Here is a 57,065-nt window from a genome sequence, read left to right as displayed (position 1 = left end):
CATCTGCGCATCCACTACCCCAGCGACACCAAGGGGCAGCTCTATATTCCGCTCGTCAACAACATCATGTGGGTCGGCTGCATCTTCATCGTGCTGCTGTTCCAAAACTCCGAGCGCATGGAGAGCGCCTACGGCCTCGCCATTACCGTGACCATGCTCATGACCACGACGCTTTTGACGAGCTACATCGCTGGCATCCTCAAGCACAAGCTGGGTGCCTGCGTCTTCGCCCTGCTCTTTGGTGCCATTGAGCTGTGCTTCTTCGCCTCGTGCCTCACCATGTTCTTTGACGGCGGCTACGTCATGATCTTCCTGGCCGCACTGCTGTTTGGCCTTATGTACGTGTGGCGCCGCGGCACCGCCATCGAGCGCACACAGACGATTCTGCTGCCCGTCTCCAAGTACATCGATCAGCTCAACCGCCTGCGCAACGACGAGACCTATCCCGTGCTCGCTGACAATCTGGTATTTCTCACCAACAGCCCCGACCCGCTCACGCTCGACCGCGACGTGCTTTATTCCATCCTGGACAAGCACCCCAAGCGCGCCAAGGCATATTGGTTCATCAACGTGCACGTTACCGACGAGCCCTATACGCACGAATATTCCGTTGAGACCTTTGGCACGGACTTCCTGTTCCGGGTGCGCTTGGACCTGGGCTTTAAGGTCAATCAGCGCATCAACGCCTACCTGCGCCAGATCGTTGGCGACCTGATGGCATCGGGTGAGTTGCCGCCGCAGCATCACACCTACTCTATCTACGAGACCCGCGGCAACGTGGGCGACTTCCGTTTTTGCATGCTGCGCAAGATGCTTGCCCCCGAAACGGACATCAACCGCAACGACCACCGTGTGATGGCCATCAAGTACGCCGTCCGCCGCGCCTGCGGAAGCCCGGCACGTTGGTATGGTCTCGAGAACTCGGCCATCATCATTGAGTACGTACCGCTCTTTGCCCGCATGCGTCCGGCAGTCAAACTCATTCGCACCCAGGTGCCGCTCGAGATCCTGATCGAAGAGGCCGAGGAAATGGAAGTCGACATCTTCTCGGACGACCTGGTCAACGGCAACGAAGCCGGTAAGGACATGAACGTCGATCCCACCGAGCTGCTCGAGAGCGTCGCCGATACGCCCGAGCAACAGCAACTCGACGGACTCGAAAGCACCCAGCTCAACGACGCCAACTTCTAACACGCCACCAGCCATTGACGACAACGGTCCCGCATCTCATGGGAGATGCGGGACCGCTTTGCATTGCAGTAAAGCTAACGGCTACGAACGACGCGGCTCGGGAACCACGAGCCTATCGGGGCTCGCGCCCTCGGCATCCATCAGGCTCACGTAGCGAATCGACGGATCCCCATACATCGCGTAGTAATAATTGCCCGTGCGCGCGCTAAAGCATCCGGTATAGATAGTCTTCTCGAATTTGCCATCGCCCATCCTGGACGCCCCCTCAATCATCACCACGCCCTCGAGTGAACGGAACATGCGGACGACGTTTTCGGTCTCGCTCTCCTTTTGCGGGTAATTGGCATTGAGGTACGCCGCCTTTACAAAACGGCTCGGCGAATAGCAGTCACCCGGAATACCGCGCATGCCGGCACCCGCGCCATAGGGCTTGAGCTCGGCGCCACGCCATGTCGCCGTCTGCGGAAAATCGCTTGTGGCGGTGATATAGGTGCGCAGGTTTTCCATGTGCCACGGGAAGGTCGGCTGGTTGGCAAGGGTGTCGACCGGATCGTCGTATACATGCAGGCCGTCAGCCATCATCTCGACCACGATGCTGCGCTGGCTGTCGCCGATAATCCAATGGAGCAGCGACACGCCCAGCCCCTCTCCGGCAGATTTGGCGACAATCACCGTGTCGCGCAGCGCGGCCTCGACCTCATCGACCGTCGAGAACGTCGCTGCCACCCACAGGGGAAACTCATAGGCCGCGATATTGGTCTTGCCGTCGACAGGGCCCTCGGCATACTCGGCATAACCCGGGAAATTGAGACCCGCCACGGCGAGGCCCGCATCGTTGCCGCAATCGAAGAACATAGGGTAGTTCCTGTAATCGATGCACATACCGATCACCGCGTGCGCCGCTGTCGCGTCGTCGATAAACGAATACGGAATGTGAAACCCGCGCGGCATCACGCGAACCTGTTGGCCGTAGTCAAAGCTCCAGTCGAGATTGCGGCCCAGATACATGTGGCCAGAATTATCGGTAAATCGAATACTCGTACACATAGCGCCTCCTAGCTTTACGTTCTTGCTAATTTCATTGTCTCCAAACAAAAAGGCGCTAAACACAAAAGCCCGGACATGACAACAATGTCACGCCCGGACTATTCAAACAGGATAAACTCAACCAAGTTAACCCCGCAGGTCGTCTAAGGGGTCAAAGTGCCGCAGATTGCCACGAAAGAGGAGCGAAGCGTACTTAAGGTACGCGAGCGACGATTGAGCGGCAAGGTGCGGTGCTTTGGTCCCCTTAGACCAACTTTCCAAGACAGTGATCGATCATATGCTGGATCATCTGTGCCTCAAAGCCCGCGTAGTCGCGGCGGCACTCCTTCATCTTGCCGTCGACGATCTGGTCAAAGGCAACCTTGCACTTGATATAGCGCGTGGACTTGGTGACCTCCTCGTGCGTCAGGCAGCTCTCCTCCATCTTGCTGGCACCCAGGCCAAACACCAGACGGGGGTTGTAGAGCACATGGGGCTCGCCGGCGTCGTCCAGATAGACGCAGACCTTCTTGGTGACGCCGATCTGGTTGGCGGCAAGGCAGCCGGCATCATCGAGCGACTTGATGGTATCAATCAGATCCTGAGCGACCGACTCGTCCTCGACAGTCGCAACCTCGCAACGCTGAGACAGGATAGCCTCGTCGCGGCAGAGCTCTTTAATCATACGTTCCTCCATAGGGGTCGTTGTAACCGCTTAAGTATACGGTACCTACACAATTTCATGCGAAAGATACCGCCCGTCCGTTACAAACCGCCGAACATCAACATGTGAGGAACACCAACTTCACAAAGGCGATATAGTGGGTGAGTTCGTGTCAATCGGCCTAAACTCGGGGCCGAACAAGGAAAGGGTATGCATGGACGAACTTTTTCACGTCAGTGAGCGCAAGTCCACAATCGGGACCGAACTTCGCGCTGGACTGACAACATTCCTGGCGATGGCCTACATCATCGCCGTCAACCCTGCGGTGCTCTCGGGCGCCGGCATCGATGCGGGAGCGCTCGCCTGCGCCACCTGCCTGGGCGCCGGCATCATGACCATCTGCATGGGCATCTTCGCCAACCGCCCGCTCGCCTGCGCGTCGGGCTTAGGCGTCAACGCGATGATCGCTGGAATCACCACCACCGTCTGCGGCGGTGACTGGCACGTGGCCATGAGCGTCATCTTCCTTGAGGGCGTCGTCATCTTGCTGCTCGTGCTTTGTGGCCTGCGCGAGGCCATCATGGACGCCATCCCGGTTGTCCTGCGTCACGCCATCTCGGTGGGTCTGGGCCTGTTCATCGCCATGATTGGCCTGTGCGATGCCGGCATTATCACCGCTGGCGCCGGTACACTCGTCGGTCTGGGCGACATCACCTCCCCCACCTTCATCGTCGGCATCATCTCCATCCTGGTGACAGTCGCCCTCGCCTGCCGCAACGTCCCCGGCTCGCTGCTCATCGGCATCGTCGTCGCCGTCATCGCCGGTATCCCCCTAGGTGTGACCCAGGCTCCGACCGGTATCATCGCCCCGCTCGATTTCTCGAGCATCGGTGGCCCCATCGCCGACGCCGGCGGCGTGCCTGCCATCGTCAAGGTCCTTACCGACCCCGCGCTCCTCGTCATCTCGTTCTCGCTGCTCATGAGTGACTTCTTCGACACCATGGGCACCGCGATGGCCGTGGCCAAGCAGGGCGAGTTCCTCACCGACGACGGCAACGTCGAGAATATCAAGGAGATCCTGATCGTCGACTCCGCCGCCGCCGCTGTGGGCGGTTTCATGGGCGTCTCCTCCATCACCACCTTCGTCGAGTCCACCTCTGGCGCTGCCGACGGTGGCCGCACGGGTCTCACCTCCGTCACCACCGGCATGCTGTTCATTCTCGCCGCGTTCTTCTCCCCCATCGTCACCATCGTTTCCAGCGCCGCCACCTGCGGTGCTCTGGTCTACGTCGGCTACCTCATGATGAGCGAGGCCTCCGAGATCGACTGGTCCGACGTGTCGCAGGGTTTCCCGGCGTTCATGATTGTCGCCGGCGTGCCCTTCACCTACTCCATCTCTGCCGGCATTGGCCTGGGCTTTATCGCCTACGTGATCGTCGCACTCTTTAAGGGCGAGGCCTCCAAGATCAAGCCGCTCATGTGGATCGCAGCCCTTGCCTTCCTCGTCTACTTCTTTGTAGCATAGCGGCAAAGCTGCCAAAGCAGAACACCAAAGCGCGGAGTCGCATCGAGCGGCTCCGCGCTTTTCTTTTCGGTAGCGCGTATGCGTCGGCGTGCGACAATTGGGGCTGTCGATATCACAACGCCGAGAGAAGCCCGTCATGGAAGCGTGCCAAAAGCAGATAACCGTTCATTCAATGCATGCCGAAAGCGCACCGATCATCTACCTTCCCGTGGTCATGGGCGACGGCATCGAGGTATATAAGTGCTGCCGAGAGCTCGACTGCCCACCGTTTACCCTTGTCGCCATTGGCGGCCTCAACTGGAATCGCGAGCTGAGCCCTTGGGAATGCGACGGAACTGTACGCGATGCCGAACCCTTTGGCGGTCAGGCGTCCGGATTTCTCGATGAACTGCTGAACCGGATAATCCCAAAGGTCGAATTATCACTCCCACAGCCACCTGCCTGGCGTGGCATTGCCGGCTATTCGCTGGCGGGTCTCTTTTCGCTTTGGGCCCTCTGGCAAACCGATGCCTTTGACCGCGCCGCAAGCGCATCGGGGTCCCTTTGGTTTCCTGGCTTTATCGACTATGCGCACGAGCACAGGATGCCGAACGCGCCCGGCGCCGTCTACCTGTCACTCGGCAAAAAAGAAACCAAGACGCCCAACCGCATGATGCGACACGTCCTCGAAGGCACACGCGCCATGGAAGCGTTGCTTGTCGATCGCGGCATTCCAACAACGCTGGAGCTCAACCCCGGCAACCACTTTGCCCAAACCGATCTACGAATGGCGCGTGGCATCCACTGGATACTGACGCATTAAAAATGGTGCCCACGCGCATATGTAGGCCGAGCAAAAACATGCGCGGGCGGCCGAGCGATGACGCATCGTAGATGGCATCGGTGACGGCGGGCGTCAAAGACTGGGACACGGATGCCCTTTCAGAATGGAAGGGCGCTCGAGCATAGCGGATTACCTGCCCGAACGATACGATCCGAACCATTGTACGCGATATGTAATTTCTCGCACGCGCCGTCACCTGCGAACGGTAGTGTTACTTCCAAACGCGCTCGGCAACGCGCCTGACCAGCGCAATCTTTGCCCACTGCTCGTCCTCGGTCAGCTTGTTGCCAATCTCGCAGCTGGCAAAGCCACACTGCGGAGACAGATACAGGTTCTCGAGCGGCACGTACTTTGCCGCCTCGCGGATGCGCTCGACAATAACATCCTCGTTCTCGAGCTCTGCCGCCTTGGTGGTCACCAGGCCCAACACGACCTTCTTGCCGGGGGCAACGTACTTGAGCGGCTCAAAGCCACCGGCGCGCGGCGTATCGAACTCCAGATAGAACGCATCGACGTCCTCATGCGCAAACAGGTACGGCGCGATGGGGTCGTAGCCGCCCTCAAAAGCGTAGGTGGAGTGGTAGTTGCCGCGGCATACATGCGTGTTGATGACCAGATCGTCGGGCTTGCCCGCGATGGCGGCATTGTTGAGCGCCACACCCAGCTCGCTCACCTTTTGCAGATCAACCGGGCTCATGCCGGTCTTTGCCACAAAATCGGTATCGCAATAGATTCCCCAGGTACAGTCATCAAACTGGATATTGCGGCAGCCTGCGGCATACAGGTCGGCAATCACGGTGCGGTATGCTGCGGCGATGGCATCGGCGAGATCTTCGTCGGTCTTATAGACAGCACGCAAGCTCTCCTGCTGGCCATCGCAGCGGTCGAGCGTGACTTCGGAGAACGTCTGAATCGGCGCCGGGATGGTCTGGCGTGCAACGTGGCCCTCGCCCTCAAGCGCCTTGACAAACTTAAAGTGCTCGACGAAGGGGTGGTTCTCGCCGCTGATGGGGCCGGTCACCACGGCGGTATCGGCCGTGGTCTCCTCGTCGTGGAACATATAGCCCGTACGCGAGGTGCGACGCTCGACGCCGTTCAGCCCCCACATAAAGTCGAGGTGCCAGTAGCTGCGGCGAAACTCGCCATCGGTGATGACCTGCAGGCCGGCCGCCTTCTGCTTTGCCACCAAATCGCGAATGGCCTCATCCTCGACGGCCTTAAGGCCGTCGTCATCGAGCGTACCCGCGGCGTAGGCGGCACGGGCGTCCTTCACGGCCTGCGGACGAAGAAAACTGCCGACGATATCGGCGCGAAACGGCGCGTTCGGTTGAATCGAAGTGCTCATGGATATCTCCCTTTGCATTGGTTGCTTTACTGGGACAGAGTATGAGCGCTCATATGGTCATCGTAAAATATATGTTTATAACAGTTTGATATAGATGCTTCCTATATCAGTCTGGACTGCCATAAAGAGACTTGAACCGTGCGGAGTACAGCGGCCTAGATATGCTGACGAATCGCGTCGATATAGGCCCGACCGTAGCGCGTGAGCGTCGTGTTCTTGCGCGTGATGATGCCAATCTCCATATACTCGTCCACGTCGAGCGGAATCGAGATAATGCCGGGACCGTTGAGCTCGTGGCTGATCACGCCCGAGCATACCGTGTAGCCGTTGAGGCCCATGGCCAAATTGAACAACGTCGCACGGTCGCGCACGCGGATATTTTTGCGACGCTCGAACGTCGAGGTCAGCTCCTCGGAATAGTAAAACGAGTTGTAGCTGCCCTGCTCGTAGGACAGGAACGGGTAGTCTTCCAGATCCTCGAGCGTCACGCTGGAGCGGTCCGCCAGCGGATGGTCGGCGCAGACGAAGACATGCGGCGTGGCGCAGAAGAGTCCTTCGAACACGAGCTCGTTGGCCACCAGCATGCGCTCGATGACCTCGCGGTTATGCTCGGATAAGTACAGGATGCCCAGTTCGCTTTTCATATGCGCGACATCCTCGATAATCTCGTGAGTCTGCTCCTCGCGCAGGGTGAAGTCGTAACGCGCGGCATCGAACTCGCGAATCACGTCGACAAACGCGTTGACGGCAAAGGAATAATGCTGGCAGCTCACACTAAAGTGCGGCACCTGCTCGGATGCGCCCTTGTACTTACCCTCGAGCAGGTCGGCCTGGTCGAGTACCTGGCGCGCATAGCCCAAGAAGGTCTCGCCTTCCTCGGACACAATGACGCCCTTGTTGGTGCGCTCAAAGATGTGCACACCCATCTCGTTTTCAAGATCGCGAATCGACGCGGTAATCGAAGGCTGCGACACAAAGAGACGGCGCGAGGCCTCGGTAATGCTGCCGCATTCGGCAACTTTGACGACATATCTGAGCTGCTGGAGCTTCATGGCTGTCTCCTTAGCTGTTCGCGAGATTCGCGTCGGCTGCACCCTCCTGACGCATAAACGGCGGCATCTCCCCCGTCGCGGCGCAGGCGGCAATCTGATGCAGAGCCCCGGCGACCGCATCATCTGCCGCGGCGCCGATATGCCAGCGCGCGGCAGCCGTGACGGCCTCGTTGGCATTGGCGACTGCAACGGAGTTGGGAACGGCATCGATCATGGGCAGATCGTTATCGGAATCGCCAAATACGGCCACCTCGTCGGGCGTCAGGCCCAAGGCGCGCGCCAGCTCCAGCGCAGCGCAGCCCTTGTCCCAACCATCCGGAAGGATGTCGAACAGGCGCACTCGGTTGTTGGGAAACACAAGCGAGAGTTCCGGCATCTCAACGGCAACGCGCTCGCGTAGCTCCGCGAGCTCCTCACGCGAACGGGCACTCCAGATATTCGCCTTAAACACCGGCGCGTCATCGACGACGGGACGGCACGGGGCCTCTTCGCCTTTGAGCCACGCATTGCCGCCCGACTCCATAGCGCGACGTACACGCTCGGGATTGCTCGTCACGCAATAGGCATCGTTACCCCAAAAGTCATCGCCCAGGCTGTAGACTTTTAGAAATGTATCGTCGGTTTCTTGCTCCAGATAGTCAGCCAAACGTATCAGAGCATCGTTGTCGATTGCGCGCGAAGCGACTACTTCGCCGTCGACAAACATCACCTGGCCGTTACAGAACGCACCGGTCGAAAAACACTCGGAACGGTTTTTGAACATCCAGCCCATCGCGGACGGCTGACGACCCGAAACCGGCCCAAAGTGCAGACCCGCCGCCTGCATGGCATGAATACCCTCAATGGCGTAGTCGCTGGCGCCGTCATGCCCGGCTGGAATCAGCGTATCGTCCATATCGGTCAGCACAAGTTTAATCATAAGGCCCCCATTCGTATCGGTCCTACCTATTGTAACGACCTGCCAAAATAAACCTGTCCCTTTTTGGCAGGTGCGCTAGTATAGGGAACAACAGATTCGATGCGGGAGTGCCGGCGGTGCAAACCACAAGGCTGAGAGGGCATGGGGCCCAATCCTTTGAACCTGTCAGTTAATGCTGGCGTAGGGAGCATGCCGCCTTTACAGGGGCGCTGTCTATGCACAGCGCCCCTTTTCTATGCCAAGGAGGCATGTGCAGTGATTGATTCGGAACAGCTTAAGCAACATATGGTCAAGGCCGTAGAGGAAATTCGCGCCACCAATCCGATGGCCGGCTCCATCACCAACACGGTGACGATCGACTTTGTCGCCAACGCGCAGCTCGCCGTGGGCGGATCGGCCGCCATGGTCTATCTGCCCGACGAGGGCGAAGCGCTCGTTGCCGGCGGCGGCGCCATCTATCTCAACATGGGCACGCTCTTCCCTATCTACGAGCAGACGATTCCCCGCGCGGCGAAGGCGGCACACGACGCCGGCAAGCCCTGGGTGCTCGATCCGGTGGGCCTGGGTATCGGCAGCCTGCGCACCCAGCTGGTAAACGAGCTCAAGCAGTACAAGCCCGCCATCGTGCGCGGCAACGCCTCCGAGATTATCGCGCTCGCCGGCCTGTGGGGTCTTGAGGGCGAGGCGGCCGATCTGAGCCGCGTGCGCGGTGTCGATACCACCGACACAGTAGACGCCGCCCGCGATGCCGCCGTGGCGCTCGCCCGCTACACCGGCGGCGCCGTTGTGGTCTCGGGCGAAGTCGACCTGATCACCGACGGCACGACCGTGGCCAAGTCCCACGGCGGCAGCCCGCTCATGTCCAAGATCACCGGTTGCGGCTGCTCGCAAGGCGGCGTGCTGGCTGTGTACGCCTGCGCTGCCGACCCGTTTACGGCCGCCGTCTGCGGCACCGCCGTCTACAACGTTGCCGGCTCGCGTGCCGCTGCTGTCGCCGACGCCCCGGCAAGCTTTAAGGTCGCCTTTATCGACGAGCTCTACCGCGCAACCGCCCAGGACATCGCCAACAACCAGCTCGACCTCGAGGAGGCATAGGCCATGTCCGAGCCCGCAACCAATGCCGGCATGAACACGCTCATCGCTGTGGCCATCGCCCCGTGCGGCACCGGCGATGAGCTGTCCGCCGAGGTCGCCGAGGTCGTGCGCGTCATTCGCGAGAGCGGCCTTCCCAACCGCACCACCTCGATGTTCACCGAGATCGAGGGCGACTGGGACGAGGTCATGCAGGTCGTGCGCGACGCAACCTTTGTGTTGGCGAGCAAGGGCATCCGCACCGAAGTCGTGCTCAAAGCCGATATTCGGCCCGGATTTACCGACACCATGACCGGCAAGCTCGAGCGCATGGAAGCGCAGATCAAAAAGCAGGAGGAAGCACGATGAGCATCCGCGACAACCTTGATATCTCGGCCTATCTGGTACTCGGCCCCGAAAACACGCTCGGGCGTCCCGTGGGCGATGTGGTGGCCCAGGCGCTCGACGCCGGCTTTACCTGCATCCAGGTGCGCTCCAAGGTGGCAAGCGCCCGCGAGATCATTGCACTGACCGGCGACGCCGCGCAGGCAATCGCACAGGCTGGCAAGACCGGTCAGGTCGCCCTGTTAATCGACGACCGTCTGGATTGTGTACTCGCCGCGCGCGAGCAGGGCATTGCCGTCGACGGCGTGCACGTAGGCCAGAGCGACATTCCCGTCGAGGTCTGCCGCAAGCTGCTGGGCCCCGATGCCATTGTGGGCCTTTCGGCCCGTTGCGAGGAGATGCTCGAGTACGTCAAGACCGCCGACATGAGCCTGGTCGACTACCTGGGCATCGGCCCGCTCCACGAGACCGAGACCAAGCGCGACTGCGGACGCGCGGCCGACGGCTCTATCATCACCAAGAGCTTTGAGGACCTGGCCGCACTCCACGCAGCAAGCCCCGTGCCCATCGTGGTGGGCGGCGGCGTCAAGACGGCCGACCTGCCGCAGCTTAAGGCCACCGGCGTCGACGGCTTCTTTGTGGTGAGTGCCGTCTGCAGCGCCGATGACCCCTACGCCGCGGCCAAGGAGCTCGTCGACACTTGGCAGCAGGCATAGGCATAAGCCGAGCAGCTGATCCGCAGCCTCACATCTTCAGCAATGGAAAGCGCATCCCAGTTTGGACCTCCATTCCGGGATGCGCTTTCCGCCGAGATGGCGGCAGCGGCCTCTACCCTGCCAGATATGTCTCCAGTGCCGGCAAGGTCGCCTCAGCATCGCGACGACCAATCTGATAGATGCGCTCGAGCTCATCGGGCTCGCGGCACAGCGACGGCACTTTCACCGATTCGCTCGGACGCACCACAAAGATATCGCCGGCGGCCTCACGACGTGCCAAATCATCGAGCGTGGCATTGTAGACCTCATGCCGATGCTCAAGCGCTGCGACAAACTCCGGATAGTGACGGAACACGCGACTCAGCATAGGCATCACGCTGTTGGGCTGCTTCACAAAGCCCGCCGGCTGCGTGAGCACCACGATATTGCGGTCATACCCCTGCGCAAACAGCCATGCACTGGGAATAGAATCAGCCACGCCGCCATCCAGGTACTTGCGGCCCTCAATGGCGACAGGACGCGTCGCCACGGGAATTGCCGACGACGCCCGGATCCACTCGATATCGCGCTCGTCGCCATACGGCAGATCGTGATAGACGGCCTTGCCCGTCTCGATATCGGTACACACGCACGTAAACCGCATGGGGCAGGCGCGATATGTCTCCAAATCGATGGGATCGCGCTCGATGGGCACCTCGTGATAGGCAAAATCGGCATTGAACATATCGCCGGTCCGCAGCCAGCTGGTCACGCTTGCGTAGCGCTTGTCGGCACAATAGGCCTTGTTATAGCGAATGGCGCGGCCGATCTGGCGCGATTTAAAGTTGTAGCCAAACGCCGCGCCCGCCGAGACACCCACCATATGGTCGCAAGTTAAGCCGTGCTCCATCCAAACGTCGAGCACGCCCGCCGTATACATACCGCGGTAGCCGCCTCCCTCGAGTGCCAGCCCCACCGTGCGCGTCGTATTTGACTGTGCCATGCGACCATCTCCGTCCCCACAAATTCAAACGGGACAAGTATACCCGTCAACATATATCGTCCCAGTCGCATTTTTATCGAACATCGCATCGTCGCGCTACCGCTTGTCGAACAATAGCCGCCCACAGCATGTGCACCCATATATAATTGTGCACTATTGTTTACACTACTCAGCTGTTATCAACAGCGAACATTAGCCGGCAAATTAACTCAACAACGCGGCAAGGCGGGGGCCTGGATACATGCAAAGCGCTGAGCAACGACGCGTGTACACAACGAGCTCGCCCGACGCAATCCGCCCCGACCTCAGAAAGCCACTTAGAACATGGAAACTGTCAGCAATTACACCGAAACGCTCGAAAAGACCGTCCGCGACCTTCTCGAGCGGCAGGAGGATCTGATCAGGACCGCCTTTACCGACCAGCTTACCGGACTTGGCAACCGTGGCGGCTTTGCCCGTTCCCTCGAGGAGCTCTGGGAGCAGGACGCCCCCGTTACCATGGCGTTCATCGATATCGACAATCTCAAGCACTGCAACGACGTCTTTGGACATGACGAGGGCAACCGCTATATCTTGCAGGTAAGTCTCTATCTTAATCTGTATATGAAGGTGGGCGAAGCGGCGTTTCGCATAGGCGGCGACGAGTTTGCCATCCTATCTACGATTGCAACCGAGGACGACCTCGCCGAACGTCTGAAACACTGCCGAACGGTTCTGCTCAAAAACAACGATTCCGAGATGCCCCACTCGTTTAGCTACGGAGTGTCACATGCCGACCCCGCCCTGGGCGAAGCTTCCAATCGCATGACGCTCGATGCCGACCATCGCATGTACGACTACAAGCTACGTCATGCCATGCACCTCGATCGACGCAATATCACGCAAGTTCACGCCGACGACTTCGAAATAAGCGATCGAATTTTTGACGCCTTTTCGATGCTCAATGAGGGCCGATATTTCTTTATCGAGAACTTGGACAAACATCGCACCCTTTGGTCACAAGGTGCCTTGCGCGATCTTGGCCTTCCCTCGGAGCACATAGACAACTGTCGCGATTACTGGAAAACGCGCGTCCATCCCGACGACCTTGAGGCCTGCATCAACGACATCGACCAAGTCTACAACGGCACCAAGCACCGTCGCGTCATGCAGTATCGTGTGCGCAACGCCGTCGGCGACTACGTCCTTTGCCGTGCTCGCGGGTTTCGTATCGACGGCGACGGAAATGTCCCCTCGCTCTATGTCGGCGAGCTCGTCAACCACTCACTTGCCGAAACCGTCGACGCCGCCACAGGCCTCGGAACGCAGCGCATGCTGGCCAACGCCATCGACGCCTGCCGCCGCGATCGTTGCGAGACAGGGCTTATAGCGGTGCGCGTTCGTGGCACGACAAAGCTCAACGAGCTCTACGGGGCCGAGGCCGTCGACAACATGCTTGCCGAATACGCAGGCCGTATGCTGTCGATCACTCGCGGCAGGAGCCGGGTCTACCGTTCACGAAGCGTTCAGTTCGTCGTGCTCAGCAACGACCTAGACCACGAGGCATTCGAGCAACTGACCCGCCACCTTAAAGAGGCCGTTTTCGCTCCTGTTCGAATCGCAGGCGACACCATTACTCCCGTCTGCCTTGTCGTCCCGGCCTTTTACGAGCACTTAACCCATCAAGCGACCGCCGTTTTAGGCGAACTCAACCGTCGCCTTCGCACGGCCGGCGGGCTTGTTCCCAACGACAGCCTCCCCATACCCGAGGCTGAGCGCAAAAGCGCCATCGCCGAACGTATCGACTCGCTCACGGGTCTCTATCGACCCAGCGAGTTTATGCGGCGCGCCAACGATTTTCTCGAGGCAAGACGCGACGGCGCCTGGTGCATCGCCACGGTCGACATGGGCCACATGCGCCTGTTTAACGAATGGTATGGACAGGCCGAAGGCGACCGCCTGCTTGCCGATGTGGGCACGGTCCTCAAGGACATCGAGAATGCCGACATGGGCGTCGCAGGGTACTGGGGCCAAGATGACTTTTGCGTACTCATCCCCTTTAAGCACATCACCGTCCATCAAATCTACAACCGCGTTCGCGAGGCAGTAGCCAGGTATGATGGCGGCGTAGGTTTTTGGCCGTCCATGGGCGTTTACCCCATCGATTCCAATGAGGAGATCACCATCGATGCGCAGGCAAAGGCCATGTTTACCAATCGGCGCGCAAAAAACGACTTTAAGGAGCGCATTGCCATTTTTTGCCCCGAGGAGTACAAGCGCGAAATCGTGTTCAACCGCACGCTGACCGAATTCCAGTACGCGCTGTCAAATGGTCGCATCACGTACTATCTTCAGCCCCAGGTCGATATGGAAACCGGCGAGATTATTGGCGCCGAAGCACTCACCCGCTGGATTAACAAGGACGGCTCTCTCATTTCGCCCGCAACGTTTATCCCCGCACTCGAGGAAAGCGGCTTTGTAGTGACGCTCGACAAATATGTTTGGCAGGGCGTCGCCATGTGGCTCCGCGAGCGCCTCAATCGAGGACTTCGCGTGGTTCCGATTTCCCTCAATGTGTCGCGCGTAGACATTCTTGCCTGCGATGTCGCCGAGCATATGGGGTCGCTCGCCGCCCAGTACAACCTGCCGCCCGAACTCATGCACATCGAGATCACCGAGACCGCCTATACCGGAGAGTCCGAGGCCGTGGATAAGCTGACCGCGGATCTGCACACCCGTGGCTTCTCGACCTACATGGACGATTTTGGCACCGGCCAGTCCACGCTCGCGATGCTCAAGAACGTCAACGTCGACGTCATCAAGCTCGACCGCACCTTTGTGCCCACCGACCGCGATCAAGGCCGCAGCACGCAAATCATTTCATCGATGCTCGAAATGGCGCAGTCGCTCCATCTGCCCGTCGTGGTCGAAGGCGTCGAGACAAATGAGCAGGCGAACATGCTACGACAAATGGGCGCCCGCTACGCTCAGGGCTTCCTCTACTACCGCCCCATGCAGGCGAAGGATTTTGAGGCATTGCTCGATGGCGGCAATAACAACTGATACGCTCGCGCGCAAAACGCCACCGTCGAAGGGGATATTTGTCTCCATTAGCTAACTTATATCCCCAATTCAAACCGAATTGGGGATATGATACAAACCGTTGTTCCGCCCAAGGAGGTTATCCATCATGAACGAGTCGTATCGCCTGGGCGAGCAATCGATTATTGCCTATCTTCAGCGACTTGCGAACGGCGTCTCGACCGCCGAACTCGATGTTGCCGCGCTGCCTGCTGGGCTACGCGCCGTTGGCGAGCAACTGCAAAAGACGCATGCCATCCTGCAACAAGAGCGCCAGCTGCTTGAGCGCAACGCCTATATCGATCCGCTCACCAACTTGGGCAACCGCAACGGATTCGACCGTCACGTCGAGCAACTCTGGCGCAAAGGCGAACCCTTTACCTGCGCCTATATTGACATCGACCATCTCAAGCATTGCAATGATAGGTTCGGCCACGCCGAAGGCAACCGCTATATTCTGAGCATCTGCCGCACGCTCTCCGAAACCATGGAGCACGATGAGATGCTGTTCCGTATCGGTGGAGACGAGTTTGTGTTTATCTCGCCCTCCGCAAACGAGACTGAACTCGAGCAGCGCTTGGAGCAGGTACGTACCGGACTAATCGAGGCGAGCTCGGGCGGCAAGGCGCCCATGATCGGTAGCTTTAGCTTTGGCTGCTCGCGCGTCAATCCACTTGCCGGCGACACGCGTCGCCAGATGACGATGGATGCCGATCGCAAGATGTATCGCTATAAGCTTATGCATCGCGTGCAGCAGCCGAAAGACAATGACGCGCCGCAGCACCCAATTGCCGAGCAGCTTCCGTGCAACGACCGCGTATTCCAAGCGATCTCTATGAGCTCCAAGACGTGCTATCCGTTTATCCTCAATCTCGATACGGGCGAATCGCAATGGTCGGTCAACGCCGTACGCGATTTTGACCTGCCCTCCCAGCACCCTTTTAACTCGGTCGATATGTGGCTTGCCCGCGTACACCCCGAGGACCGCGACAACGTACGCGCCGAGCTCGACATGGTGATAAACGGCACGTGGCACTTCCACTACATGCAGTATCGTGTAATGGATGCCACCGGAGCGTACGCGCTTTGCGACTGCACAGGCTACCGCTTGGACGGCACCGATACCGAGCCCAGCATGTATGTGGGCATTATCATCAACCGAAGCTTGGCAGATACGACTGATTCCGTGACCGGCCTGGGCGATATTCACGCCCTGGTCAACGCCATTGGTGAAATGCGTCGCGTGGCGCGCAAGACTGGTTTGATCGCCATCAAAATCGACGATATCGCTCAGGTCAATGCCCGCTTTGGCTTTGATGCGGGCGACCGCGTTTTGGCAGAATGTGCCGCCTGTCTGGTGGAATGCTCGCGCGGTAAGGGTCGTATGTTCCGCTCGACGGGGCCGATGTTCGTGGCTCTTTTCGACGACTTTGATCCCGAAGAAACCGATGCGATTGCAGAGGAAATCGAGCGGTTCCTGGGTTCGCCCGTGCTCTTTGGCCCATTTGAATATCAGCCACCCATTCGCGTGGCCACGCTCCATCTGGACGGCGTCGACCGTCAGCCCGTTTCCATTTTGAACGAGCTCAAAGCGTTGCTCGGAAAAGCCGTGCAGGTGCCAGGCACCAAACTGGATTAGCGCCGCGCCCGCGCCGCCTCCCCCATCGTGCGATAATCCTCTGCAGAAGTCACCAAAAGCAGAGGGAGTTTGTGATGAAGGTTCTTTTGGTCAATGGCAGCCCCAAGGCAAACGGCAACACCGCCCGTGCACTCGCCGAGGTCGCCGAGCAGCTCAATGCAGAAGACATTGATACCGAGGTGTTTCAGCTGGGCACCAAGCCCATTCGCGACTGCATTGGCTGTGGTCAGTGCGGCAAGCTCGATTGCCGCTGCACCTTTAACGATGACGTGGTGAACGAGCTGATCGCTGCCGCCGAGCAGGCAGATGGTTTTGTCTTTGGCTCGCCCGTCTACTATGCGCACCCCAGCGGACGCATCCTTTCGGCCCTCGATCGCGCCTTCTATGCCGGCAGCAAAGCCTTTGCACACAAGCCGGGCGCTGCCGTCGCCGTTGCCCGTCGCGGCGGCACGTCGACCACCTTCGACGTGCTCAATAAGTACTTCACCATCAACCAGATGCCCGTGGTTGCTTCCACGTACTGGAACAACGTGTTTGGCGCCATGCCGGGCGAGGCCGCCCAAGACGCCGAGGGCCTGGCCACCATGCGCAACATCGGCAAGAACATGGCCTGGCTCCTGCATTGTATCGAGGCAGGACAGGCCGCCGGCATCGAAGCCCCCGAAGCCGATCGCGAGCGCACCAACTTCATCAGGTAGAACGGCGGAACAAATACATGAACGTGCAGATTTTTGGCACCAAAAAGTCCTTCGATACCAAGAAGGCCCAGCGCTATTTTAAGGAGCGCCGCATTAAGGTGCAGTTTATTGACCTTAAGGAAAAGGAGATGAGCAAGGGCGAGCTCACGAGCGTGATGCAGGCGGTCGGCGGCATCGACAAGCTGCTCAACCCCAAGGCTAAGGACGAGGAGACGCTCGCGCTCATCCAGCACCTCACCCCTAGCCAGCGCTTCGACAAGCTGCTCGAGAACCAGCAGGTCTTGGCCGAGCCCATCGTGCGCAACGGCAAAAAGGCCACCGTCGGTTATTGCCCCGATGTATGGGGAGCCTGGGAGTAGCCTGTGTTATTTGCCGGCGCGTGGGTATAAGAGCAGGCGTTTGGCATATGATTCAACTGTAAGCCATGTCTAACAAAGGAGGGCACATGCCCAACAAACCCGTGAAAATCATCATGCTTACCGGATACCTCGGTGCCGGCAAGACCACGCTGCTCAACCACATCCTCGCTAACGACGGCGGTATCCGCGCCGCCGTGATCGTCAACGATATTGGCGAGATCAATGTGGACGCCAGCCTCATCGCCGACGGCGGCCTTTCCGAGACCGACGACCTCATCCCGCTCACCAACGGCTGCATTTGCTGCACGCTTTCGGACGACCTTGCTAACCAGCTGCAGGGCATCGCCGATTCGGGCAACTTCGATTACATCATCATCGAGGCCTCGGGCATTTGCGAGCCCATCCCCATCGCCTACACCATCTCGAGCTTCTGCGACGAGGCCAAGGTGGGCGGCGAGCCTAAGCTCGCGCTCGACAACATCGTGGCCGTGGTCGACTGTGCCCGCATGTACGACGAGTTCAACGGCGGTCGCGACCTGCTGGCTGAGGATATCGACGAGGACGACATCGAGAGCCTGCTCATCCAGCAGATCGAGTTCTGCTCCACGCTGATCCTCAACAAGACCGATACCGTGAGCCCTGAGCAGATCGCCGAGCTCAAGGCCATCGTGCGCAGCCTGCAGAAAGACGCCGTGATCGTCGAGGCCCAAAACGGCGAGGTCCCCATGGAGGAGCTGCTCGATACCGACCGCTTCGACTTTATGCGCGCCTACAACTCCGCCGCTTGGATCGAGGCCATGGAGCATCCCGAGGAGCACGACGACCCCGAGGTGCTCGAGTACGACATCGAGACCTTTGTGTACTCGCGCCGTAAGCCGTTTGACCTGCAGAAGTTCACCGATTTTGTTGAGCAGGAGTGGCCCGACGAGGTCATTCGCGTCAAAGGCCCGCTGTGGCAGACCGGCGATCCGGACATGTGCTACATGTTTGAGCAGGCCGGCCACCAGATGCGCCTGATGGAGAACGGCCTGTTTGTCGACTCGGCGCCCGAGGGCGAGAAACAGAAGATCATCGACGAGAACCCCGAGATCATGCAGATTTGGGACGACGAGACGGGCGACCGTATGACGAGCCTGTGCATCATCGGCCGTCACATGGACAAGGATGCGCTCATCGCCTCCCTCGATGCCTGCCTGACCGACTGGCACCGCGCCTAGGTTTATCCAAGCGGGTATTTTTCCGCTTACGTAACCGCCAAACCACCACGAAGGTGCCCTTCGTGGTGGTTTTTCGTTCTGAGCCAAGGAGATTCATGTTCAACATTGTGCTGTATGCGCCCGAGATTCCGGCCAATACGGGCAATATCGGCCGCACCTGCGTGGTTACCGGCGCCCGCCTGCATCTGGTGGAGCCGCTGGGGTTTTCGCTCGACGACAAGACGGTGCGTCGCGCCGGACTGGGCTACTGGCAAAACTTGGACGTGACGACCTATGCCAGCTGGGAGGATTTCCTTGCGCGTAACGGCCTCTCCCCTACCGACGAGCGTCTGCATCTGCTGACCAAAAAGGCGCGCAGGACCTATGCGCAAAGCACCTACCGTGACGGTGACTACTTGGTCTTTGGCAGCGAGAGCTCGGGCATTCCCGAGGAGCTGCTCGCCGCGGCGCCCGAGCGCTGCGAGCGCATCCCCATGCTGCGCGATTGCGACTCACTCGATAACGCCGAGACTTGGGAAGCTCACGAGGAATCGCTCGGGCATACCGAGGACAGCCACGAGGCCATCCTGCAGCAGGATATCTGCGGCAACTTCGTTAACCCCGACGACTACCGCATCAGCGCCCTCAACCTCTCCAACAGCGCCGCCATCGTCCTCTACGAGGCCCTACGCCAGGCAGGCTTTCCGGGAATGTGACAAAGGGACTATCCTTTTGCCACATTCGAGCGCCACGTCGATGGCACACACGCCTAATTGATGCTCTAGATAAAGGCCCTCACTTTTAATCAGAATTAACTAAAGTAAAATGAAGTTAAACGGCGGTGTGAAAGGAGAGTCTTGTGAAATATCTCGAGAACCCGTTTACCCCCAGTTTTGGTGAGGTTCCTGCCCATCTCGCTGGCAGACAACAGATTATTCGGGATTTGGACCGTGCCTTCTTGAGCCAGCGCAGGCGCCCAGAATTGACCTCGATCTTCTCAGGCGCGCGTGGAACCGGTAAAACCGCTCTCATGTCGTCGCTCGCGACAAGGGCGGAATCCCACGGCTGGATTGCCGTAAAGACAACCGCGCTCCCGGGAATGCTTGAGGAAATCGAGTTCGGGGCGAAACGTGCTGCCGGCCATCTTATCGACCCGTCTAAGAACTTCGAAGTCACCGGTCTCGGAATTGCACCGCTCGGCAGTATCGAGGTCAATCGCGTTCACGATGCCTCAACCTGGCGTTATCGCATGAGCGACATCATCGACCAGCTCAACGAGGCGGGCACCGGTCTGCTCGTCACGGTTGACGAGGTAGACCCGACACTCGACGAGATGATTCAGCTCGCAGCGACGTATCAGCACTTTGTGACCGATGGGAAACGCGTCGCGCTGCTCATGGCGGGGCTTCCCAACAACGTCTCGACGTTGCTGAACCACAAGACGGTCTCGTTCCTTCGCCGCGCCCAACAATATCATCTGGGTCGCATTGCCGACTATGACGTACGCGAGGCCTTGATTCGCACAATCCAGGAAAACGATCGCCTGGCAGATGCTGAGGGAATCGATAGAGCCGTTCGCTCGATCTCTGGTTTTCCCTTCCTATTGCAACTCGTAGGCTACCGTGCCTGGGATCTCACAAGCGATTCGAAGGAAATCTCGTCACGCGACTTTGACCTGGGAATCAAAATCGCGCGCGACGAGATGGACGACCGAATCCTCGCGGCAACCTATCGGGAACTCACTGCAGAGGACAAGCGATTCCTCATCGCCATGCTCGATGACGAGGAAGAGTCCACCACCGCTGACCTTGTCGAGCGCCTTAAGCGTTCGCCGCAGCAGGTCTCCCGCTACCGACGCCGCATGATAGATGCCGGCATCATCGGAGAACGAGGACGAGGGCTCGTCGCATTTGAATTGCCATTCTTCCGCGACTATCTCGCGGCTCAATGCGTGAAATAGAAATCAATGTGACAAAGAGGCAGCCCCTTTGTCACATTGCCTATAGGTAGCGACCGGTGATGCTCTTGGAGCAGACTGCGATGTCGCCTGGCGTACCGGCGCAGACGATTTGCCCGCCCGCATCGCCACCGCCCGGGCCCATGTCAATCACGTAATCGGCGTTACGGATAAGGTCGAGGTCATGCTCGATCACGATAACTGTGGCGCCCTTGGCAACGAGGCCGTCAAACACGTTCAACAGCACCTGAACATCGAGCGGATGCAGGCCGATCGTGGGCTCGTCGAACACGAATACGGCATCGTCCTGCACACGGCCCATCTCGCTCGCAAGCTTAAGACGCTGCGCCTCGCCGCCCGAAAGCGCCGGTGTGGGCTCGCCAAGCGTGAGATAACCCAGGCCCAGGTCGTGCAAAGTCTGTAAGCGCGTCTGAACCTTCTTGAGTCCCAGTGTGACGTCGATGGCCTCGTCCACACTCATGTCCATAAGCTGCGGCAGCGTAAGCAGACTCCCGTCCTTGCCCTCGCGATGGATATGCGAGGCGGCCTCGGCGTAGCGCGAACCACGGCATGCCGGGCAGACGATCTCGACGTCGGGCAAAAACTGCACGTCGAGCGAAATCGAGCCCGTTCCATCGCACGTAGGGCAGCGCAAGGCGCCAGTGTTGTAGCTAAAGGCACCCGCCTTGTAGCCGGCTGCCTTGGCCTCGGGCGTACGGGCGAAGGCGCGACGCAGTTCGTCATGGATGTCGGCATAAGTCGCCACCGTCGAGCGCACGTTGGCGCCGATGGGCGTGGCGTCAATCAGGTTGGCACGGGCGATACCCTCGGCGTCGACCCAACGCACATGTTTTGGCAGGCGCCCACTGGCTGCCTGCGCCTTGAGTGCCGGAATGAGCGTCTCGAGCACCAATGTCGTCTTGCCCGAACCCGAAACGCCCGTCACCGCGACAAGGCGACCGCGCGGGATATCGACTTCGAGCGGCTTGACGGTGTGGATGGTATCGGTTGCCATGCGGATATGTCCCCGGTCGAACATGTCGTCGTCAGTCACCTGCGGACGCAAGCGCTTGGGCTCTGCGCGCAAAAACGGAGCGATGCGGCTGCCCCGCAATTGTTCGACCTCGTCCACCGTGCCCGCAGCGATTACACTGCCGCCGCCCGCTCCGGCAACGGGGCCCATCTCGACCAGATAATCAGCCTCCGCCAGCACACGTGTATCGTGGTCGACAACAACCACGGTGTTGCCATCATCCACCAGATCGCGCATTACGCCCACCAAGCCGTCGACATTGGCAGGGTGCAAGCCGATCGAAGGCTCGTCCAGTACATAGAGCACGCCCGTCGATCGGTTGCGCACCACACGGGCGAGCTGGACGCGCTGGCGCTCACCCGTGGAGAGCGTGGCACCGGCGCGGTCGAGTGAAAGGTAATCGAGACCCAGGTCGACCAGGCGACGGGCCGCACTCAAATACGAATCGCAGATATCCGCTGCCATGGGCTGCATCTCAGTCGGCAAGGATGCAGGCACCCCGCGCACCCACTCAATCGCCTCGCCTAGCGTCATGGCCGCGGCCTGCGCCAAATTGATACCGCGCACCTGAGGCAGGCGCGCAGCCTCGGAGAGACGCGTGCCGCCGCAATCGCGGCATGGCCCCTCGCGCAAAAAGCGCGCAACGCGTTTTAAACCCTTATCGTCCTTAACCTTGGCGAGCGCATTCTCGACGGTATAGACGGCGTTGTAATAGGTAAAGTCGAGCGGCGTGGCGCCCTCGCCGTTTTTGGGGACGTAGAGAATGTGCTTCTTAACCGCCGAACCATGAAACACGATGTCGCGCTCTTGAGGCGTGAGCTGGTTAAACGGCACGTCGGTGCGCACGCCCATCTCGCCGGCCACCTGCTTCATCAGATCCCACATGAGCGTGCCCCAAGGAAGCACCGCGCCCTCGTTGATAGTCTTTGACTCGTCGGGTACCAAGCTCGCCTCGTCCACCTCGCGCATGGCACCGGTGCCGCCGCAGGTGGGACACGCACCGCCGCTGTTAAACGCAAGGTCCTCGGCGCTCGGCGCGTAGAACTCACGACCGCATGCAGGGCACGCGAGCGACAGGCCTGCGGCAACGTTAAGGCTCGGCTCCACACGCGCCCCGCAATGCGGGCACACATGATGGGCGCAACGGCTAAAGAGCAGACGCAGGCTATTGTTGAGTTCAGTCATGGTGCCAAAAGTGGACCGCACGCCCGGCACGCTGGGGCGCTGATGCAATGCGAGTGCCGCCGGCACGTGCAGCACCTCATCCACCTGAGCGTGCTCGGCCTGCGTCAGGCGACGGCGGGTATAGGTGCTGAGCGCCTCCAGGTAACGGCGCGAGCCCTCGGCATAAAGAACCCCCAGCGCCAGCGAACTCTTGCCCGAACCCGACACGCCGGCAATGCCCACAAGCTTTCCCAGCGGAATATCGATATCGATGTCTTTAAGGTTATGAACGCGCGCGCCACGCACCTCGATAGCCTGCGGGCTCATCTTCTGTTCCGTCACCTTTATCACCCTACTCATGCCATAAAACTCGATCGCGAATGTACGCGCCCAGCATGGGCACGGTAAATCGGACGAGGCCGTATCCGGCAGCCTCGATGACACGCTCGCGAATCAGGCTTGCGCGATATTTGCTCGCCCAGCTCTGGGTGCGATCGCAGCGCTCAATGATATCCGCCATGCGAGTCGGTTTGCCCTCGTCAACCGCCATGGCCTCGATAAAGAGGCGCTGTGGACTGCGCAGCCCGTAATACAGAGGCGCGTCAACCGCTTCGTAGAACTCGGAGACGGCATCCGCATGGCCATCCTCGACATCGCGCCTTTCGATGACCTGCGAGCTACGCCGGACAGCAGACCGCCACATGTAATATCCCACCAGCTGAACCATATAGGGATGCCCCATGCTCTTGCGCGCCGCAAGGTCCGCCGTCTCCGCGTCAACGTAAAGACCAGCATCTTTGACCGCCTGGATATATGAATCACGCACCTTGGGCAAGGATATCGCCCCCAGCGTACGCTGCTGGGCACGCCGCAAAAACGTCACGCTCGGCTCTTCGAGCAGGTCGTCAACCATACTGGGTAAGCCGGCGAACACCAGCGCAAGACCGCGCTGCTCGCTATCGGGCAAGCCCGTGGCATCCTGGTCTCCGAGCACCTGCTGATAGAGAACGGCAAGGGCCGCCAGCTCCTCGATAGACGCCGATTGCGCCTCGTCAATCGCAAACAGTATGCCTTTGCCTGGACCGAGCTTCTTAAGGCGCTCGTTGACCAGCCCTCGCAACATCTCGCCCTTTGCCCGCGCCGCCTCGACCGACATCCGACCAAACGACGGACCGAACTCCATTGACGTCACAACGGGTTTATTCGAGCGAAGCGCGTCGGCCAATCGGTCGCATAAGCCAAGCGAAGCGGAATCGGAGACAACCGCCCATCCGCGCTCGCTAGCTAAACGCTGCAGCTCCCGCAGGAGAACCGTCTTGCCGCAGCCGCGGTTTCCCGTAATGAGCATGAGCCTACCCGGCGCTCCGGCGCCGTTATCGAGCCCTTCCTCAAAATCTCCGATGACCGACTCGCGACCGATGAGTATCGGAGGCCGCTTGCCAGCCGTGGGCTTAAAGGGATTTGGATTCATGTCGGCCTCCTCGGATTGGCAAACCCTGGTAATAGTTATACCAACTTATACCGAGTTATACCAATAGCATGTGACAAAGGAACTGTCCCTTTGTCACATGTGGCCGAAAAACTCGGCGTCTGCTGCTCGCCAGGGGCGGAAGGTGGCGGGATCGATCTTTACGTGCGCCGCGGCGGGTACGTCGTACCATTTGACCGTGTAACCGGCGCTGTGAGAGCAAAAGACCGAGTCGGGCGTGTTGGGCAGATCGGCTTCTGGCTCATAGGCGGCCGTCTCGATGACGCGCTCGGCATCATGGCAAGCCGCATAGCCGGCGAACTCCAGGTACAGATGACCGCGACCGCTCGTGTAGGCAGCCACCTCCAGCGCATAATCCTGCACTTCGGATGCCGGCACGCGACCCGCAAGCTTCGCCCGGTCGCCTGTTATCGTCGGCGGCTCGTACTCGGCACCCATACGCGTGGCATCCGAGAGCGCCCGGCCCACGCACTCCCCCGGCACCTCGAGCTCAAAGCGATACCACGGCTCCAACAGTACCGCCGCGCCAGCCTCACGCGCCTGCATGAGCCCCTGGCGAATCGCGCGGTACGTGGCCTGGCGAAAATCGCCGCCCTCGGTGTGTTTGGCATGCGCACGGCCGCCCGTGAGCGTAATGCACACATCGGTGATGGGCGAGCCGGTCAGCGCGCCCAGGTGATCGCGCTCCATGGCGTTGGTGAGTGCCAAACGCTGCCAGTTAAGATCGAGTTCGTCGGTCGAGGTCACGGTGCCAAACTGCACGCCCGAACCCGCTGGCAACGGCTCCAGGCGCAGATGTACCTCGGCATAGTGGCGCAGCGGCTCAAAGTGGCCCACGCCCTCGACCGGCTGCGAAATAGTCTCCTTATAGAGAATGCCGCCAGACTCAAACGCAACCGAAAGGCCAAAGCGATCGGCCAACACCCGCTGCACGACCTCGAGTTGCACGGCGCCCATCAGCTGCAAATGAATCTGCTCAAGATGAGTGTTCCAGCTTACGCCGAGCATGAGATCTTCGTCCGCCAACTCTGTCAGTGCTTTGAACACCGCGTGGACATCGTGTTCGCCCGGAAGCACCGTATAGGTGAGGACCGGAGCGATGACAGGCGCATCGCCCACGGGCTCCGCGCCCAAGGCATCCCCTGGGCGAACGTGCGCAAGGCCCGTCACGGCACAAATACCGCCAGCAGCAACTTCTTGGGCAAGCTCATACTTCTCGCCGTTATAGATGCGCACCTGGTCGATCTTTTGCTCCCAAGTGGAGGCGCCAGAGCATCCCTCGACAACTTGCTTTGCACGCAGTACACCGCCCGTCACCTTGACCCAGGCAAGACGCTCGCCACGGTCTCCACGACTCACGCGGTAGACTCGCGCGGCGAACTCCTGGGGCCATATTCGCTCGCGCATCAAAGCGCATATGCCGTCGAGTAGCTCTGCCACACCCTGGTCCTTGAGCGCCGAGCCCGCAAAGCAGGGAAACAACTTTCGCTCTGCGACCAGCCGCGAAAGCGTGGCAGTCGAAAGCTCCCCTGCGTCGAGAAACTCCTCGAGCGCCGCCTCGTCCAACGCAGCAGCGTCCTCCTGAACGGCACCACCCACCAACAGTTCGCTGGCATCCAGGCAGCCCTCGGAAAGACGTTGCCCAAGCTGTGCCAGCAAAACATCGCGGCCGGGATTCTCCAAATCGATTTTGTTGATAAAGATGAACGTCGGAATGTCATAGCGCGCAAGCAGGCGCCACAGGGTTTCGGTGTGCCCCTGCACGCCGTCGTTGGCACCCACAACCAAAATCGCATAGTCGAGCGCGCGCAGCGTGCGCTCCGCCTCGGCCGAAAAATCGACGTGGCCGGGCGCATCCACAAGCATGACGTGGGTATCGCCGTGGTCGAGCACGGCCTGCGACGAGAAGATCGTAATGCCGCGCTCGCGCTCGATCGCGTTAGTGTCCAGATGCGAATCGCCATCGTCCACGCGGCCGCGCTTGCGAATGCGACCCGCGTTGAACAACATGGCCTCGGCCAACGTGGTCTTGCCGGCATCGACATGCGCCAAGATTCCAACGACTGCCTGCTTCGACATGGCTCTCCTCTTATTACAAGCTACAAGCCCATCGCACGCGGCAACGGGCGTCCTCGTTCCACACTGGATGATACAATTTACGAGCCGGCGGGCGAAGCGGGCCCTATCCCCCGACCGAGCTCATCGCTCCGCGTTGCCGCGCGGTGATTTTCGTAGGTTCGCGCCTTGCGAAAGCCGGCACCTCCCTTTTTTGTCTGCCCGGGGTCATCTGGGACGGTAGCAACGCGAGCCCCACAACAACGCGTTTTACCAAAAATGGCCCCACTCGGGGCCATTTTCATTTCGGTGAAACGCTGGTATGTGACTCGGCCACTATGCCTCGCGCAGCCAATCAAACGCGACGCGCGGCGTACCGTCCGACACATATACGATACCGGCGCGCTTAAACCCGGCCTTGGCGATGGCTCCCTGCATGGGCAGGTTGTCCTGATGCGTGTCGATGCGCAGGTGATCGGCACGCTCCTTGGCAAAGGCAAACATCGCAGCCGCGATACCGTGCACGGTGCCATCGGACGCCACACGGTGCAGCACGGCGTACGGAGTGTCGCTGCGCCATTGACCATCCTCAATTACGTCATAGCACTCGTCCGGGCCCGGCAAAAAGGCAAACGTCGCCACCACGCGGCCATCGACTTCGCACACATAGCTGCCACCGGCGGCGATATCGGCAGCCAGTTGCTCGGCAGAAGGCGTGCCCTCGGGCCACTGTGTGGCGTTGCCATGCGCGCGCATAAAGGCGCGGGCCGCGTCATAGATAGCCATGACAGCGGGAATGTCGGTATCGAGAGTTTTTCTGATCATCACGCGGCGACCTCACGTTTATTGGTATCACTTTGATTGAGCAATGATACCAACGTTTGGAGAGGGGCGCGATGCAGATGGGGAGCAAAAAGCGAGCCGCCTGGTCAAAAGCAAAAAGCGAGTTTTTGAGCACTGCCACCGGCGGCGATATGAGCGACCTGTTTGCACGCGAGGACGAGCGCCGCGACGCCCTGGACGCCGAGCGCGATGAGGCCTGGCGCTACAAGTCGTGCGAGCGCAAAAACCGTTACGACACGCGCGCCGAGGCCGAGGCCGTTATGGCCGACTGCGAAAACCGCGGGCGGCGCGGTTTGGCCTGCTACAAATGCGAATACTGCGGCGGATGGCACCTGACGTCGCACCCTTGGAAATAGGCGCCGCATCGGCACGGCATTGACGGAGCGCCAGCCATCGCACGCAAGCTACGGGCGCGGCGGCACCAAAACATCGTAACGAACGGCCTTGCCCGCAAGTTGATAGCTCGGCTTAACGCCGGCAAGCAGTGGCCCCTTCACCGGTCGCTTGATAACGACCTTGCGCGGGTGCACCGCAAGCGCAGCTTCGACCAACGTCTCCTCATCGGCGCACGGCTGTTCCAGATGATGCAAGAGTTGGAACTTCTTTTTAACCGCCGCGCTCTTGGTGCGCTCGGGAAACATGGGGTCCAGATACACCACGTCGGGAGCGGCGAGCTCGCCCTGCTCGATCAGCTCAGCTGTATGGCGAAGACCGGCAATGCTGTCCTCGCCGGCATGTAAGCGCATGCGTGCCACGGCTGTCGCAAGCGCCGGATCATCTGCCGCACGATCCAAGGCATCCTTGAGGAGCGCCGCGATCACGCAATCCTGTTCATACAGATCGACGGTAAAGCCCGCGGTCGCCAGCAGCAGCGAATCCTCGCCAAAGCCTGCCGTGGCGTCAATCGCCCATGGGCTCTCGATGCCTTTTGCGCGCGCAGCCTTTACCAGCAGCTCTTGCCGCAGACGGCCCTGCTTGAGCCGCGGCAGCATGCGGTCAAAATCGGCGCGCAGCTCCATCGTGCCGTCAGTGAGCGTGAGGCCCTCGGGCTTCCCGGTCAGCTCAAGCCCCGCGGCCCGAGCAACAGAAAAGGGATCGACGACGCCCATGGGTACTCCTTAACAAGCAAAACGAATACGTGAGCGCCGTTTATGCCGGCACCCAACCGTCCGCTATTGTCCCACATGCGACATGGCCCACAGCATCCCAATGCAAAGCACCGCCATCAATCCCGTGCACACGGCAGCGATCACAGAATCACCCATGCGCCTTCCCAACGACCGCGGCTCACGCACTTGCCCTGCTCCGTACATCATGGCTCCTCCTTGAGACCAACTCCTTGTTACGGCCTCATCATCTCAGCGCCGCACATGAGCTGCCATCGATTTGGCTTACGTCCAGCTTTCCCTTTTGAAAGGTTGGGTTGGGCCGCGCGGGCTCAAAGCGCTTTCAGGCGCATGCATCGCTGCGTTGAACTACAATGTGCTTCACCATATGTGCAGTACATTGGGTGCGCCAAGTTGGCGTACTCGTATCGAAAGGACCAGCCATGAGCTTCACTCGCAAGACTCTCAAAATCCTTGCTCTCATCTACTTTGTTTTGGGTATCGCCAGCCTCGTCACCGCCGGCGTCGGTATCGCCACGGGCGGTCTCGATTCCACGTACGGTTCGTACGCCACGCTCGCGGCGGTTGTGCTTATCGCCAAGGGTCTCGTCGACCTTGCCGCAGGCGTCGCCGGTATCAAGGGCGCCAACAAGCCTTCGCAGGTGGACGGCGCGTTTAAGCTCGGTATTGTTGCCGCGGTCGCCACGCTTGCCCAAGCGGTGCTCACGCTTCCCGCGTTTGGCGGCGACGCCATCAACTTTGGCGCCTTTGTCATCGTGGTGTACGACCTGTTCTTTGTTCAGCAGGCACACGCCGTTAAGGCCGAGAACAAGGACCGCCTGTAGGCACCTGTCTCCCATAGCCCCTGCTATCAAGCAGCTAAAAAGGGCCGATCGCGCATCTCCGCGGTCGGCCCTTTACGTTTGCCCAGATAAAACCTACCAAAATAAACCTGTCCCTTTTTGGCAGGTTGTTAGCTGTGGCGGTACTCGGCGATGATGAAGTCGATGTCAGTCTGAAGGGTATCGAGGTTTGCCAGGCGCTCTTTGTCGGCGGGGCGCGTGCGGTAGTAGTACGGCGTCATCTGGAACACCGCCTCGATGTCCGCCTGGGTCTGAAGCGTAATATTCGCAGACACCCGCTGCGTTCCGACCAACTCGAGCTCGGTGGTCTGCGGCAGCTTCTCGTCATTAAGATATGGCGTGTCGTAGAGCACCTCCTTGAGCCCAAACAAATGACGGGCACCCGGCACCACGGTATAGAGTGAGCCCTCTGGCGCCAGCACGCGGGCAAACTCACGCTCGTTAAAGGGAGCGAAGAGCTCGGTCACCATATCGAAGGCGCCGTCCGCCACGGGGATGTCCTTCATGTTGGCCACGAAATAGGTCGCATCGCCGCGCTTGGCGGCCAGGCGCACCATCTCTTTGCCCAAGTCGAACCCGTAAGCGCCCACGCCCGGCACCGCGCCCATGGCACTCGTGTAATAGCCCTCGCCGCAGCAAATATCGAGCAGCGTCATGGGGCCGCTCGTAGACGCAGCACGCCCAGACACCTGCTTGCGCACCAGCTCGACCATCGCATCGCGCAACGGTGCGTAGTATCCGCGGTTCAGAAAGTCACGACGGCTGCGTGCCTGCGACTTGGGATCGCCCATGGAGTCGCCGCTCTTGGACGAGCGCAGCAGATATAGATAGCCCTCGCGCGCACGGTCAAACCGGTGTCCGCTCGCGCATGCAGCACCGCGTTCATTGTCCACCAACGGCTCATGGCAAACGGGACACAACAACATGGCAACTCCTTAGCGCGAACAACACAACGCACACCATTGTCGCACGCCTTCCCCACCTAGTCATTGGGGACGTTCTTGAATGACTAGTCGTTTAAGGACGTCCCCAATGACTACAAGGAGTGTCCCCAGCTGCCGGCAGAAAAGGAACGTCCCTAAGTGCCGACTGGTTGCATTAGGAGTATCATCGTCTGCGCAAATAAGCACGATATAGCATGTTAGAGATTGAGAGCGTATGGCTGATACCGCATCTAAGCACATCGATATGACCATCGGCTCGCTGTGGCGCAATATTCCCCTGTTCGCCTTCCCCGTGGCCGCCACGAGCATCTTGGAGCAGCTGTCGAACCTCATCGCCACGGTCATTATCGGTAACTTCTCGGGCGACCAGGGAACCCTCGCCATGGCGGCGGTCGGCTCCAATGTTCCGCTTACCAGTCTTATGCTCAACCTGTTTATTGGCATGTCGCTTGGCTCCAATGTGGTCATCGCCAACGCTATCGGCCGCAACGATCAGAATATGGTCAACCGCGCCGTCCATACCTCGATTTTAATGGCGCTCGTGGGTTTTATCGTCATCGCGCTGGGCGAGATCTTTGCCGAGCCCATGCTCGCCGCGCTCAACATTCCCGCCGAGACCATGCCGCTCGCTTCGCTCTACCTGCGCGTCTTTTTGCTCAGCATGCCCTCGATCTTGCTCTACAACTTTGAGGCCGCGATCTTCCGCTCCGTCGGCATCACCCGCATGCCGCTGCAGGCGCTTGCCGTGTCCACCGTCCTCAACATTGGCCTGGACCTCATCTTTGTCCCCGTACTCCACTGGGGCGTCGCGGGCGTCGCCATCGCCACCGCCATCGCCTACACCGTCAGCGCCGCTACGCTCTTTATCCGCCTGCTCAAGACCGACTCCGTCGTCCGCGTCACCCCGCGCGACCTGGCTATCGACCCCGTCGCCCTCAAGCGCATCGTCAAGATCGGCCTGCCCGCCGGCATCCAAAGCGCTGTCTTTGCCGTCGCCAACATCATCATCCAGTCTGCCATCAACAGTCTGGGCACCGAAGTCATGGCAGCCTCGAGCGCCGCCATGAGCCTGGAGTACGTGTGCTACAACCTGCTCAACAGCTTTAGCCAGGCTTGCACCACCTTTGTGGGACAAAACCACGGTGCCCGCCAGATCGACCGCTGCACCAAAACGCTCAAGGTCTGCCTGGTCGAAGGCGGTATCGTCGCGCTCACCACAATTATCGTTATTGTCGGCCTGGGGCGCGAGATCTTGTCGCTCTTTAACAGCGATCCCAACATCGTCTCGATCGGCTATATCCGCGTGTGCTCGATCTTCCCGGCGTACGCCTTTAGCATGTTCTACGAAAACATGTCGGGCTACCTGCGTGGCTTTGGTATCTCGCTCACGCCCGCCCTCATCACCATGATCTGCGTCTGCGGCATCCGCTTCTATTGGGTGTTCTGCGTGTTCCCGCACTTCCGCACCTTTGCGAACATCATGATGGTCTACCCCATCAGCCTGGGCACCACGGCGTTCTTTATGGTCGTGGCGGTGCTACTTTGCCACCCGGCACGCACCTATCGCGCCACCCAAGCCAAAGCGACAGCCCGCTAAACACCGCACTCAACGCCACGCCAGTCATTAATTGACAATATGCGAGCTCATATAGTCGATAAAGTGCCTCGTGGCGATGGGCATGGTGTCCCAACTGCGCCAAGCTGCCACTACGTCGCGCGAGGGGGCGTGCACGATGGGACGTACGCGAATATCGGCCCGCATGCCCTCCACAGTACGACGGTAGAGCATGCTCACGCCTAGGCCCTCCTCCACCATCGCCATGATGGTGTAGTCGTCAGTGACCTCGCTCGTCACGTGCGGCGACAGCCCATGCGCCGCAAACGCATCGAGCACTAGGCTCTGTTCGCCCTCATCCAGCAGCACAAACGGCTCGGACGCCAGGTCGGCGAGTGTCACCTTTTCCTTTGCCGTCAGCGGATGCGCGACAGGCAACAGCGCCACCAGCTCGTCGTGATAGACCACGCGCTTCTCGAGCCCCGCGGTAAACCCGCGTGCCGTAAAGCAAAAATCCACTACGCCGTCGTGCACCCATTGAGCGTTGCGCGTGTAATCGCCCTGCTTGAGGGTAAAACGTACGCCCGGGTGCAAGGCCCCAAAGTCGCGGATCACACGCGGCAACACGGTTCGACTCACGTTGGTAAACGTCGCGATGCGAATATCAGTCGACGAAAGTCCCAGCAGCTCCTGGCGCTTGCCCTCGAGCTCGGCCTCGGCAGTCACAATCTGGCGCAGGTACGGCAGATATTGTTTACCGTCGCGCGTAAGCGAAACACCCTGCTTACCGCGCTCGATAAGCGTGGTGCCCAGCTCGCGCTCGAGCGCCTTGACGGCCTGGCTCACCGCGCTTTGCGTATAGCCCAGCTCGTCGGCCGCACGTTTCAGGCTGCCGCAATCGACCACCATACAAACAATCTGATACCGCGATGCCATCGTGCCTCCACATCAATGCAGCCGTAAAACGTTTTGCCAGCGCTTTTTCTGCCTACATTAGTATTTCTTAATCATACTGAAGATACATTCGCTTTACTACATCCACATCTGGGAGCAGAATCCTTTTTGCGTAACCGTTCTGTAACAAAAGGAGTCCCATGGATCGCAAAAAAGCAATCGCGCTCTCATTTTCCGTTCCCGTCGCATGGGGCTTTTCGTATCCCCTCATGAAGATCGGCATGGACAGCATGAACGCCACGAGCATCGTCGCGCTACGCTGCATCATCGCCTTTGTGGTCTGCCTGCTGCTCTTCCACAAGCACGCGTTGCGCATTAACCGCGACCTTATGGTCCGTGCCGCCATCATCGGCGCCATTATGGCAACCGAGCTCACCTGCATGTGTCTGGGCTCCAGCCTCACTTCTGCCTCCACTGCCGGCTTTTTGCAGAGCCTGACGGTCGTGATCGTGCCGTTTGCCAACGCCGCCCTGCTGCGCCGCGCCCCCGAGCGCAAGGTGCTCATCGGCACGACTATCGTCACCTGCGGCATGCTGCTGCTCTCGGGCGCCGACTTTACCAGCCTGAATCCCGGCGCGATCATCATGCTGCTCTCGGCCTTTATCTATGCCAGCCACATTATCGTGGCCAAGCGCTTTGTCGAAGAAGTCGATCCGCTGGCTCTGGGCGTTTGGCAGCTAGGCTTTGGCGGTTTGTTCTCGGGCGTCGCGGCATTCACCTTTGGCGGCTTCACGCTTCCCAGCACGCCGGGCGAAATCGCGGTCGTCGTCGCGCTCGCACTCATCTGCTCTGCCTACGGCTTTATCACCCAGACACTCGTGCAGCCCCACGTGCCTGCCGAGACCACCGGTTTCGCCTTCTCGCTCGAGCCGGTATGCTCCGCCGTCTTTTCGTTCTTCCTGGTCGGCGAGGTCCTGAGCCCCATCGCCTTCTTTGGCGCCGCCCTCATCCTCACCGGCGTCATGGTGGCAACCGTCGAGCTTCCGCGCCTCCGCGCACATGGACAGGCTCGCATGGCAGGAGCGCCCGAGCACGTCTCGTAGACCCCACTCTTCATACAGCCGCGGCATAAAGGCAACCGGTGCGCCTTTACAATAGATGCCAGCAGAGCATCTGACGTAAAGGAGCCCCATGGACGCCGCGACCCGCGACCGCAACATAGCAACTTGGTTGGGCGATGCGCCGCTGCCGGTACGTGACACTACGAACCAGCTGCTCGAGCGTATCGCCCTTTTGCGTGCCGAGCAGACCATCTACCCGGCACAAGACGACATCCTCAATGCCCTCGCCTACACGCCGGCCGACCAGGTCAAAGTTGTCATCTTGGGTCAGGACCCCTATCACGGACCCAACCAGGCAATGGGACTGTCGTTCTCGGTCCCCGCGACGCAAACCAAGTTGCCGCCGAGCCTGCGCAACATCTATAAGGAACTCAAAGCTGATCTGGGTTGTCCCATTCCCGCCACGGGAGATCTAACACCATGGGCACAACAGGGCGTCCTGCTTCTCAACACTACGCTCACCGTGCGCGAGCATGCCGCGAACTCGCACGCCAAGCTGGGCTGGAGCACACTCACCGACTACATCATCGAGCGCTGCTGTAGGCTGCCCCAGTCGGTTGTCTTTTTGGCATGGGGCCGCTTTGCCCAGCAGATGGTCGAAGGCAAGCTCGCCGCGATCGGTGCGGGCAAGGCAACCGGCAAGTTCTGCCTGGCATCCACGCACCCCTCGCCGCTTTCGGCCAACCGTGCCACGGCAGTACTCCCCGCCTTTATGGGATCACGCCCCTTCTCGGCAGCCAATCGGCTACTCGAACAGCACGACTCGACCCCCGTCAACTGGACTTGCCTCGGCTAACAATCGATACATCAAAAATGCGCCCGACGGCTTTCCATCGGGCGCATTTCCTATTCGGGCCAAATAAATTGTGTGCGGCCGGCCTCGCCGCCATCGATTAGCAGACTCTGCCCGGTCATAAACCGGTTGGTCACGCCCACAAAGTAGATCCACTCGGCGATCTCTTGGGCGGTGGCCCAGCGCTTAAGCGGCGTGAGCTCCATAATCTGGTTCCACAGGTGTTCGTCTTCCATCACGCAACGGTTGAGCGGCGTGATAACGCCGCCCGGGTCCACACTGTTGGCAATGGCCTGCGGTGCCAGGCGGTTTGCAAGGTTCTTGGTGTAGGCGATAACGCCGCCCTTGCTGGCAGCATAGGCAGGAAACTCCGATCCCGTATGCCCGCTCGCCGACCCCACATTGACCACGGATTTGATAGCCGGCGCCGGCTTGGCGGCAAGCCCCTCCCCCGCAAAGGCGTAGCGCTCGGTCACGTTGATGGTGCCATACAGGTTGGCGGCGATGTCGTCAGCCGAATCCTGCGTACCGGCAACGTTCACGATCACCTGGGGTTCAAGATCGTCTGGAAACGCGTCCGGCTTGCGAACATCAACGATCAGATGGCGGTAGCGCTCGTGTTTGATCGCCGCCGGTAGCAAATCAAAGCCCACGACCTCGTGGCCCTCGTCCAAAAATCGTTGCACGCATGCGGCTCCGATACCGCCCGAAGCACCCGTGATCAAAACCCGCATACTTGCTCCTTAGGCGGTTGCGTGGCGCTCGAGGTACTCGGAGCCCACATTCTCGCGCTCCCAGCCGCGCACGACCTTGTAGCCCACGGGGCTCAGGAAAACCTCGCACAGCAGCTCGGCAACAGCGCCGGTCAGCGAGCACATAAGGACCTGCACCCAGGTCCAACCAAAGAACGTGTGGCTCACCACAATGGCAAAGACCAAGTTGTCGATAAACTGGCCAACACCCGTGGACACATAGGAGCGGAAGGCGAAGCTCGCAAAGTTATTCTTTTTGAGCATGCGGCCGAGCGACTGGTTGAGCGTGGAGTTAACCACGGCAGAAACGAGCATTGCCAACGAAGAGCCCAGCACCACGTACCAGGTGCCGCCGATGGTGGCGTTAAGGGCGGTGTTGACCTCGATCATACCCGTGTCGTAGTAGGCGCCCCACATGCCAGGCGTGAGCGAGCATGCCCAAAAGCACAGGCTCACGGCCAGGTTGACCAACAGCGCGAGGATAGAGATTTTGATGGATGCCTTGGCGCCAAAGCGCTTACAGATCATGTCCTGGCACAAAAACGAAACCCAGCTCACCACAAAGCCGCAATCGAGTGCCAGATACGGCAGGCTGATGAGCTCTTTGTTGGCCAGCAGGTTCATCATGATGACGCTCACGAAAAACAGCGAAACCGTTGCCGCGGGAATGCTCCGCAACAGGACCTTGTAGTCCTCCATGACCTTCTTGATCATTATGTACTCCTTTGGTTTTAGGTTTAACGAGCAGGATATCGGACCCGAACTGCTCGGACGTCACGGTCTTGAGACGACGGTGGGTATGATAGCCGCTCACACGGCATCAGGCAAGTAAATGGCGCGGCAGCCCCGCAGGGCCACCGCGCCGATGCGTTAAAAGGCCACGTTGCCAAACTCCGACAGGATAAGGTCGGGGTTGTGGTCAGTTGCCCAATCCACGTTCCACGGGCTCGTGAACAGCAGCAGCTTACCGCCGCGCATGTCCTCGACGCGCAGGGTGTCGCGCGTGAGCGAAAGGCCCGGGATATCGATGGTGTCGGGGTCATTCTGGATCCAGCGGATGTCCGTATAGGGCAGCGGCTGGCGACGAACCTCAACACGGTACTCGGCCTTGAGACGGCGCTCGAGCACCTCAAACTGCAGCACGCCGACCACGCCCACGATGACGCTCTCCATGCCGGCACCCAGCTCGCGGAAAATCTGGATGGCGCCCTCCTGGGCAAGCTCCTCCATACCCTTGACAAACTGCTTGCGCTTGAGCGTGTCGACCTGCGTAATGCGGGCGAACATCTCGGGGGCAAACGTCGGAATCTGCGGATACTGCACGTGGCGCTTGCCGGAACACACGGTGTCGCCGATGCTAAAGATACCCGGATCGAACAGGCCCACGATATCGCCCGCGTACGCCTCGTCCACGATGGCGCGGTCATCGGCCATCATCGACGTGCCCGTAGCAAGCTTGAGCTTGCGGTTGCCCTGCACGTGGAAGGCGTCCATGCCACGCTCGAACTTGCCCGAGCAAATGCGCACAAAGGCGATGCGGTCGCGGTGGTTCTTGTCCATATTGGCCTGGATCTTAAACACAAAGCCGCTAAAGTCATCGCGGCAGGGATCGACCGGCTCGCTGGTGAGCGTATCGGTATAGGCGCGCGGCGTCGGGGCCAGACGCAGGAACTCCTTAAGGAAGGGCTCCACGCCAAAGTTGGTGAGCGCCGAGCCAAAGAACGCCGGGCTCAGCTTGCCGCAGGCCACGGCATCCAAGTCGAGCTCGTCGCCGGCACCATCGAGCAGCTCGATGTCGTCCATCAGGTTCTTGTGGTTCTCCTCGCCGATGAGCTCATCCATGGCAGGATCGCCCAGCTCGGCCTCGATCTCGGCGACCTTCTTGGTGGCGTTGGCGTGGCCGTCGCCCTCAAAGGCGATAACGCGACGGGTCTGACGATCGAACACGCCGCGGAAGTTGCGACCGCTGCCGATCGGCCAGTTCATGGGATACGTATTGATGCCCAGGACGTTCTCGATCTCTTCCATGAGCTCAAACGGATCGCGAGCCTCGTGGTCGAGCTTGTTCACAAAGGTGAAGATGGGAATGTGGCGCAGCGTACAGACCTTAAAGAGCTTTTTGGTCTGGGCCTCGACGCCCTTGGCGCCATCGACGACCATGACCGCGGCGTCGGCGGCCATAAGGGTACGGTAGGTATCCTCCGAGAAGTCCTGGTGGCCGGGGGTATCGAGGATATTGACGCAGGCGCCGTTGTAGGTGAACTGCAGCACCGAGGAGGTAACGGAAATACCGCGCTCCTTCTCGATGTCCATCCAGTCCGAGACGGCATGCTTGGCCGAGCTCTTGCCCTTGACCGAGCCGGCGGTCTGGATGCTGCCGGTATAGAGCAGCAGCTTCTCGGTAAGTGTGGTCTTACCGGCGTCCGGGTGGCTGATGATCGCGAATGTGCGGCGCGACGAGATTTCATCCGACAGGCTTGCCATGCGGATCCTTTCTTGCATTGAGTGCATTACGTCGTTGTAACCGCACTATTGTAGCCGCGAAATCCCGATCTAGGGCACCTATCAGGACAAATTCATCAGTCAGGGCCGGGCAGCCGGCCCAATCCGAATTTGTCTCTTGCGTAACTGTGCATAGTGTATATATACTGTGCTTACCGGTTATATACACGTATAGCCCAACAGCTAAGGAGCCGCTGTGGACATCATCCTATCCAATTCGAGCGACAAGCCCATCTACGAGCAAATAGCCTCGCAAGTCAAAGCTCAGATCCTTTCGGGCACGCTCGCGGCGGGGGCCAAACTCCCCAGCATCCGTGCACTCGCGAGCGATCTTGGTGTGAGCGTCATCACCACCAAGCGCGCCTACGCCGATCTGGAGCAGCTCGGGTTTATCTGCACCGTGCAGGGCAAGGGCTGTTTTGTCGCCGAGGGCAACCAGGAGCTCTTGCGCGAAAACCAGCTCTGCCATATCGAGGAGCTGCTTGCGAAAGCGGCGAGCCAAGCCGAAGCCTTGGGCGTCACGCGCGGCAAACTACACGAGATGCTCGACCTTGTAGCCCCCGAAACCATGCAGTAACCATCTGCAAGAAAGGCTATGCCATGCAAACCTTGCTAGAACTCAAAGGTGTATCGCGCCGCGTGAGCGACCGCTTTTCGCTACGCGATGTCACGCTTGCCGTAGAGCCCGGCCAGATCGTCGGCTTTGTGGGCGCAAACGGCGCCGGCAAGACAACGACCATTCGCGCCGCGCTCGGGCTTATAAAGCTCGATGCCGGCGAGGTGCACCTGTTTGGGCAGTGCTATGGCGCCGACGCGCCCGACGAGACTCAGCGCCACCTGCGCTCCCGCATCGGCCTCGTCCTGGACACGTGTCCCTTCCCCTCCACGCTCAAGGTGGGCCAGGTCGAGAGGCTCGTAGGCCCGGCATATCCCACGTGGAGCTGCGAAACGTTCGCCGGATTCATCGACCGATTTGGCCTCAATCCCAAGACGAAGGTCAAGGACCTCTCCCGCGGCATGGGCATGAAGCTGCAGCTCGCCTGCGCGCTCAGCCACAATGCCAAGCTGCTCGTTTTGGACGAAGCCACCGCGGGCCTCGATCCCATGGCGCGCGAGGAGCTGCTCGATGAGCTGCTCGCCTTTGTTTCCGACGGCCAGCGCAGCGTGCTGCTCTCGAGCCATATTACGTCCGACCTCGATCGCGCCGCCGACCGCGTCATCTGCATCGATAACGGCTCGATTGTGTTTGACCTGCCGCGCGAGGACATTACCGACCGCGCCGGCATCGCCCACTGCACCCAAGCACAGGCGTCCGAGCTCATGGCTTGCGTCGAAGGCGCCCGTGCCGCCCACCACGCCTATAGCGTGGACGTGCTCGTGCCCAACCGTCGCGATACGCTCGAAGCCTTTCCCGAGATTCCCTGCGATCGGGCAACCATTGATGACTATCTGCGCCTCATGCTGAAAGGAGCTTCGAAATGAAACGCGCCTTTATGTCCGAGCTCGCCATCGTTCGCACGCTCGTCCCGAGCATCGCGGGTGTCGGCCTGTTCATATTCGTCGTGTTGACCCTCGCCAACGCATCGGACGGTGACTCTGGTATGAGCGCCGGCGCCTGCGCGGTAAGTGCCATGTCGCCCATCATGGTCATGAGTTCGCTGGCCGGCTTCGATAATCAAAACGGATGGGAGCGCTATCGGGCAACGCTGCCCATCTCGCGCAAAGACATCATCTGTGCACGCTACCTGAGCATCATTGTCTTCTCGGCTGTCATGGCGTGCGCCGCCGCGCTTCTGAGCATCGTCTCTATCCCGCTCTTCAACAGCGCGGGTATCCCCTCGACGGGACAGACCGTCTTTGAGATCACAATCGCTTCGACCGCGTCCATGCTCATTTCCCTCATGATGGTGTTTTTGGCACAGCCGCTGTTCTTTCGATTTGGACACATGGAGGCGCTGCGCCTTTCCGTCGGCCTGTTTGCCCTGCTCGGATGCCTTGCCATGGCAGCGCTGAGCTCCTCCAACCCCATCAGCAACTGGCTTATGTCGATTGCCGGGGCGAATCCCGATCCTGCCGTCCTTGGCTGTCTGTGTGCAGGAATTGCCGTACTGGCCCTCGCGCTATGTGCAATCAGCTGCACTGTCAGCACCAAGGTCTATCGAGCACGCGATCTGTAACCACGCGAGCCTCAATCCACGAAGGGCACGATCGCCGCCCCTTCCCGCAAATCCGTGGCAAACGGTATGTCCCCGGCGTGCGCCACCGTACTACTTGCGCAGCGGCTTGGGCAGCGGAATGCCGGCGGCGATGGCTGCGGCGATGATCATGCAGACGATACCCTTGAGTGGGAAGCACATGAGCAGCAGGCCCACGACCATGACCGGCTGACGCATGACCGCACCCATCGTCGATGCCGTGCAGACGGCGACGCAAAAGACCGGATCAGCGCCAGTGAGGATAGCAAAGCCGTAGCCCAGGCTCACGCCCGAGAAGATAACGGGGAAGAAGTGGCCGCCGCGCCAGCCCATGTTGATGAGGGCGGGGGTCAGCATGGCCTTAACAAGACCGGTCGCGATGAGCACACCGGCGGGGATGGTCAGATAGGTTTCCATGAGCACGTCGGCCTGCGTCTCGCCGGCAAACATGGTGAAGGGCAGAGCCGTACCGCAGGCGGCAAGTACCAGACCGGCCAGCATGGCCTTGGCGACGGGGCGCTCCCCTATTGCATGGGACAGTGCCTCGCTTGCGTGCTCGGAGACAAAGTACAGCCAGCCGCATACGGTGCCGACCAACGCCAGCGGGATGAGCCAGGCAAGTTCCAGGTTGCCCACCTCGGCGGACTCAAATCTGGGCATGCCCATGCCGCCGCCCACAAGCTGGCCAAGCAGCAGGTAGGCGCCCAGACCGCCGGCAATCGCAATGCCGTAGACCACCGTCTTTTGCGCCTTGGGCAGCTTGATGGTGATTTCGACGGATGCGGGGTCCTCAGCATCATTGGCACCATGGCTGTCGGCGCTACCGGCGAGCGGAGCCACAAAGCCAAAGACAGGCGCGGTAAAGAGCGCCGTCAGGGCAGCCTGGGCACCCAGCAGCGTAAGCTCCCTAAACTCGGCACCAAAGCGGCGCATGCGGTTGCCGACCCAGCTGCACAGGCCCGCGATGACGCCGGTCAGACCGGCCTCCGGTCCAATACTTCCGCCAAACAGCAGCGGCAGCAATGCCGCGAGCGAAAGCTTGCCCAGGTTGTCGTACGGGTAGCACCCGTCTTGCTTTACCTTAGCCATCACCTGGTTGAGGTCATCGGTCTTGGTGCCTGTCATCTTTTCGTACAGGCCAATCACCAAGCCGCCCAGCAGGCAGACAAAAAACGGGTACGGCAAAAAGCCAAACGGGCCGCTGGCAAGCTCGGGCGAAGCAACGCCCAGCGCGTGCGGAATCTCGGTCCATAGATAGTCGATACCGTGCTCCATCGCAAAAAAGAACAGCCAGACCGCGGCGCCTGCGAACGTACCGGTCACGGCAACGCTAACTAAAAACAGCGCACGGTTTTTGGGTTTTGCAAGGCTATCCATCGGGTCCTCCCGTGGCCAAAATCGACAAAGATAGGTTTTATTTTAGAGCGAATGTGGCCCAGACAAGCCAACCATCCGCGCTGCAAACGGCGCCAACGGGAAGCACGGCGGGACAGGCTCAAGGCTCATCCGTTGATAATCGAGGCAATCTCGTGCAGGTCCTCGGCAAAGTAGATGCCCTGTTGGCGCCGCGGGCTCGATAGGCCCTTATCGATCATGTGTCCGAGCAGTGCCTTGAGGTCGTTGTAGTAACCGTCCAGGTTATACAGGATGCACGGAGCACTCAGGTGCCCCAACGACACCGCGGACATAACCTCGGCAATCTCCTCGAGCGTTCCCGTGCCGCCGGGAAAGGCAATGAACGCATCGCCGAGCTCGATCATCTTTGCTTTACGCTCCGCCATATCGCTCGTCACGATGAGGTCGTCGATACCGTCATGTTGAAACTCGGCCTCGATAAAAAAGCTCGGCTCCACACCCGTCACGTGCCCGTCGGCATTAAGTACGCTATCGGCGAGCGCGCCCATCAGTCCCGACTTGGACCCGCCGTATACCAGCGCGTGCCCATTGGCGCCAATCCAGTCGCCCAGCTCCTGCACCGCGGGCAGAAACGCCGGGTCGTTGCCGGCACTGGCACCCAGATACACGGTGATATTCATGTTCAGTCCCCCTCATCGTGACGCGCGACGTTCGTCTTAGCGCTGCCGACGACGGTACTCGCGCACGCGTCGCGACAAATCGGCAAGTTCATCGCGGTCAAGCTCTTCCAAGCGCTCAAGATCGTCCATAAAGCGCGCCATGGTGTCCTTTTGGCGCATCTTGATGAGCGTATTGCAGTAGCTCACCGCCACGCCCGTGAGCATGGCGATGTAAAAAATGCTAATAACGCTCAGGACGACCGTGATGGCACGGGCGACCGGTGTCTCGGCCGGAATGTCACCAAAGCCGATGGTCGAGACCGTCTCAAAGCTAAACCAAAGTCCATCGCCAAACGTTAGGGTCGTGGGCTCAGAGAGCCAGACGGCCGTTGAACACAGAAGATAAAAGACGAGAAATAGGCCCGTGATACGCACGAAACCGGCCTGACGCAACACATCGGCCAGCGTCCTCAGCTTTTTCATCGAGACCCCCTTTTTTTTCAGGACAATCAATCGCTTTTGGTCGGTATTGTCCCACGCCTCCCCTGCAAACGGAACCAATCATTAAGAACGCTTCTAAACGACGGGTTGTGAGGGACAATCCTCCCACGACAAAACGAAGGACGTTTCAATCTGCGGAAAACGGGGCGTTCCCATCGAACTCGCAGCCTGAACTAGTATCGTGATATAGACACACCGCCCACCATCGTGCACGCAACACGCGGAAAGAAAGGAAGCCCACGATGTTTAGACCTCTTCGCAGGAAGAAGCGCGCTATCACCGATCAAGAGGCACGAGAGCTGCTCGTTAATTGCAAACGCGGCATTTTTGCCGTCAACGGAGACGACGGCTATCCTTACGCCATTCCCGTTAACTACTACTTTGACCCCGAGCACAACAAAATTTACTTTCATGGAGCCAAGGCGGGGCATAAGGTCGATGCACTCAAACGCAGCGACAAAGTCTGCTTTACCGTCTATGGCAACGATTGGTATAAAGACGACGACTGGGCACCCTATGTTCAGAGCACCGTGGTTTTTGGCCGTTGCCGCCTCGTGAACGATGACCCGGCGTTTGTCGAAGACAAAGTCCGACAGTTTGCCCTCAAGTACTATCCTTCTGCCGAAGAGGTCGAAGAGGAAATCAAGCAAAGTATCAGAGGCGTCCAACTGTATGAAATTACGATTGAGCACCTTTGCGGCAAACAAATTCAAGAAAAGTAGCGAACGTGGAAAACGCGCTCGCAACCCTCTGCGCTCTATGCGCCCACGCACATTGACGACATGGGCGCAAGCCGCGGTACCCGAATCGTGCGACCCCTATACCCCAAAAACGTAGCGGTCTAGGCGGTCGCACGCCTCTTTTACGCGCGAAAGCGGCAGCGCCAGATTCACGCGAATGTGGCAGGGCCCGTGGAACGGACGGCCATCCTGATACCCCACGCCCACGCGGGCGCCCTCGTCGAGCAGCCACTGAATATCACGGCCATGCTCGCGACACCACTCGGTGCAGTCCAGAAATACCATGTACGTGCCCTGCGGACGCGAAAACGCGACGCCCTTCCATTGTTTTTCTGCATACGTGCAGAAGTACTCGATATTGCCGGCAAGCACCTGGTTGAGCTCGTCCACCCACTCGTAGCCCTGCGGCTGGTAGGCGCCGATCAGCGCATGCATGGAGAGGACATTCATCTCGTTGTAGTGGGTCTTGTTGGACACGGCGCACACGCGGTCGCGCAGCGTCTCGTTGTAGACAATGTGGTAGCTGCCGACCAGGCCCGCCAGGTTAAACGTCTTGCTCGGCGCATAGAGGGCAACCGTGCGCATGCGGGCATCCTCGCTCACCGACTGCGTCGGGATGTGCTTGTGCCCCGGCAGGATGATATCGGACCAAATCTCGTCCGAGATCACCACGCAATCGTGCTGGCGATAGATGTCCATGGCGCGCTCAATCTCGTCGCGCTCCCATACGCGGCCGCAGGGATTGTGCGGCGAGCAGAACACCGCGGCATGGATGTGGTTTTGGGCGAGCTTGTGCTCCATGTCCTCAAAGTCCATACGCCACACGCCCTGGTCGTCGAACTTAAGCGGGCTGTGGACAATGCGATAGCCCGCGGCTTCGATAGACTTGGTAAAGCCGATGTAAGTAGGGCTGTGGACCAGCACCGCATCGCCTGGCTGGACATACGCGCGCAACGTCGACACGACACCGCCCAGCACGCCGTTTTCGTAGCCGATATGCTCAGGTGCCAGGCCCTCGACGCCATTACGGCGGCTCTGCCATTCGATGATGCGGTCGAAATACTCGGGGCGCGGATTGAAATAGCCAAACATGGGGTGCTGGGCACGCTGAATGATGTGTTCCTGGACCGTGGGCACCGTGGCAAAATTCATGTCGGCCACCCACATGGGAATGCGATCGAAGCTCTCATCGGGTGCGTTCGGAGCCATACCGGGGATCTCGCCCCAGGAGTCAACGGCGATGGAATCCATGCCGTGGCGGTCGATAAGCGAGCTAAAGTCGTATTTCATGCTGAACTCCCGTGCAAAGTGATTGTTTTGGTAGGCGTTATTGTCCACCAGCACGGGCGATTTTGGCATGGGTTTGGCGCTTAATTTGACGGGTGCGGACGAATGGCTGGTTAGTCTTGCGCGTCGTTGACGGCGACTACGGTTAGCTGGGTTTTATCGACCGTAAAAGATATGTCGAGCCCAGCATAAGCTAAGTGGTAAACGCGGTTTGGCTCGTGCTTGCTGCCCGCGCGGCGCGGATCTTGGCAAAGGACCTCGACCAAGCCGGGGAGCTTTGCGGGCGGGACCATATCCTGCAGCGCTTGTGGAAACTCAACATCGAGCTCTTGCCACGGAGCACCCTCAATCCAGCCGCCGGTCGCATCCGGGTGGCAGTCCGCAAACGGGATGTAGGGCTTGATATCGTAGATGGGCGTGCCGTCGCGCAGATCGGCCCCCAGCACATGGATGATGGGGCCGTCGTCGGTAAGCTCCACGCGGTCGAGCTTAACGCAGGTGAGCCCGATGGGATTAGGGCGAAACGGACTGCGCGTGGCAAAGACACCCACGCGCTCGGCTCCGCCCAGACGCGGCGGACGCACGGTCTTCGACCACTTGACGTTGGTGCCAGACCTGTCCTGCGACTTGGCATCGGCAGCTATGTCGTTTGCCGTGCCGCCGGGCGTTCCGTTTTCGAAGCGCCACAACAGCCATAGGTGAGAGAAGGAGTCCAGGCCCTCAACCGCTGCATTGGAGGCAAATTCCGGCTCAAAGACGATGTGTCCCTGCAGATGAGGCGCCAAAAAGCTGTTGCGCGGAATGCCGAACTTCTGCGGCAGATCGGTATGTATGTATGCAATAGGTTCCATGCCGGCCATTGTACGGCATGAAGGTGTGGGGCGTTGCGCGCAATTCTTCGCCGCGGTTCCCCGTCGTGCAACCAACGGTTGCTTGGAAGGGCACCTGCTGCCGCGTATGCTTAAGCCGCCAACCAGCAGAAAGGAGCCGCTATGGCCTTTGCAGAAAAGCTCATTGCCATCCGTCGCGCCCATCACCTTACCCAGGAGCAGCTCGCCGCCAAGCTCTTCGTCACACGCCAAGCCGTCAGCCGTTGGGAGCGCGGCGAAGTCACCCCGGGTATCGACATGATGAAGCTCATTGCCGCCGTAACCGGAGAGCCGCTGCCCCACCTGCTCGAAATGCCCGAGCATTATTGCCAGAGCTGCGGCATGATACTCACGCCCGACGACTGCGGCACCGACGCCACGGGCGCCACGACCGACCATTACTGCAAGTGGTGCTACGACCACGGCAAGTACACCTACGACACCACCATGGAGGCGATGATCGAGGATTGTGCCCCGCGTCTGGCACAAAACACCGGCATGTCACTCGACGAAGCCGTCTCGCTCATGGGCGCCGTCTTGCCGCAACTGGAACGCTGGCGCGCCGTGCAGGAAAACGAGGAGCGCTACGGCGCCGAAGCGCGGGCGCGCTATGGCGATGAGGCTATCGATGCAGCAGATGAAGCGCTGCTGGACATGGACCCCGAGACATGGAACGACATGAAGGAACTTGAACGCGCTGTTCTGGGCCAGCTTTCGATTGCCATGGGCATTGGCGACCCAGAGAGCAACGAGGCCCACAAACTTGTCGCAATGCACCGTCGATGGATTGCCCTTAACTGGGGACACGAGCCCCAAGACGAAGCATACCTGGGCCTCGCCCACGGTTATCTTGCCGACCAGCGCTTTGTTGACTACTACGACAAGCCCTGCGGCACCGGAGCCACGGCGTTTCTGGTCCAGGCCATCGAGTCGTCGTTGACGCGCGCATAGACCGCGGCTGCTTTGGGTATTTCAATCGAAACCTCAACCGATTGGAGACCCATGGCTACTAATCATGAGCTCACGCTGTACGTTATGACCGGCTGCCCGTATTGCATAAAAGTCAAGCGATTCCTTGCCGATAACGGTGTGACCATCCCCGAGCGCAATATCTCGACCGATACCGAAGCCGAGCAGACACTCATCGCCGTCGGCGGAAAACGCCAGGTTCCCTGCCTGTTCATCGACGGCAAACCACTCTACGAATCGAGCGACATCATCGCATGGGCACAGGAGAACCTGCTCTAGTGCAACAGAGTCGTTGGGGACGTTCTTAAATGACTAGTCGTTAAAGAACGTCCCCAATGACTAGCTAACTGTGGAAGCGGGCTATGGGCGCAAGTGGCTGCTCGCGAAAGACGCGATCGACGGCGGCGCGGTATTCGTCGACCTTTTTAGTCTTGCGCACGAGCTTGTGGACGGTAGCGGGGTCGGCGAAGGCGCATTTGGCGTAGAACCACCACTCCTTCATGCGAAAGACCGCATTACCGCCAATCTCTTCTGCATATGCCGCAAACAGCGTGTCGTGGAAGCGCTGCAGCTCAGCAGCCGTTGCAGCAGGGCCGCCCTTGACCATGCGAGCCAACGCGGGGTTCGCAAGCAAGCCACGCCCCAGCATCACATGGCGTGTACCGGGATAGGCCTCAACCAGCGCGTCCATATCCTCAAGATCAAAAATGTCACCGTTATAGGCGACCGGAAACGGCGCGCGCTCCAGCGTCTCGCCATAAAACTCCTTGCGCGGCGTGCCCGTATAGCGGTCCTTTTGTACGCGCGGGTGCACGATCAGCTCTGCCAACGGTATGCGGCAATACAGATCGAGCACGCGCTCGTATTCGTCGTCACTCTCCAGCCCCAGCCTGGTCTTGACCGATACCGGCAACGGCGAGCGTTCGCACACGTCGCTCAAGAACACCTCAAGTTCGTCGAGATTACGCAAGAAACCCGAGCCCTTGCCCTTGGCGACAACCGTCCCCGAGGGGCAACCCAAGTTGAGATTGACCTCGCGATAGCCCATGTCGGCGAGCACCTGTGCCGCCCACACAAACTCGTCCGCGTTCTTGGACATCAGCTGAGGCACTACGTTAAGCCCCTGGTTATTGGCAGGATCGATCTCCTTAAACGCCTTGCCGCCAAAGCGGTTGCCCACCCGCGGCGGCGGCAAAAACGGCGTGTAATAGCAATCGAGTGCGCCGAAGCACTCCGCATGCACGCGACGGAACACATGCCCGGTAATCCCCTCCATAGGGGCAAGCGAAAGAATCATCTACTCTTCTCTCATATCAACGGATGTGACAAAGGAACCGCCCCCTTGTTACATGCATTATGCCTTGTGCTCCAGATGATTCACAAGGCAGAGGCAGCAGCTTGACGATAATCACCCTTCCATCCGGCGCCTCATGCAACGAAGGTGAATGGTTTTCCGCGAAGTGAACGAGTGAAATCGGACCCTCGATGCATCGACACTTTTGGAAGGCCAATTCCTGCGGTTTTATCACTCAAATCCTGCGGTTTTAGCGTCGAAAAATGTGGGTGCTTCAGGGGTCCAAATTAGGTCGTTCACTTCTCGGGAAACCATTCACCTTCGATTTGCTGTTTGTGGGCATCGACAGCGGCTTCATGCTCCAAAAGACGACGTTCGCGATCAAACGATCACCAACAGCACGCTGTTGACCGCTATGTATGAACAACAGACATCCTCCACTCATCTATACTCAAGAGCGTGTGCGCATCGCCCCAAAAAACGATGAGAGTCGAGGCCCCCATGCAGCAGCTTACCGAACAAGAACAGAAACGCATCCAGCGGTACTGCACATACCCCAAAATCGCAGCGACCGCACTCGTCATGTCGTTCGTAGCATGCCTATTGATGTTGCCGCTCCAAATGATCAACGATATCGCGTTCCACCAAAAGGAATTCCAACCCGCGGGCATATATACCGCTATCGCACTCACCGTAATCGAACTCGCCATCTTTTGCTATTGCGCTCTTGCGCCGCGCTTTGGAATGCAGGGCAAACAGTGGAAGGAACTGCAGAGCAGGCTTGCGGTGGCCCAGACCAACAAGGACCATTCCGCGGAGGTCGCCGGCGTGCTTGCCACGCAAGCTGCCGGCCGCCTGCTCAAGAACAGCGACAACGATCTCGTACGCAACCTGGGCGGTGCCGCTGAGGTTGCCAGCGCCGTAGGGGCAGTCGCCACGGCGGCAGACGTGCTGGCCGAAACCTCGAGCAATGCCGAGGCCATGGCGGCCGCATACGGCGTTGTGATTCCGAGCGCCAAGAAACAGATTATCGCGCTCATCGCAGTGCCCGCCATTGTGCTGCTTGGCGTCTACATCCCGCAGTTTGTCCAGGGAAATAACGAGCTTCAGGCAAGAAAGGCTGCAGCCGCCGAGCAGCTCGCCATCGCGCAAGATGCCTTGGAGCCCGCGTGCGAACGCGTCGCGGCAGACGACCCATACGAGTCGTATCACGACTACGGCTACCGCATTATCGGCTATCTGCGCGATAATGACCTCGGCGCTCAAGCAGCCTATGTCTACCTTTCTTTCGATGCAGACGGCATGCTCACGGACGTCGATTACGTCAGTCAGATCGACCCCGAGGCAAGCCTCGCAGACAACCTCGCCCGCGCCGAGCAGGATATCGCGACGCTCTGCGCCCCGCTCAACGGGTTGGACATTTCCGTTGCCACACCGGGCCTCCTCACGCCATGCAGCCTGTCGGATGAATTTAAACAGACATTTTTAGCTGGCTCCCTATATGAAGAAATCAGCATCAAGACGGAGGACGAATCTATCAAGTCGTACTACACCTTTGACACCGAGGCCGCAGAAGAATTCGACGAATACACCCATCCGGAAATTAGGCTCATGCTCTCTGCAAAGAAGAACTAAAGGCTTTCGATCTAATTGCCGCTCGCGAACATCGTCTATATCTCGAGGTCTAATACTTTTCCAAGAAGTGAACGACCGTTTTTGGACCCCTGAAGCATCGACATTTTCTGGCGCCAAAACCGCAGGATTTGGTTGGCAAAACCGCAGGAAATTGCATCTCGAAAGTGCCGATGCTTCGGGGGTCCATTTTGACTCGTTCACTTCTCGGAAAAGTATTAGACCCCGATTTCGCAAGTGCCTCAATGTGACAAAGGAACAACCCTTTTGTCACATTATTCGGAGCGCAGGGCTTCGACGGGATCCCTTTTGGACGCGCTGCGAGCGGGCAGCAGGCCGGCAACGACCGTTAGCAACACAGAAATCGCAATGAGCACCAGCGCATCCTGCACGGGCAGGCTCATCAGATTGGGCACCTGTTTGGCAGCAAGCGCCCAGGCATTAACCGGGAAGCTCACGGCCACCACGACGACAATGGCAAAGACACCGGCGATAAGCCCCTCAATAAAGGTCTCGGCATTGAATACGTTGGCCACGTTGCGCTTCGACGCGCCGATCGCGCGCAGGATGCCAATCTCCTTTTTGCGCTCCAGCACGCTGATGTAGGTGATGATGCCGATCATGATGGAACTCACCACCAGGCTGATACTCACGAATGCGATGAGCACCAAGCTGATGGTGTTCACGATGTCGGTCACCGAACCCATGATGATGCCCATGTAGTCGGTGTACGAAATTGCCCGATCATCATGGCCAGCGGCTTTGACCTGCTTGTTGTACGCATCGATGTGATCGAGTACGCGCTCCTTGGCCTCAAAGTCGCGCGGGAAAATCTTGACCGAAATGGGGTCGGCCTCGTCCGCATAACCCAACGTGGTCAGATTGTTATCGTAGGTGAGCTTCGACGCCTTGGCATAGCTCATCATGAGCGAACTCAGGTCCTCGGCGTCCATGTTGAAGTGAATGGCATGAGCAAAGGCACTCGCATCCACGCGCATGGCGCTCGCCAGGTTAGCAAAACTCGACGACATCTGCGTCGCCATCTGGCCCATGAGCCCTGCTGCGCCTGCCCTGAGCTGAGCTGACACCGTCGCCGCAATCTGATCGCTGATCGACTTCATCACCTGATCCATAGCCTGCTGCAGATACGGAGCCAGCTGCTTTTGCACATAGTCGGTCATCGCCTGCTGCAGGCGCTCGGCCAGGGCATCGCCGCCGAGCGCTTTGAGCTGGGCCAGGATTTGCTGGGCTGCCGTATCACTCTCAAGATACGTCGAGAACGCGGCGGCAAGCTTTGACGCGTCCTTAAGATCATCGGGTGTCAGCGCCTTAAACTGATCAGACTGCAAAAAGCCCTCAAACAGCTGGTTGGCTAGCGTTCCCACCTGCTGCATTTGCTCGGGCGTGAGTTCCAGGCCGTCAAAGATGCCCGAGAAATCTGGAGCCGGCGCTTTGGCCATGATGTCACCGAAGTCGATGTCCTTGCCAACGCCCGAAAGATCAATATCCAGGCCCGACAGATCGACGCCCGTTAGATCAATGCCGCCGCCAGCCGCACCCGAGAGCGCAGACGTATCGAACGAGAACGTACTCTTGAGCGCCGCCTCGTCCACACTGAACATGCTGCCCAGGTCCACGCCTTGTTTGGCCTCGCCTTGCAGCTCATCGAAAGACTTGCCCGTAAAGACATCCGTCTCGGGGTGGGCGAGTTGCTCCTGCACAATCTGCGAATCGGCGGCGCGCTCCATAAGCTGGCGAGTCAGCGCATGCGTGTAGGCAATGCCCGGGGACAACGCGCTCGCGTTGGCCGTCTCGTTGGGTCGCACCACGCCCACAATGTGCACGTCAATACCGTTGGCAACCTTGGCCGTCATAAAATCGGCGTCGCCAGACATGTCAGTCCACATGCCGGTCTCTTCGTTTTTGCGATAGGCATCGGCCGGCGACAACACCTTAAACGTCGTGGACAGCGCATCGTCGTAGGTAAAGTCGGCGCCGGTCTCGGGCGTCTCGACCCCACCGTCAGCCGTCATGGCGCTGTTAACCAGATCGTTGAGTTCATTGATATCCAACGCACCGATGCTGTAGAGCGTGTAGTCGCCCACCGTGCCGCGACTCGAAAGCACCATCACGGCTTCGTTAGCAGACGTAGGCCAATGCCCCGCCACGACGTCGTATTGGCTGTCGAGCAGGCTCTGGTCGTCAATCATTTCGTTGAAGACCGAGGTTCCCATGGACTCCATGCTCACCGTTGCTGCCGAGCTCGCGCCGCCGCTCATGGCCTCGGTCATGGCATTGGGCACCAGACGCACGGGCTTCTCGTCTCCCTTGCCCGCGCGATAGACAACCGGCGTTACGCCATAGCCGTACTGAATAGCGTTGACCTCTTTGTCGATGCCGTCGCCACCGGCATCGAGCCATGCCTTAAAGCTCGTCATGTCGTTGGACTTAACACTTGCAAACATATCCTTTACGGCCGTGACCACGGGAATCTTATCGGTTCCCGGAGCCTTGCCGTCGGTGCCGTCGTCGGATAAATCCTCGCCGTTGGACGCCTCATCATCCACAGCCCCCTGTCCGCCCATCATGGACGACAGGTCGTAGTCCTGCTTGGAGATGGTGAGCGGGTAGCTCGAGAGCGTATCCTCCTCGACCTTTTTGATGTAGCCGTTTACGCCGTTGGACAGCGCCAGAATCGCCGCGATACCGATAATGCCAATCGAGCCCGCAAAGGCAGTCATGGCCGTGCGGCCCTTCTTGGTCATGAGGTTGCGGGCAGAAAGCCCCAGCGCCGTCACAAAGCTCATCGAGGTTTTGCGCGTAGGCTTGGCCTCGCGGCGCGTGGCCTTGGCAACATCGAAGGGGTCGGAATCGTCGGTGATCTTGCCGTCCGCCAGGTTGACGATGCGCGTGGCGTACTGGTACGCCAGCTCGGGATTGTGCGTGACCATAATAACCAGACGGTCGCGCGCCACGTCCTTGAGCAGATCCATGACCTGTACGGATGTCGTTGAATCCAAAGCGCCGGTCGGCTCGTCTGCCAGCACAATCTCGGGATCATTAATCAGGGCGCGGGCGATGGCCACACGCTGCATCTGCCCGCCCGAAAGCTGGCTCGGGCGCTTGTTAACGTGCTCGCCCAGGCCGACTTTCTCCAACGCCTTGCGCGCACGCTCGCGGCGCTCGGTATGGCCCACGCCCGTGAGTGTAAGCGCCAACTCCACGTTTTCCAAAATGGTCTGATGCGGGATGAGGTTATAGCTTTGGAACACAAAGCCGATGCGGTTGTTGCGGTAGGCATCCCAATCGCGATCGTGAAAGTCCTTGGTCGATATGCCGTCGATCAGCAAGTCACCGGAATCGAAATGATCGAGCCCACCGATAACGTTGAGCATCGTAGTTTTGCCCGAGCCCGAGGGACCCAGAATGGCCACGAACTCGTTATCGCGAAAAGACAGGCTTACGCTATCGAGCGCCACCTGCGTAAACGACTGCGTAACGTACCTTTTGCAAATACTCTTGAGCTCCAACATGGACGGCAACCTCTCCCACGCGGGCGCACTTGCCCGCTCTCCCCCGCCGTTCGTATTCGACGCGTTTGTCCTACTCTATCCCCATTTTTTGCCGGCGCCAGTGAGGAATGTAACGAAGCACGCCAAAAAACGAACGGGACGGCGCCTAAAAGAAGAGGCCCCGAGCGGGACCTCTATATGGTGGAGATTATCTTGAAAGGCAGCGGACTACTCCGCGCAGCGGCGCACGATCCTCGCCATGCTTTACGCGTTTTTTACTGCTCGCTATTCGCAATCGCCTGGTCGATAAGCTTGTCGAGTGCTGCGCGCTGCTCGGCTGAGCTAATGGCTCCCACGATGGGCTCCCCTACGATGTTGCCATTCTGATCGATGACATACGTTGTCGGGAACGAGAACAAATTTGACGTGAACTTACCGGCCTCGCTATCCGACTTGAACCAGATGTTCTTATACGTCACGCCCTTCTTGCTCAGCACGTCCTTGGCATCTGCGATCTCGCCCTTGTTGCCATCGAGCGTAAAGGAATTGACGCCCACGACCTGGCCGCCCTTCTCGGCAAGCTCCTGATTCAGCTTCTCAAGATCGCCCAGCTCGCCCACGCACGGCTTGCAAGTAGTGAACCAGAAGTTCATGACGGTGACCTTGTTCTTAGAGAACAGCTCGTCGCTGCTCACGTCGTTGCCATCCAGGTCTCTGCCCGTAAAGCTGGGGAACTTCGTCGCCTCGCTCGAAGCATTGGCACCAGCCGTCATGCCAGCGGCCGAAGCATCGACGCTCTCGCCTGCGCTCGGCGTGCTTCCACAGCCGGGGAACTCCTTCTCCAAGCTCTCGAGCTTGTCCTCGATCTCCTTGATCTGCTGTGCACCGGCCTTGAGCGTCTTAAGCTCATCCGCCGTGAACTCATCCTTGGCACCGTCGATGGTCTTGAGCAGGAAATCGCCGTAATTGCTGCCGTCCTCAATCATTGCCGAATCTTTATTTGCCGCATTGAATACCTTTTCCCACAGCGCGTTATCACTCGAAAAGATCTCGTTCTCCTTCTGCATGAGCTTCGCATACAGCTCGGCGGCCTCGTCGGCATTGGTCGGCTTCTGCGCAGTGAGTTCTGCGATCTCAGGATCGGAGCCCGCAGATTCGCTCGCATTGCCACCAGGCGCCGAACACGCCACAAGACACAAGGCCAGCACCGGCACCATAAACAGGGCCGCAATCTTAGAAAGCTTCATGGTCATTCCTCCGTTTTGTCGAAGCTTGTTTACTTTTTATCGGCGGTCAAGGGGAGCTTTTCCGCCGACACATCCAGGCCATAGCGATAGCTGATGGCATCGACGGGACAGGCCCCGATGCACTTTCCGCACCGGATACATTCGGCATGATTGGGCGCGCGGACCACATCAACGTCCATCTGACAAACCCTTAAACACTTGCCGCACGAGACGCATTTGCACGCGTCGACCTGAATCCCCAACAAGGACACCTTATTCATGAGCGCATAGAATGCGCCGAGTGGACAAATCCATTTGCAGAAGGGGCGGTAGAACAAAACGCTCAGCACTACCACGGCAATGAGAACGGCAAGTTTCCAAGTAAAGAGATGTCCCAACGCAGATCGAATGCCGGCATTGGCAATGGCCAGCGGAATGGCGCCCTCGAGCACGCCCTGCGGACAGATGTACTTACAAAAGAACGGATCGCCCATGCCCACGTCGTTAACCACCAAGACGGGCAGCAGCACCACGGCAAACAGCAGCACGACGTACTTGATGTACGTGAGCGGCTTAAGCTTTTTCGTGGAGAACTTTTTTCCGGGAATCTTATGAAGCAGCTCCTGCAGCCAGCCAAACGGGCACAGAAAGCCGCATACAAAGCGTCCCAGCAGCACGCCGAGCAAAATGAGCGTACCGGTAACATAGTAAGAAAAGTTGAACTTGGATGAACCTACCACCGACTGGAACGACCCGATGGGGCACGCACCCGATGCCGCGGGGCACGAATAGCAGTTAAGTCCAGGTACGCAGACTGTTTTTCCCGCGCCCTGATAGATGCTTCCTTTGGCAAAGTTTGGCAGGTGAATGTTGGTGACCAGCGTCGCCGCCGCCTGAATGAATCCGCGAAATCGGGCCAAAACATGCGACGCAGTGTTTTCTCTTTTATCCAATTCCGATACACTCCAAGCACAGCCTAATCGCTTTGGCCAGCACGGCATCCGCCTCGCCACGCATAACACCAAAGCACACCATGGCAATTCCGACGATCAACAAAGCGACCTGTACCATGGGTTTTACCGCTTTAAACAACTCGACCACTCCTTTCGTTACGCGACCATTGGACCATATCGACTATAAAATCCGTGTTAAGCGCGATTTGGAATGTGCAAGGAGACTGTTATGCGTATTTTGATCGTCGAAGACGAGCGAGCGCTGTGCGATGCAATCGCGCGCAGCTTGCGAAACTTGGCGTACAGCGTCGACTGCTGCCACGACGGACAGGAGGCGCTCGACCTGCTGGGCGTCGAAGTCTTTGACCTCGTGGTACTCGACCTCAACCTTCCCCGTATCGATGGCATGACCGTGCTCAGGGAACTTAGGAAAACCGACTGCGAGACCAAGGTACTGATTCTGTCCGCACGCGGCGAGGTCGCCGACAAGGTCGCCGGACTCGATGCCGGCGCCAACGATTACCTTACCAAGCCGTTTCATCTTGACGAGCTTGCGGCAAGGATCCGCAGCCTTACCCTCAGGCGCTTTGCACAAAGCGACATAGTATTAACCTGTGGAAAGCTCCGCTTTGACACCAAGGCGTGCATCGCTTCCGTAGACAGCGAGGCCCTATCTCTTACGCGCAAGGAAACGGGAATCTTGGAATACCTGATGCTTAATCAGGGGCGACCGGTAAGCCAAGAGGAGCTTATAGAGCACGTTTGGGATAGCAGCGTGAACAGCTTTAGCAACGCGACCCGCGTTCACATCTCGTCACTCCGCAAAAAGCTACGCAGCGCTTTGGGATACGACCCGATTCGCAATCGGATTGGAGAGGGCTACGTTATGGAGGATAGCGAATGAAAAGGCTTTCGCTGCAATGGCGCATAACGATTACGACGGCACTGCTCACGTGTGCGGCATGCGTGCTGACGAACTGCCTGGTCGGCTATACGGGCATGCGCTACATGGATGCCATCGGCAGTAACATCTCGGCCTTTAACGCAACCGGCGAAAATTCGCCCCAGGCGTTCGACCCAACGAAAGCGACCCCCGATGACAAGGTCACGATCGTCGTAAACGACGCACAGGAGTCTTTTGGCACGACAACCTGGTGCATCACGGCCGGAGTCACACTCCTTGGCGGCGTGCTGGCATACTTTGTGAGCGGCCGTGCGCTCAAACCACTACGAGCTTTTGCCGCCCAGGTTGAGCGTGTGCAGCCTGACAACCTAAGCGAAATCAGACTCAGCGAAGATGTGCCCACCGAGCTACAACGATGCAGCGCCTCTTTCAACGACATGATCGCCCGTCTTGGCGAAGGGTTCTCTGCACAGCGTCAGTTTACCGGCAACGCCGCACACGAGCTGCGCACCCCGCTCGCCCTTATGCAAGCACAGATTGAACTATTCATCTCCGAGCACTCCGGTTTGCAAGCCGAAACAGCCGAGCTGCTCGGCCTGCTACAAGAACAAACTGAGCGCATGTCTCGAATGACCAAGGTATTGCTCGAGATGAGTGAGCTCCGCAGTGTCCCTTGCGGGGACGCTGTTGAACTCGGCCCCCTGTCCGAAGAGGTCCTCACCGACCTTGCGCCACTTGCCGAGAATAAGGGCGTAGCCCTCAATTGTGCTGGAGACGCTTTAGTAATCGGGAGCGACACGCTCCTCTATCGGCTGGTGTTTAACCTGGTCGAAAATGCCATCCATTACAGCCGCCCCGGCTCGACTGTCAACGTCTCCATCTGCGACAACGACAGCCACGTGTTCCTGAGAGTCGAGGACCAGGGCCCGGGAATACCCAAGCAGTACCGTGAGAGCATCTTCCAACCGTTCTTTCGCCTGGATAAATCCCGCAGCAGGGCATACGGCGGCGCAGGACTCGGGCTAGCGCTTGTTTGGGAGATTGCAGCGCTTCACGGTGGCACGGTAGAGGTCGAAGCAAATTCCGAGAACGGAACCGTGATGCTCGTGACCCTCTCAAAGGGGGCCACCACGTGATCCGACTGTCCAGGAGTCCCACTCGACATTGTGAAACGCGTCCCAAAACTTGGACATGAGAAATGGGAGACAGTGGAGTGGGTATGATGAATTGGACACCTAGTTAAGAGCGAAAGGTGTTCAAGATGGCCCAAAGAAGAAAGCGATACG

At 59.2% G+C, this 57,065-nt stretch carries 53 protein-coding genes and 1 riboswitch (1 of these 54 running past the window's edge); of the genes, 27 read left to right on the top strand and 26 right to left on the bottom strand.

Translation table 11 applies throughout. The features are described 5' to 3' along the window. On the top strand, positions 1-1,191 hold the 3' portion of the coding sequence (locus tag I4W07_RS06145) for a KUP/HAK/KT family potassium transporter (protein ID WP_196025966.1). 1,059 nt of this gene lie to the left of the window's left edge; the window shows 1,191 of its 2,250 coding nt (coding positions 1,060-2,250); its start codon lies beyond the left edge, outside the window; the stop codon is at positions 1,189-1,191. 81 nt (positions 1,192-1,272) lie between these two features. On the opposite strand, the gene bsh is transcribed toward I4W07_RS06145, so the two are convergent. Together bsh and I4W07_RS06135 are read right to left on the bottom strand one after the other, a co-directional pair. Next, positions 1,273-2,238, bottom strand: a complete 966-nt coding sequence (bsh, locus tag I4W07_RS06140) for a choloylglycine hydrolase (protein ID WP_195240203.1) — start codon at positions 2,236-2,238, stop codon at positions 1,273-1,275. Between the two features lie 244 nt (positions 2,239-2,482). Further along, positions 2,483-2,902 carry a peptide deformylase gene (locus I4W07_RS06135; RefSeq protein ID WP_196025965.1) on the bottom strand — a complete coding sequence of 140 codons (420 nt, stop codon included), beginning with the start codon at positions 2,900-2,902 and terminating at the stop codon, positions 2,483-2,485. Positions 2,903-3,095: 193 nt separating this feature from the next. On the opposite strand from I4W07_RS06135, the gene I4W07_RS06130 reads away from it, so the two are divergent. Both I4W07_RS06130 and I4W07_RS06125 read left to right on the top strand, forming a co-directional pair. Continuing rightward, positions 3,096-4,406 (top strand): NCS2 family permease, encoded by a 1,311-nt coding sequence (locus I4W07_RS06130; RefSeq protein ID WP_196025964.1) that lies wholly within the window; start codon positions 3,096-3,098, stop codon positions 4,404-4,406. 136 nt (positions 4,407-4,542) lie between these two features. Further along, the gene (locus I4W07_RS06125) at positions 4,543-5,208 is read left to right on the top strand and encodes an alpha/beta hydrolase (protein ID WP_196025963.1); all 666 of its coding nucleotides are present in this window, start codon (positions 4,543-4,545) and stop codon (positions 5,206-5,208) included. 232 nt (positions 5,209-5,440) lie between these two features. On the opposite strand, the gene I4W07_RS06120 is transcribed toward I4W07_RS06125, so the two are convergent. The 3 genes from I4W07_RS06120 to I4W07_RS06110 form a co-directional block, all read right to left on the bottom strand. Further along, positions 5,441-6,574 (bottom strand): 5-methyltetrahydropteroyltriglutamate--homocysteine S-methyltransferase, encoded by a 1,134-nt coding sequence (locus tag I4W07_RS06120; RefSeq protein WP_230317510.1) that lies wholly within the window; start codon positions 6,572-6,574, stop codon positions 5,441-5,443. Positions 6,575-6,729: 155 nt separating this feature from the next. Continuing rightward, positions 6,730-7,626 (bottom strand): LysR family transcriptional regulator, encoded by an 897-nt coding sequence (locus I4W07_RS06115; protein ID WP_055286633.1) that lies wholly within the window; start codon positions 7,624-7,626, stop codon positions 6,730-6,732. 10 nt (positions 7,627-7,636) lie between these two features. Then, positions 7,637-8,545 (bottom strand): HAD-IIB family hydrolase, encoded by a 909-nt coding sequence (locus tag I4W07_RS06110; protein ID WP_152068412.1) that lies wholly within the window; start codon positions 8,543-8,545, stop codon positions 7,637-7,639. A gap of 93 nt (positions 8,546-8,638) precedes the next feature. Next, positions 8,639-8,749: riboswitch (TPP riboswitch) on the top strand. A 51-nt stretch (positions 8,750-8,800) separates the two neighbouring features. Here I4W07_RS06110 and thiM point away from each other — a divergent pair. Genes thiM through I4W07_RS06095 form a run of 3 tightly spaced genes read left to right on the top strand, consistent with a single transcriptional unit; the run spans position 8,801 to position 10,677 of the window. Further along, positions 8,801-9,640, top strand: coding sequence for a hydroxyethylthiazole kinase (gene thiM, locus I4W07_RS06105; RefSeq protein ID WP_271739762.1), 840 nt, complete (start codon positions 8,801-8,803; stop codon positions 9,638-9,640). Positions 9,641-9,643: 3 nt separating this feature from the next. Further along, positions 9,644-9,985, top strand: coding sequence for a thiamine-binding protein (locus tag I4W07_RS06100; protein ID WP_006234516.1), 342 nt, complete (start codon positions 9,644-9,646; stop codon positions 9,983-9,985). After that, entirely contained in the window at positions 9,982-10,677 is a 696-nt protein-coding gene (locus I4W07_RS06095; protein ID WP_006234517.1) for a thiamine phosphate synthase, read from the top strand. Before I4W07_RS06100 ends, I4W07_RS06095 begins: the two co-directional genes overlap by 4 nt. 112 nt (positions 10,678-10,789) lie before the next feature. On the opposite strand, the gene I4W07_RS06090 is transcribed toward I4W07_RS06095, so the two are convergent. Then, on the bottom strand, positions 10,790-11,659 hold the full coding sequence (locus I4W07_RS06090; RefSeq protein ID WP_196025961.1) for a patatin-like phospholipase family protein: 870 nt from the start codon (positions 11,657-11,659) through the stop codon (positions 10,790-10,792). Between the two features lie 324 nt (positions 11,660-11,983). Here I4W07_RS06090 and I4W07_RS06085 point away from each other — a divergent pair, with 324 nt between their 5' ends. The 7 genes from I4W07_RS06085 to I4W07_RS06055 all read left to right on the top strand — a co-directional run bounded on the left by I4W07_RS06085 (position 11,984) and on the right by I4W07_RS06055 (position 20,571). Beyond that, complete coding sequence (locus I4W07_RS06085) at positions 11,984-14,701, top strand: bifunctional diguanylate cyclase/phosphodiesterase (protein WP_196025960.1); 2,718 nt, start codon at positions 11,984-11,986, stop codon at positions 14,699-14,701. A gap of 127 nt (positions 14,702-14,828) precedes the next feature. Further along, positions 14,829-16,358, top strand: a complete 1,530-nt coding sequence (locus I4W07_RS06080; RefSeq protein ID WP_196025959.1) for a diguanylate cyclase domain-containing protein — start codon at positions 14,829-14,831, stop codon at positions 16,356-16,358. A 74-nt stretch (positions 16,359-16,432) separates the two neighbouring features. Further along, the gene (locus tag I4W07_RS06075) at positions 16,433-17,056 is read left to right on the top strand and encodes a flavodoxin family protein (RefSeq protein ID WP_196025958.1); all 624 of its coding nucleotides are present in this window, start codon (positions 16,433-16,435) and stop codon (positions 17,054-17,056) included. Between the two features lie 17 nt (positions 17,057-17,073). Then, positions 17,074-17,415: an arsenate reductase family protein gene (locus tag I4W07_RS06070; protein ID WP_055252194.1), complete on the top strand. Its 342-nt coding sequence runs from the start codon at positions 17,074-17,076 to the stop codon at positions 17,413-17,415. An 86-nt stretch (positions 17,416-17,501) separates the two neighbouring features. Next, entirely contained in the window at positions 17,502-18,632 is a 1,131-nt protein-coding gene (locus I4W07_RS06065; protein ID WP_035137003.1) for a GTP-binding protein, read from the top strand. A 95-nt stretch (positions 18,633-18,727) separates the two neighbouring features. After that, entirely contained in the window at positions 18,728-19,327 is a 600-nt protein-coding gene (locus I4W07_RS06060; RefSeq protein WP_161115302.1) for a tRNA (cytidine(34)-2'-O)-methyltransferase, read from the top strand. A gap of 143 nt (positions 19,328-19,470) precedes the next feature. Then, the gene (locus tag I4W07_RS06055; RefSeq protein WP_271739761.1) at positions 19,471-20,571 is read left to right on the top strand and encodes an ATP-binding protein; all 1,101 of its coding nucleotides are present in this window, start codon (positions 19,471-19,473) and stop codon (positions 20,569-20,571) included. 40 nt (positions 20,572-20,611) lie between these two features. On the opposite strand, the gene I4W07_RS06050 is transcribed toward I4W07_RS06055, so the two are convergent. From I4W07_RS06050 to I4W07_RS06035, 4 genes are all read right to left on the bottom strand, one after another. Continuing rightward, entirely contained in the window at positions 20,612-23,125 is a 2,514-nt protein-coding gene (locus I4W07_RS06050; RefSeq protein ID WP_196025957.1) for an excinuclease ABC subunit UvrA, read from the bottom strand. Continuing rightward, positions 23,118-24,236 (bottom strand): AAA family ATPase, encoded by a 1,119-nt coding sequence (locus tag I4W07_RS06045; protein WP_196025956.1) that lies wholly within the window; start codon positions 24,234-24,236, stop codon positions 23,118-23,120. The genes I4W07_RS06050 and I4W07_RS06045 overlap by 8 nt, the downstream gene beginning before the upstream one ends. 93 nt (positions 24,237-24,329) lie before the next feature. Continuing rightward, positions 24,330-26,333, bottom strand: a complete 2,004-nt coding sequence (locus I4W07_RS06040; RefSeq protein ID WP_196025955.1) for an elongation factor G — start codon at positions 26,331-26,333, stop codon at positions 24,330-24,332. Positions 26,334-26,645: 312 nt separating this feature from the next. Beyond that, positions 26,646-27,134: a GNAT family N-acetyltransferase gene (locus I4W07_RS06035; protein ID WP_138375184.1), complete on the bottom strand. Its 489-nt coding sequence runs from the start codon at positions 27,132-27,134 to the stop codon at positions 26,646-26,648. Between the two features lie 125 nt (positions 27,135-27,259). Here I4W07_RS06035 and I4W07_RS06030 point away from each other — a divergent pair, with 125 nt between their 5' ends. Then, entirely contained in the window at positions 27,260-27,508 is a 249-nt protein-coding gene (locus I4W07_RS06030; RefSeq protein WP_229025960.1) for a hypothetical protein, read from the top strand. Positions 27,509-27,556: 48 nt separating this feature from the next. Here the strand turns inward: I4W07_RS06030 and I4W07_RS06025 are convergent, their stop codons facing one another. Next, complete coding sequence (locus tag I4W07_RS06025) at positions 27,557-28,261, bottom strand: class I SAM-dependent methyltransferase (RefSeq protein ID WP_196025954.1); 705 nt, start codon at positions 28,259-28,261, stop codon at positions 27,557-27,559. A gap of 440 nt (positions 28,262-28,701) precedes the next feature. Here I4W07_RS06025 and I4W07_RS06020 point away from each other — a divergent pair, with 440 nt between their 5' ends. Continuing rightward, positions 28,702-29,103 carry a hypothetical protein gene (locus I4W07_RS06020; protein WP_055286664.1) on the top strand — a complete coding sequence of 134 codons (402 nt, stop codon included), beginning with the start codon at positions 28,702-28,704 and terminating at the stop codon, positions 29,101-29,103. Positions 29,104-29,231: 128 nt separating this feature from the next. Here the strand turns inward: I4W07_RS06020 and I4W07_RS06015 are convergent, their stop codons facing one another. Then, on the bottom strand, positions 29,232-30,047 hold the full coding sequence (locus tag I4W07_RS06015) for a putative RNA methyltransferase (RefSeq protein WP_196025953.1): 816 nt from the start codon (positions 30,045-30,047) through the stop codon (positions 29,232-29,234). Between the two features lie 232 nt (positions 30,048-30,279). Between I4W07_RS06015 and I4W07_RS06010 the strand changes: the two genes are divergently transcribed. After that, positions 30,280-31,662: an MATE family efflux transporter gene (locus tag I4W07_RS06010; protein ID WP_196025952.1), complete on the top strand. Its 1,383-nt coding sequence runs from the start codon at positions 30,280-30,282 to the stop codon at positions 31,660-31,662. A gap of 27 nt (positions 31,663-31,689) precedes the next feature. Here the strand turns inward: I4W07_RS06010 and I4W07_RS06005 are convergent, their stop codons facing one another. Then, on the bottom strand, positions 31,690-32,556 hold the full coding sequence (locus I4W07_RS06005) for a LysR family transcriptional regulator (RefSeq protein ID WP_196025951.1): 867 nt from the start codon (positions 32,554-32,556) through the stop codon (positions 31,690-31,692). A gap of 158 nt (positions 32,557-32,714) precedes the next feature. Here I4W07_RS06005 and I4W07_RS06000 point away from each other — a divergent pair, with 158 nt between their 5' ends. Continuing rightward, on the top strand, positions 32,715-33,617 hold the full coding sequence (locus I4W07_RS06000) for a DMT family transporter (protein ID WP_196025950.1): 903 nt from the start codon (positions 32,715-32,717) through the stop codon (positions 33,615-33,617). An 88-nt stretch (positions 33,618-33,705) separates the two neighbouring features. Next, positions 33,706-34,431: a uracil-DNA glycosylase gene (locus tag I4W07_RS05995; protein WP_196025949.1), complete on the top strand. Its 726-nt coding sequence runs from the start codon at positions 33,706-33,708 to the stop codon at positions 34,429-34,431. Positions 34,432-34,481: 50 nt separating this feature from the next. Here the strand turns inward: I4W07_RS05995 and I4W07_RS05990 are convergent, their stop codons facing one another. From I4W07_RS05990 to I4W07_RS05980, 3 genes are all read right to left on the bottom strand, one after another. Then, the gene (locus I4W07_RS05990; protein ID WP_195362113.1) at positions 34,482-35,162 is read right to left on the bottom strand and encodes an SDR family NAD(P)-dependent oxidoreductase; all 681 of its coding nucleotides are present in this window, start codon (positions 35,160-35,162) and stop codon (positions 34,482-34,484) included. A 9-nt stretch (positions 35,163-35,171) separates the two neighbouring features. After that, a complete protein-coding gene (locus tag I4W07_RS05985; protein WP_022093974.1) occupies positions 35,172-35,894 on the bottom strand; it encodes a VUT family protein in 723 nt (240 codons plus the stop codon). Positions 35,895-36,050: 156 nt separating this feature from the next. Then, positions 36,051-37,664: a peptide chain release factor 3 gene (locus I4W07_RS05980; protein WP_196025948.1), complete on the bottom strand. Its 1,614-nt coding sequence runs from the start codon at positions 37,662-37,664 to the stop codon at positions 36,051-36,053. A gap of 214 nt (positions 37,665-37,878) precedes the next feature. Between I4W07_RS05980 and I4W07_RS05975 the strand changes: the two genes are divergently transcribed. Genes I4W07_RS05975 through I4W07_RS05965 form a run of 3 tightly spaced genes read left to right on the top strand, consistent with a single transcriptional unit; the run spans position 37,879 to position 39,859 of the window. Further along, on the top strand, positions 37,879-38,259 hold the full coding sequence (locus tag I4W07_RS05975; protein ID WP_196025947.1) for a GntR family transcriptional regulator: 381 nt from the start codon (positions 37,879-37,881) through the stop codon (positions 38,257-38,259). 23 nt (positions 38,260-38,282) lie between these two features. After that, entirely contained in the window at positions 38,283-39,164 is an 882-nt protein-coding gene (locus tag I4W07_RS05970) for an ABC transporter ATP-binding protein (RefSeq protein ID WP_196025946.1), read from the top strand. Beyond that, positions 39,161-39,859 carry an ABC-2 transporter permease gene (locus tag I4W07_RS05965; protein WP_196025945.1) on the top strand — a complete coding sequence of 233 codons (699 nt, stop codon included), beginning with the start codon at positions 39,161-39,163 and terminating at the stop codon, positions 39,857-39,859. Before I4W07_RS05970 ends, I4W07_RS05965 begins: the two co-directional genes overlap by 4 nt. A 90-nt stretch (positions 39,860-39,949) precedes the next feature. Here I4W07_RS05965 and I4W07_RS05960 read toward each other — a convergent pair whose 3' ends face one another. From I4W07_RS05960 to I4W07_RS05950, 3 genes are all read right to left on the bottom strand, one after another. Further along, positions 39,950-41,254 (bottom strand): chloride channel protein, encoded by a 1,305-nt coding sequence (locus I4W07_RS05960; RefSeq protein ID WP_196025944.1) that lies wholly within the window; start codon positions 41,252-41,254, stop codon positions 39,950-39,952. A gap of 125 nt (positions 41,255-41,379) precedes the next feature. After that, a complete protein-coding gene (locus I4W07_RS05955) occupies positions 41,380-41,913 on the bottom strand; it encodes an LOG family protein (protein ID WP_196025943.1) in 534 nt (177 codons plus the stop codon). Between the two features lie 36 nt (positions 41,914-41,949). Beyond that, positions 41,950-42,375 (bottom strand): potassium channel family protein, encoded by a 426-nt coding sequence (locus tag I4W07_RS05950; RefSeq protein WP_196025942.1) that lies wholly within the window; start codon positions 42,373-42,375, stop codon positions 41,950-41,952. Between the two features lie 260 nt (positions 42,376-42,635). Between I4W07_RS05950 and I4W07_RS05945 the strand changes: the two genes are divergently transcribed. Beyond that, complete coding sequence (locus I4W07_RS05945) at positions 42,636-43,115, top strand: pyridoxamine 5'-phosphate oxidase family protein (protein WP_196025941.1); 480 nt, start codon at positions 42,636-42,638, stop codon at positions 43,113-43,115. Positions 43,116-43,211: 96 nt separating this feature from the next. Here the strand turns inward: I4W07_RS05945 and I4W07_RS05940 are convergent, their stop codons facing one another. Then, on the bottom strand, positions 43,212-44,423 hold the full coding sequence (locus I4W07_RS05940) for a MalY/PatB family protein (protein ID WP_196025940.1): 1,212 nt from the start codon (positions 44,421-44,423) through the stop codon (positions 43,212-43,214). Between the two features lie 110 nt (positions 44,424-44,533). Further along, positions 44,534-45,271 carry an SAM-dependent methyltransferase gene (locus I4W07_RS05935; protein ID WP_230317509.1) on the bottom strand — a complete coding sequence of 246 codons (738 nt, stop codon included), beginning with the start codon at positions 45,269-45,271 and terminating at the stop codon, positions 44,534-44,536. Between the two features lie 141 nt (positions 45,272-45,412). Here I4W07_RS05935 and I4W07_RS05930 point away from each other — a divergent pair, with 141 nt between their 5' ends. Together I4W07_RS05930 and I4W07_RS05925 are read left to right on the top strand one after the other, a co-directional pair. Next, complete coding sequence (locus tag I4W07_RS05930) at positions 45,413-46,240, top strand: TipAS antibiotic-recognition domain-containing protein (RefSeq protein WP_196025938.1); 828 nt, start codon at positions 45,413-45,415, stop codon at positions 46,238-46,240. A 51-nt stretch (positions 46,241-46,291) separates the two neighbouring features. Beyond that, positions 46,292-46,537: a glutaredoxin family protein gene (locus I4W07_RS05925; protein WP_196025937.1), complete on the top strand. Its 246-nt coding sequence runs from the start codon at positions 46,292-46,294 to the stop codon at positions 46,535-46,537. A gap of 64 nt (positions 46,538-46,601) precedes the next feature. Here I4W07_RS05925 and I4W07_RS05920 read toward each other — a convergent pair whose 3' ends face one another. Beyond that, positions 46,602-47,555: a tRNA dihydrouridine synthase gene (locus I4W07_RS05920; RefSeq protein ID WP_195443753.1), complete on the bottom strand. Its 954-nt coding sequence runs from the start codon at positions 47,553-47,555 to the stop codon at positions 46,602-46,604. A 618-nt stretch (positions 47,556-48,173) separates the two neighbouring features. Here I4W07_RS05920 and I4W07_RS05915 point away from each other — a divergent pair. Further along, on the top strand, positions 48,174-49,187 hold the full coding sequence (locus I4W07_RS05915) for a hypothetical protein (protein WP_196025936.1): 1,014 nt from the start codon (positions 48,174-48,176) through the stop codon (positions 49,185-49,187). Between the two features lie 272 nt (positions 49,188-49,459). Here the strand turns inward: I4W07_RS05915 and I4W07_RS05910 are convergent, their stop codons facing one another. From I4W07_RS05910 to I4W07_RS09390, 4 genes are all read right to left on the bottom strand, one after another. After that, complete coding sequence (locus tag I4W07_RS05910) at positions 49,460-52,717, bottom strand: ABC transporter ATP-binding protein/permease (protein WP_196025935.1); 3,258 nt, start codon at positions 52,715-52,717, stop codon at positions 49,460-49,462. Positions 52,718-52,971: 254 nt separating this feature from the next. Continuing rightward, positions 52,972-53,943 (bottom strand): TlpA family protein disulfide reductase, encoded by a 972-nt coding sequence (locus tag I4W07_RS05905; protein ID WP_196025934.1) that lies wholly within the window; start codon positions 53,941-53,943, stop codon positions 52,972-52,974. Between the two features lie 29 nt (positions 53,944-53,972). After that, the gene (locus I4W07_RS05900; RefSeq protein ID WP_196025933.1) at positions 53,973-54,875 is read right to left on the bottom strand and encodes a 4Fe-4S binding protein; all 903 of its coding nucleotides are present in this window, start codon (positions 54,873-54,875) and stop codon (positions 53,973-53,975) included. After that, positions 54,868-54,939 (bottom strand): CD1871A family CXXC motif-containing protein, encoded by a 72-nt coding sequence (locus I4W07_RS09390; RefSeq protein WP_254179316.1) that lies wholly within the window; start codon positions 54,937-54,939, stop codon positions 54,868-54,870. Before I4W07_RS09390 ends, I4W07_RS05900 begins: the two co-directional genes overlap by 8 nt. Positions 54,940-55,086: 147 nt before the next feature. Here I4W07_RS09390 and I4W07_RS05895 point away from each other — a divergent pair, with 147 nt between their 5' ends. Together I4W07_RS05895 and I4W07_RS05890 are read left to right on the top strand one after the other, a co-directional pair. Further along, a complete protein-coding gene (locus tag I4W07_RS05895; protein ID WP_230317508.1) occupies positions 55,087-55,779 on the top strand; it encodes a response regulator transcription factor in 693 nt (230 codons plus the stop codon). Continuing rightward, complete coding sequence (locus tag I4W07_RS05890) at positions 55,776-56,915, top strand: HAMP domain-containing sensor histidine kinase (RefSeq protein ID WP_196025931.1); 1,140 nt, start codon at positions 55,776-55,778, stop codon at positions 56,913-56,915. The genes I4W07_RS05895 and I4W07_RS05890 overlap by 4 nt, the downstream gene beginning before the upstream one ends. Positions 56,916-57,065 lie beyond the last annotated feature (150 nt).

This window comes from Collinsella aerofaciens (assembly GCF_015670745.1).
Lineage (GTDB): Bacteria > Actinomycetota > Coriobacteriia > Coriobacteriales > Coriobacteriaceae > Collinsella > Collinsella aerofaciens_T.
The sequence above is the reverse complement of the archived record's forward strand: the minus strand, read 5'-3'. Positions and strand labels throughout refer to the sequence as shown.

Excerpts from the sequence above, each read along its gene's own strand:
- I4W07_RS06075 (WP_196025958.1), top strand. The coding sequence starts at position 16,433 with ATGAAGGTTCTTTTGGTCAATGGCAGCCCCAAGGCAAACGGCAACACC.
- I4W07_RS05965 (WP_196025945.1), top strand. The coding sequence starts at position 39,161 with ATGAAACGCGCCTTTATGTCCGAGCTCGCCATCGTTCGCACGCTCGTC.
- I4W07_RS05960 (WP_196025944.1), bottom strand. The coding sequence starts at position 41,254 with ATGGATAGCCTTGCAAAACCCAAAAACCGTGCGCTGTTTTTAGTTAGC.
- I4W07_RS06065 (WP_035137003.1), top strand. The coding sequence starts at position 17,502 with ATGCCCAACAAACCCGTGAAAATCATCATGCTTACCGGATACCTCGGT.
- I4W07_RS05910 (WP_196025935.1), bottom strand. The coding sequence starts at position 52,717 with ATGTTGGAGCTCAAGAGTATTTGCAAAAGGTACGTTACGCAGTCGTTT.
- I4W07_RS06125 (WP_196025963.1), top strand. The coding sequence starts at position 4,543 with ATGGAAGCGTGCCAAAAGCAGATAACCGTTCATTCAATGCATGCCGAA.
- I4W07_RS05985 (WP_022093974.1), bottom strand. The coding sequence starts at position 35,894 with ATGATCAAGAAGGTCATGGAGGACTACAAGGTCCTGTTGCGGAGCATT.
- I4W07_RS06020 (WP_055286664.1), top strand. The coding sequence starts at position 28,702 with ATGAGCTTCACTCGCAAGACTCTCAAAATCCTTGCTCTCATCTACTTT.
- I4W07_RS05930 (WP_196025938.1), top strand. The coding sequence starts at position 45,413 with ATGGCCTTTGCAGAAAAGCTCATTGCCATCCGTCGCGCCCATCACCTT.
- I4W07_RS05995 (WP_196025949.1), top strand. The coding sequence starts at position 33,706 with ATGGACGCCGCGACCCGCGACCGCAACATAGCAACTTGGTTGGGCGAT.
- I4W07_RS06025 (WP_196025954.1), bottom strand. The coding sequence starts at position 28,261 with ATGGGCGTCGTCGATCCCTTTTCTGTTGCTCGGGCCGCGGGGCTTGAG.
- I4W07_RS05955 (WP_196025943.1), bottom strand. The coding sequence starts at position 41,913 with ATGAATATCACCGTGTATCTGGGTGCCAGTGCCGGCAACGACCCGGCG.
- I4W07_RS06080 (WP_196025959.1), top strand. The coding sequence starts at position 14,829 with ATGAACGAGTCGTATCGCCTGGGCGAGCAATCGATTATTGCCTATCTT.
- I4W07_RS06045 (WP_196025956.1), bottom strand. The coding sequence starts at position 24,236 with ATGAATCCAAATCCCTTTAAGCCCACGGCTGGCAAGCGGCCTCCGATA.
- I4W07_RS05945 (WP_196025941.1), top strand. The coding sequence starts at position 42,636 with ATGTTTAGACCTCTTCGCAGGAAGAAGCGCGCTATCACCGATCAAGAG.
- I4W07_RS05980 (WP_196025948.1), bottom strand. The coding sequence starts at position 37,664 with ATGGCAAGCCTGTCGGATGAAATCTCGTCGCGCCGCACATTCGCGATC.
- I4W07_RS06000 (WP_196025950.1), top strand. The coding sequence starts at position 32,715 with ATGGATCGCAAAAAAGCAATCGCGCTCTCATTTTCCGTTCCCGTCGCA.
- I4W07_RS06110 (WP_152068412.1), bottom strand. The coding sequence starts at position 8,545 with ATGATTAAACTTGTGCTGACCGATATGGACGATACGCTGATTCCAGCC.
- I4W07_RS05895 (WP_230317508.1), top strand. The coding sequence starts at position 55,087 with ATGTGCAAGGAGACTGTTATGCGTATTTTGATCGTCGAAGACGAGCGA.
- I4W07_RS05905 (WP_196025934.1), bottom strand. The coding sequence starts at position 53,943 with ATGAAGCTTTCTAAGATTGCGGCCCTGTTTATGGTGCCGGTGCTGGCC.
- I4W07_RS05940 (WP_196025940.1), bottom strand. The coding sequence starts at position 44,423 with ATGAAATACGACTTTAGCTCGCTTATCGACCGCCACGGCATGGATTCC.
- I4W07_RS05970 (WP_196025946.1), top strand. The coding sequence starts at position 38,283 with ATGCAAACCTTGCTAGAACTCAAAGGTGTATCGCGCCGCGTGAGCGAC.
- I4W07_RS06050 (WP_196025957.1), bottom strand. The coding sequence starts at position 23,125 with ATGAGTAGGGTGATAAAGGTGACGGAACAGAAGATGAGCCCGCAGGCT.
- I4W07_RS06115 (WP_055286633.1), bottom strand. The coding sequence starts at position 7,626 with ATGAAGCTCCAGCAGCTCAGATATGTCGTCAAAGTTGCCGAATGCGGC.
- I4W07_RS05920 (WP_195443753.1), bottom strand. The coding sequence starts at position 47,555 with ATGATTCTTTCGCTTGCCCCTATGGAGGGGATTACCGGGCATGTGTTC.
- I4W07_RS06095 (WP_006234517.1), top strand. The coding sequence starts at position 9,982 with ATGAGCATCCGCGACAACCTTGATATCTCGGCCTATCTGGTACTCGGC.
- I4W07_RS06070 (WP_055252194.1), top strand. The coding sequence starts at position 17,074 with ATGAACGTGCAGATTTTTGGCACCAAAAAGTCCTTCGATACCAAGAAG.
- I4W07_RS06090 (WP_196025961.1), bottom strand. The coding sequence starts at position 11,659 with ATGGCACAGTCAAATACGACGCGCACGGTGGGGCTGGCACTCGAGGGA.
- I4W07_RS06120 (WP_230317510.1), bottom strand. The coding sequence starts at position 6,574 with ATGAGCACTTCGATTCAACCGAACGCGCCGTTTCGCGCCGATATCGTC.
- I4W07_RS05915 (WP_196025936.1), top strand. The coding sequence starts at position 48,174 with ATGATCAACGATATCGCGTTCCACCAAAAGGAATTCCAACCCGCGGGC.
- I4W07_RS05950 (WP_196025942.1), bottom strand. The coding sequence starts at position 42,375 with ATGAAAAAGCTGAGGACGCTGGCCGATGTGTTGCGTCAGGCCGGTTTC.
- I4W07_RS06010 (WP_196025952.1), top strand. The coding sequence starts at position 30,280 with ATGGCTGATACCGCATCTAAGCACATCGATATGACCATCGGCTCGCTG.
- I4W07_RS06040 (WP_196025955.1), bottom strand. The coding sequence starts at position 26,333 with ATGTCGAAGCAGGCAGTCGTTGGAATCTTGGCGCATGTCGATGCCGGC.
- I4W07_RS06100 (WP_006234516.1), top strand. The coding sequence starts at position 9,644 with ATGTCCGAGCCCGCAACCAATGCCGGCATGAACACGCTCATCGCTGTG.
- I4W07_RS05890 (WP_196025931.1), top strand. The coding sequence starts at position 55,776 with ATGAAAAGGCTTTCGCTGCAATGGCGCATAACGATTACGACGGCACTG.
- I4W07_RS05935 (WP_230317509.1), bottom strand. The coding sequence starts at position 45,271 with ATGGAACCTATTGCATACATACATACCGATCTGCCGCAGAAGTTCGGC.
- I4W07_RS06060 (WP_161115302.1), top strand. The coding sequence starts at position 18,728 with ATGTTCAACATTGTGCTGTATGCGCCCGAGATTCCGGCCAATACGGGC.
- I4W07_RS06035 (WP_138375184.1), bottom strand. The coding sequence starts at position 27,134 with ATGATCAGAAAAACTCTCGATACCGACATTCCCGCTGTCATGGCTATC.
- bsh (WP_195240203.1), bottom strand. The coding sequence starts at position 2,238 with ATGTGTACGAGTATTCGATTTACCGATAATTCTGGCCACATGTATCTG.
- I4W07_RS05925 (WP_196025937.1), top strand. The coding sequence starts at position 46,292 with ATGGCTACTAATCATGAGCTCACGCTGTACGTTATGACCGGCTGCCCG.
- I4W07_RS06015 (WP_196025953.1), bottom strand. The coding sequence starts at position 30,047 with ATGTTGTTGTGTCCCGTTTGCCATGAGCCGTTGGTGGACAATGAACGC.
- I4W07_RS06005 (WP_196025951.1), bottom strand. The coding sequence starts at position 32,556 with ATGGCATCGCGGTATCAGATTGTTTGTATGGTGGTCGATTGCGGCAGC.
- I4W07_RS05990 (WP_195362113.1), bottom strand. The coding sequence starts at position 35,162 with ATGCGGGTTTTGATCACGGGTGCTTCGGGCGGTATCGGAGCCGCATGC.
- I4W07_RS06130 (WP_196025964.1), top strand. The coding sequence starts at position 3,096 with ATGGACGAACTTTTTCACGTCAGTGAGCGCAAGTCCACAATCGGGACC.
- I4W07_RS06085 (WP_196025960.1), top strand. The coding sequence starts at position 11,984 with ATGGAAACTGTCAGCAATTACACCGAAACGCTCGAAAAGACCGTCCGC.
- I4W07_RS06135 (WP_196025965.1), bottom strand. The coding sequence starts at position 2,902 with ATGATTAAAGAGCTCTGCCGCGACGAGGCTATCCTGTCTCAGCGTTGC.